Genomic DNA, 56320 nt, shown 5'->3' with positions numbered 1-56320 from the left:
CCATCTCGTCCTTGTGGGCAGAGCGCAGCCCCTCGCGCGACAGCGTTGTGTTGGTGGCAATCACCCCGGCCACGCCGGAACTCAGCGCCACCTCCGCCACATCCGCCAGCCCGGCTTCATCCAGATCCGGTGCGATCTTCAGGAACACCGGCACCGGCCGCGCCAGCCCGTCCCGTGCCTCCATGACGCCCGCCAGCAGTGCCGCCAGCGCCGCCTTGCCCTGCAAATCCCGCAGCTTTTCGGTGTTGGGGGAGGAGACATTGACCGTGGCAAAGTCCAGATCCGCCCCGCAGCGCGCCAGAACCCGCGCAAAATCCGCCGCGCGGTCTTCGCTGTCCTTGTTCGCGCCGAGGTTCAGGCCCAGCACCATGCCCTTCGGCCTCCGGGCCAGCCGCGCCGCAATCGCCTCCATCCCGTCATTGTTGAAGCCAAACCGGTTGATTGCGGCGGCATCCTCGCTCAGCCGGAACAGCCGCGGCCTGGGGTTGCCGGGCTGCGGACGCGGGGTGGCCGCGCCAACCTCGACAAAACCAAACCCCGTGCGCGCCAAGCCGTCCAGCGCCGTGGCGTTCTTGTCAAACCCCGCCGCAAGACCCAGCGGGTTCGGCAACTCCATGCCCGCCAGCGTCGTCTTCAGCCGGGGCGAGGTCAGAACCCCCGCGCTCGGCGCCAGCCCACTGCGCAGCGCCGTCAAGGCCAGCCCGTGGGCGCGCTCCGGGTCACAACTGCGCAGAACCCGCAGCCCAATCTGTTCAATCAAACTCATCCGAATACCTCTCCGGCCTCTGCTGGCGCGTTGCGGATCAGGCGCGAGTCCGCCACCGCCGCCTGCCTGTGCACCACTGCGCCCGCATACTCAGGATCCTTGACCATCGCCATGAAGGCATGGGCCGAAGGGTAGCGGGCAATGAAAACATGATCCCAGGCCTCATCCTCCGGCCCGATCAGCGTGGTGCGAAAATCGCCGCGCCAGAGGATATGCCCGCCCACACGCGCCAGCACCGGCGCGCTTTGCTGGCCATAAAGCGCATAGGCCTCTGCGCCGCTCAGCCCCTTGCCGTGTTGCGCATGGCCTTCGGGATAGGCCGCCGCCGCGCGCAGACGCACAAGGTTCAGCATCTCGCAGGGCTCATCCCGCGCCAGCCCCTTGAATACATCGAATTGCGCGCGGCTCGGGTCGACGTGGCTCACGCGATGCCCTCCGGGAAGACATGGCCATCCGGTCCAAGCGGCAGCGGTTTGTCCCAGACGATCTGGTCATAGCGCAGCGGTGCGTAAAAATGCGGAAACAGCGCGCCGCCCCGCGACGGCTCCCATTTCAGCGCGTCGCCCAGCGTCTCGCTGTCATAGGCCAGAAGCTGCAGCCCTTCCACGCCGGCAAAGTGTTTCGCGGCGGTCTCGCGCGCCTGCTCGGCGGTGGAGAAGTGCACATAGCCATCGGAAATGTCGACCGGCGCGCCAGCGGTTTCGCCGCGCGTCCGGAGAGCGTCCCATTCGGCCGCCCGCAAAATTTTGTAGATCAGCATGGGGGCCTGATTGCCCCGATGCTACGCGGAAATCAAGCGTCCGATTGGCTTTGCTTGCGCCGCCGCAGGACCAGTGCGCCAAGCCCGCCCATGAGCAGCAGGCCGGAGGCCGGGACCGGCACCTGGCTGAGATTGCCGAACTTCAGCGAGTCAAAGCTCACATGCGCGCCCGATACCGTGGTGAAGGACACGGTGCTGAAGGCGGTGTCGCTGACCACGCCCCAGAAGGTCGGGTCACTGACGTCACCGGGCAGAACCACGGTTCCCGGCACAAAGGAGGTCGTCCAGTCACCATTGGTGATCGACAGCGCGTCCTGCGTCGTGCTGTTGAGGAACACGCCAAAGGCGGTGATCGGGCTGAGGAACGTGAAGGTCAGGATGCTGCCGGCGTTCTGCCTGTACCAGATCGCCCCGTCGCCATCCGCCACCGGATTGGTGGAATAGGGCGTCAGGTTGTTCCACTCATGTGCATAGACCGCGTTGGTGCCGCCGGTCTCCGAAACCGTGCCCCAGCCATAGGTTTGCGTCGGAACGCCGTTGAACGACGCGGGCAGTTCTTCAAAATGTTCCAGCGTGAGTGGGGCGGTGCCGTTTGTGGCCCCGGCGTAGCTTGGTAAATCGGTGTAATAGGTCGTCGCCGCCTGCGCACAGGCTGCTGCGGCTGAAAATGCCGTCGCAAGTAAGAATAATTTCAAAACAATGCCCTCACACATAAAGACTGGGAAGAGGTTAACAGGGTTTGGGAATTTCTCCAAACAGAGTCTACACTTACAACCTTTTGGGGAGTCTTGTTCAATTGCCGGGGTTTACCCTTGGATTCACGGTCTTGGAGGCAAAAACCTCGTTAAATTCTGCGCCATTTGCCACGGCGTCGATGAGGGTATTCAAGCCATCGCTGCCCATTTCCTGTGCAAGTGTCGCCACCAAAAGCCCCGCCGAGCCGTAAGCATGTGGCCAGTTCTCGCGCGTTACGGTGTTTTTCCAGTCGCGCAGGCTCTGCGCTTCGGTGATCCATTCCGCCTCGGCCACCGTCTTGGGGGCCTTGTAGCGTGGGTCGGGCGAGATCCAGACGGCCAGCCCCTCGTCGAACCAACGCGGCAGGCTTTGTCGCAGCATCCCGCGCGCGCCGATACGGCGGGCGATGGCCACGCGGCTGAACTCATGGCCCAGGGTGGCTGGGGTCAGCCCTTCAGGGCCGATCAGCACCAGCCGATGCCCATAGGCAAGCCCGGCCACCTTCAGCCCGAACCGTTCCGCACAGGCGGGCGTGCTGCACAGGATCGTGCGATCCGGCACAACCGCCACCCCTTTGTGGAACGCCTCCGCCCGTTTGCGGCCCGCCTCATAGGCGCTGAGTTGCTCTTCAGCCTGTGCGGGGTCACCGCTGAACACGCCCGTCGCAATCTCGGTCAGCCCATTCAGCCCCGGCGCAAAGGCCTGCTGCGGGCCGGGCAGGGCGCAGGCGGCAAGGGTGAGGGCCGCAATCCCGGCCAGCAGGATCCGCCGCGCAATTTTCCAACTCATCTCCACACCCTTTGCACTTGCCTTGGTCATATCGGGGCGCGGCGGGCTGCGTACAAGAACCCGCAGGCGGCGATCCTCCGCCCATTTCCCTCGCTTCTCCGTCATGCGCCTGTCACGTGACGCAGGGATACCGCTGATCAGGCTTTGACTCTTGCCGCAATCAAGGGTCCACTATCGCCACAAACAATAATTGACAGAGAGGTATTCACCATGTCGCTCCGTTTGATGACCAGCGCTGCCGCGCTGAGCCTCGTCGCCGGTGTGGCCAGCGCGGATTATTCGCTGACCATCCTGCACACAAACGACTTCCACGATCGCTTCGAGCCGATCTCGAAGTATGATTCGACCTGCCGCGCCGAAGATAACGCCGAGGGCAAATGCTTCGGCGGCATCGCCCGCATGGTCACCGCCATCAACGACGCCAAGGCCGCCGCCCCCGGTGACGTCCTGCTGCTCGACGCGGGTGACATGTTCCAGGGCTCGCTGTTCTTCACCCAATACGGCGGCGCGCTCGCTGCCGAGTTCATGAACGCGCTCGATTATGACGCCATGGCCGTGGGCAACCACGAGTTCGACAAAGGCCCCGAAGGCCTCTCCGACTTCCTCGATCTCGTGGAATTCCCGGTCCTCTCCGCCAATATCGACGTCAGCCAGAACAACATGCTGGCAGGCCGCGTGGCGAAATCCGTGGTGCTCGAACCGGGCGGTCAGAAGATCGGCGTGATCTCGGTTCTGGCCGAAGACACGGCCGAGACCTCCTCGCCCGGCGAGACGGTGATCTTCTCCTCCATCGTCAGCGCGGCCCAGGCCGAAGTGGACGCGCTCACCGCCGATGGGGTGAACAAGATCATCCTGCTCACCCACGTGGGCCTGCCCGCCGACAAGCGCCTCGCCGATGAAGTCTCCGGCGTCGATCTGATCATCGGCGGCCACAGCCACACGCTTCTGGGCGACATGGAACGCGCCAAGGGCCCCTATCCGACCATCCAGAACGACGTGCCGATCCTGCAGGCCTACGCCTACGGCAAGTACCTGGGCGAAGTGAACGTCACCTTTGACGACGACGGCAACCTGACCGCGCTCACCGGCGCGCCGAAACTGCTCGACGCCTCCGTGGCCGAGGATGCCGCCACCGTGGCCCGCGTTGCCGAACTGGCCCAGCCGCTCGAAGAGATGCGCGCCAAGGTCGTGGCCGAAACGGCTGAGGCCATCGAAGGCGACCGCTCGGTCTGCCGCGCCGTGGAATGCCCGATGGGCAACCTCGTCGCCGACGCCATGCTGGACCGCGTGAAGGATCAGGGCATCGAGATCGCCATCCAGAACGGCGGCGGTCTGCGCGCCTCCATCGACGCGGGTGAAGTGACCATGGGCGAGGTGCTGACCGTACTGCCGTTCCAGAACACGCTCTCCACCTTCGAGGTCTCCGGCGCCACCATCGTCGCGGCCCTTGAGAACGGCGTGAGCCAGATGGAAGAGGGCGCAGGCCGCTTCCCGCAGGTCGCAGGCATGTCCTACACCGTCGATCCCTCGGCAGAGGCAGGCAGCCGCATCTCCGGCGTCATGGTCGGCGGCGCGCCGATCGACATGGAGAAGGTCTACGGCGTTGTGTCGAACAACTATGTGCGCAACGGTGGCGACGGCTACAAGATGTTCGTGGACGCCGCCAACGCCTACGACTTCGGCCCGGACCTCGCGGACGTAGCGGCAGAATTCATCGCCGCCAACGCGCCCTACACGCCTTACACGGACGGCCGGATCACCGTGAAAGAGTAATCTTTCTCAAAGGCTTGATATGGGAAAGGCCCTCGCATCAGCGGGGGCCTTTTCGCGTGGAAAGCGGTCTTTGGACTGCCCTGCAGCGCATGCCCGGAGCGCGTCCTCACTGTTCTGGATTGGTGTTGGTCGAGCTTGGCGCAAGTGGCCTGAAGCGGACATTCCACTCACCACCGGCGCGGAATCAAGGCCGCAGGCCGCCGCGCCATCGACGGGCCGCCCCCCGGCACGGCGATTGGGTTGTCGCTGGGAGCTATGCTTAGCTAGCGCACCAGTGGCTGGGATAAATCGAGGGGATCTGAGGGAGCATCGCCATGCCACGGCCCGTCATGTCGGAGACATGCTTCCAGCATGACGGCGCGGCTTGCGCTCCGGTCGTGAGATCCCGGATCAGGTCCGGGACGGGTTAGTTCAATGAGCACTTCAGGCAAATTTCGACATTGGCGCTGCTCACGGTCAGCGCCGGCGACAAGATGGACGCGGACGGCCGGATCACCCTGAAAGTCCACCCGTTCTCAAAGGCTTGATGCAGGAAATGCCCTCGCCAGGTCGGACTTTCCCGGACTGTTTGAACGTGGTTCGCTTTCTAACCATTTCGACTGAGTTGTTTGGCCATCTGCGATACCGCAGAGAGATCCATTCCCGCTTCATCATCGCGAATAATGCCGTCTTGCGTAGGCCTAAAAAGCGATGCCAGAACAATCGCTTCACTATCGTCGCCCACGTCTTTGCCTTCTTTCATCGCGAGGTAGGTTTCGGCAAACGCTTTCTTTTCGCTGGCATCAAGAGCCAGATGACGTTCGCTGAGGTAGACTCGGTATTGAAGGCGTGCCATCCACATCAACAAAGACATTACGAGCAGCAGACCTGTTATGGTGACGGGCCCTTTCGCCGAGAATTCACGCTGACAGCCTTGAGGAGCAGTGGCATCGCTTCCCGGCGTTTGGCAAATAACTTGCGAAAAACTGTTTGCAATATAGTCCCCGCCAAAGACCGGGACACTCAGGCCGAATACGATAGCAATACCACCGATACCCAAAAGCCATTTCATAGCGGCCTTTGAATTCCGTCTGTGGTTGGTTTCGCGTTTGTCCCATAGTTCGACAGGTGCACGTAGCCGTAGTTGTGCTCGGAAGAGCTCCTGCAAGTTATTGAAACGATCGACCCGCTGTTCCTCAGCGCGTTGGTTATTGAGTTCGAATACTCCGATCCTGACGCGAGTTTCTTCAAATCGCTCTTCGAACAATTGTTCGATACTATTGACCAACTTCTTATGCTGTCGGTCCCGTCTCCGATTGAGCCTCAAAACCACGTCATTGATCCGCTTTGCATTTAGCCTTTGCTCAGCAAGGTTCGATTCCAGTTTAGACTCGTGTGTTGCATTGATTTCCTGAGCGGCGACAACTTCGTCTGCCAATGATTGGACATGGTTTTCTGCATTTCGGACAGCTCTTGCCATCTTCGATGAGGAGACACGGCTATAGGGCAGCGCAGCCGTCACGGTAGCAGCATCGGCTAGGATTCTGCCTTTCAGCACCATTCGTCCAATTTGATCGTTATCCGCGTATTTGGCTCTACTGTTTTTTGCTACAAAGTACACGTAGACTGCCATAGCTTCTGCGGTCCGGTCGCCTTCAAACAAACCTAGGATCAGTTGTCCTTCAAGGCTGTCAGACGGAGGCGGTAAAACAGGACCGCCTCCGGCATTTACTGTTCTTCGATTGAATTCTTCCCGGTATTCCAGCAGATCCATCAAGGAGTTAAATGCTGTTGCTTGTTGCTCAGGCGTCAGAGCGCGTCGGCCTTGAAAGGCGTTAATACTCAGAGCGAAGCCTTCTCGCATATGATCAAGGAAGTGTATCCATCTCTTGAGTTCTTCCGAAAGATACCGCTTCATCCCCGATTTGGAGGGAAACACTACGTCTTCGCGTTTTTCGTAGTGAATACGATACTCTTCGTTTGCCATTTCTACTCTTTACGCTTGATGCTCCCCGGAGCATTGCCACAAAGACTGGGTTTACACAGCGCTGGGTAGACGGCCTCTAATGGCCCCTAGCGTGGACAGTACACCACGACAAAGAGGACAGATGCACGGTTGGGTTGGTCTCGTTGTCCAAGAGAGTATCGAGTGAAGAGCAGCTGTGGAATTCTTAAATATCTGTTAATAAACAAGGTTTCGCCGCGAAACCTACCCCGTAACCGCAATTTCCCGCCCATAGATCGCCGTCCCCCCCGAGGAGTATTCAGGCTCCAGCGCGAACCCGGCTTTCAGCAGCACACGGGCCGAGGCCGGGTTGCCCAGATCGACCCCGCCCACCAGCTTGAGCGGGGCATGGGCCTGGCAGGCCTCGACCAGCCCGGCGACCAGTTCCGAGGCATAGCCCTGACCCCAGGCGCTCTGGGCCAGCAGGTATCCGATATGGACCGTTGGGGCCTCCGGGTTGCATTGATCCGGGGCGAGGATAAGCAGCCCGGCCAGCGTGACTTCGGCCCGTGTTTCGATCACGAAAACCGTGCTCTCCGCCTGCCGCGCGTCGATCCAGCAGCCGATGCCTTGCGGGCCTGAGGAAAGCTGCATCGAGGGTGGCAGATGGGCCAGAACGGGCGGGGTCAGCACGCTTGAGAGCGCCGCCTCCAGAGCCGCGCGGGCCGAAGGAGCCGCCAGATCGGAGCGCCAGTGCCGGACGATGAGGCGGGGGGTGGAGAAGGTCTCGATAAGCATCGCACTCATACCTAGCGCAGGCTCCCATGCCGGGAAAGGCGTGCAAACCTTACCCTGCGCCCTTAGGCTCAGGACCCGTGAGACAGAGTGATCCATGACGTTGACCCTATCCCAGCCCACCCCGGAACTGCCCGTGCGGGATGTGCGAAAAGCGCAGGAATACTATCGCGATTGCTTTGGTTTCGAGATCGGCTGGCACCACGAAGAGGGCCGGATCGGGGCGGTCAGCCGGGGCGATTGCGCGCTGTTTTTCCGCGAGACGGACGGGCCAATCACGCCGGTGGTTTTGTGGATGTTCAGCGCCGATGTGGACGGGGCTTTTGCCGCGTTTGAGGCCCTTGGCGCGACGCTTTCGGGCCCGCCGAAAGAGGAGCCATGGGGCCTGCGGCAGTTCACGGTGACGGACTTCATGGGCCATGAGTTTCACGTCTTCTGCGACTAGAAAAACCTGTCGCGGAAGGCATGGCCAGATGTCGCGACTGGCCTAGAGGATCCGGTTTCGCTGCGGAACACTGGGACCAGCCCGGAGGCCGCGCCATGCCCAATAATGACCCCATCGACTTTGCCCTGAACACCCAGTTCGAAGATCTGCCGGAGCAGGTTATTTCGAATGCTGTCAGAGGGTTGACCGATACCTTGGGGGTGGCCGTGGCGGCCTCGCGCACGGAGCTGTCACGGATTATCAAGGATCATGTGCTGGAGCACTTCGCCGCCGGGACGGGGGCAGGGGCTTTGCTCTGGCAGGACGGGCGCAGGGTTTCGCCCGCAGGGGCTGCGCTGGCCAATGGCATGACCACCGATGCGCTCGATGCCCATGACGGCTCGAAGCCCACAAAGGGGCATGTGGGCTGCGGGGTGGTTGCAGCGGCTTTGGCCACGACGGAGGGCTGTTCGGGGCCGGAACTGCTGACCCGGATCGCCATCGGATACGAGATCGGCACGCGCGCCGGGATCGCGCTGCACGCCTCGGCCAAGGATTATCACACCTCGGGCGCCTGGGTGGCGCTGGCCTGTGCGGCGATCACCGCGCGCGCCTTGGGGCTGAATGCGGGGCAGACGCGGGACGCTGTGGGGATTGCGGAGTACCACGGTCCGCGCTCGCCCATGATGCGCTGTATCGACCATCCGACCATGGTCAAGGACGGCTCGGGCTGGGGCGCAATGGCGGGGGTATCTGCGGGCTATCTGGCACGGGACGGCTTTACCGGCGCGCCGGCGGAGACATTGCAAGGCCCGGTCTGGGCGGATTTGGGCGAGCGATGGTATATCCACGAGCAGTACATCAAGCTCTACCCGGTGTGCCGTTGGGCGCAGCCTGCGGTGGAGGCGGTCCTGCAATTGGTGCGCGATTATAAACTGTCTTATCAGCAGGTTGCGGCGGTTGAGGTGGAGACGTTTCACGAAGCGACGCGGCTGAGCGCCCTGCCGGAGACAACGGAGCAGGCGCAGTATTCGCTGCCATTTTCCGTGGCGGCGGCGCTGTGTCGGGGAACGATTGGCGTGGCAGAGGTCAGCGCGGACGGCTTTGGCGATCCGGAGATCGTGGCTTTGGCGCGGAAAGTGACGGCGGTGCAGCGCGCAGAGTTTGACGCGGCCTTTCCGGCGCGGCGTTTTGCGGTAGTGCATGTGACCTTGGCGGATGGAAGGGTGTTTGCCTCCGAGGTGACGGAGGCGCGGGGCGACCCGGAAGCGCCTGTCTCGGCGGAAGGCATTGCAGAGAAGTTTGACGGGCTGGCGGGGCCGGTTCTGGGGCTGACGGCGGCGCGGGGCTTGCGGGAGGCTGTGGCCGCGTTGGCGGAGGGCGGCTCTGTCGAGGCGGTGATGACGGGTATGGCGCGTCCTTTGGTGAGCGCCGGTTGATCCGGGGGCTCAGCCGCGCGGCGATGTATGAGTGCGTCGAGGGCAGCGCCGGCCTGGGCAGGCGCTTGTGCGATTGGGAGACAAAGGCGGGCCTTCAGGCAGAGGCGCATGGGGCCGCAGGGTCGAACCGGTTTGAAGCGCCTGCCGGGGGGCAGGCAGGCGCTGCCCGGCGTGCCGCCGTGCGGAACGGCTGTATGGTTTGAGGCGTATTGCTGGGGGGCTTTAGGGGGGGTGGTGCGACTTCTGAGTATGGATATCGGAAAACGGTAGGTTCGCGCCCGGCCTCGAGGGCGGGCCATGATGCTTGCACCGTCTTTTCTTCATAGACCAAACATCACAGTTTCCCGAAACGGGTCGATTTCGCACCCGCCCTGAGGGGCGAGGTCGGGCGCGAACCGGATCGACAAGCGATCCGGAGTATAACTCAAATGTGTGCATTTTTGCACTTGCACTGTACATAAATCTCCATTGTGTGCAAATTCACTCTCCCCCATCTTCTCCTCAGAACAAGACGCAAGGCGCGGGTCCCTCCCGCCCCGCGCCGACACAGGAGACACAGACATGAACATTCTCGCAATTCCCGCAAGCAACAGTAGCTCTTCGATCAACCGTGCCCTGATAAACCTTGCCGCGGCGCGGCTGACGGCGGCGGATCCCGCTGTGACCGTCGAGATCGTGGATATCAACGATTTTGAGATGCCGATCTACTCGTCCGATCGCGAAGCGGCGAACGGTGTGCCGCAGCTGGCCAAGGATCTGCTGGCCTTGATCGGCGGCGCGGATGCGGTTGTGATCGCTTTCCCGGAACACAATGGCGGCGTGCCCGCGGCGTGGAAGAACATCTTTGACTGGATGAGCCGGGTGGAATTCAAGGTCTGGCAGGGCAAGCCGGTTGTCATGCTTTCGGCCAGCCCGGGTGGCCGCGCCGGGGCCAATGTGCTGGCCGGACAGGAGGCGATTGCCGGGTTCTACGCGGCAGAGCTTGTGGGCGTGCAGGGCTTTGGCAACTGGGGTGAGGCGTGGGACGCGGAGACGGGCTCCTTCACCTCGCATGTGGATCTGGCCAAGCTGGACGACGTGTTGACCAAGCTTCTGCCGGTGGCGGCCTAGTTTTTGGCTTTGGCAACCGTATCGGTTCCTTCCCCCGGATCGCTTGCCGATCCGGTTCGCACCCGACCTCGCCCCCCAGGGCGGGTGCGAAATGGCGGGACGATGTGAGTGTGCGTACCACAAGTGCATTGAAGGTATGGTTATGCATTTGGCGAACCCCGCCCTCGAGGCCGGGTGCGAACCTATGTTGCAGTCTCAATCTCGAGCGATTGACTGGTTTTTAACGGGTGGTTCTGGCATTTTGCGGCCATGGACCACCCGCTGATTGACCTGATCAATGCCAAGATACGCGCCGCCGAAGAGGACGGCGCGTTTGATGATTTGCCCGGTGCGGGCAAGCCGTTGCCGCCTTGCGATGATCCCGAAAACGCCGTGATGGTGCGGATTTTGAAGGACAACGGGGCGGTGCCGGAGGTGGTCGCCCTGAGCCGGGAGCTGGCGCGTTTGCGCGAAGAGTTGCGCGAGACGACGGACCGGACGGAGCGCAAACGGCTGTTGTCGGATATGTCGCTTCTGGAAGCGCGGATCGAGATTGCGCGGCGGGGGTAGTCGCCCCTTGGCCTTCTCGCCCCTTGGCCTCTGTGCCCCCTCATGTCACTCTGCGGCAAAACAAGAGGCGCAGATGGTTAGCACGCGGCAGCAATACGAGACCTACCCCTATCCCGAGCGCGACCCGGCGGATGAGGCGAAGCGGCTGATCACCGGCTCGCCCAGCCATCCTCTGGAGATGGATCATTGGCTCTGGGGCGGGGCACGGGATTGGTCAAAGCCTTTGAAGGCGCTGGTGGCCGGGGGCGGGACCGGGGACGGGCTGATCCAGCTGGCGCAGGTGCTGACCAGCGCGGGTGTGCCGTATGAGATCACGTATGTCGATCTGTCCGAGGCGAGCCGGGCGATTGCCGAAGCGCGGGCAGAGGCGCGGGGGCTTTCGGAGATCACCTTTCACACCGGATCGCTGCTCGATGCGCCGGAGTTTGGGGCGTTTGACTATATCGACTGCTGCGGGGTGCTGCACCATTTGCCGGAGCCTGCGGCGGGGTTTGCGGCGCTTCGGGCGGCGTTGGCGCCGGGTGGGGGCCTTGGGTTCATGGTCTACGCGCCTTATGGGCGGTCGGGGGTGTATCCTTTGCAGGAAGCTTTTGGCGCGATCTTCGAGGGGCTTGATCCGGAGACGCGTTTGAAGCGCGCCAAAGAGATTGTGAAAGACTTGCCGGAGGGGCATCCGTTTGCGACCAATCCGAACCTTGGCGATCACCATGCCTCCGATGCGGGGTTCTACGATCTGCTTTTGCACGGACAGGACCGGGCCTATGCAGTGACGGAATTGCTCGCGGTTCTGGACGAGACCGATTGGCAGTTGCAAACCTTTGCCACACCTGCGCTCTACGATCTGTCACGGATCACCACGCGGCCCAAGGAGATGGGGGATGCCGAGGCCATGGCGGCGGCAGAAAAACTGCGTGGGACGATCCGGGTGCAGGTGGGCTATGCGGTGCCGAAAGGCGAGGAGCGCAAACCGGCGAAGGGCAGCAACCGCGCCCTGGTGCCGCATCTGCGCGGGGTGCAGGCCGGGGCGTTGGCCGGGGCCGTGGCCAAGGGCAAGCCGATCCCGGTGACACTCAAGGAATGCAAGGCCACGCTGCGCCTGCCGCGCGAGGCGGCGGCGGTGATTGCGGGGATCGACGGGCGGCGTTCGCTGGCGGAGATCGCGGCGGGGGCAAGGCTTGATCCGCTGGCCTTCGGGATGCTCTGGGGCAAGGTGGAGCGCGATCTGGTAGACTGGGGTCTGCTGCTTTACTCAAGCCTCGGGCGAAAGGGCTGAGACATGTGCGGGCGCTTTGCAACCACGCTCCCCCCGGACGCCATGGCGCAGCTTTTCGAGGCCGCGCCCGCCAATGATTTGCCGCCTGTGCCCAATTACAACGTCTGCCCGACCAACCAGATCCACACGATCCACACCGAAGCCGGTGCGCGGCGGCTGACGTCGATGCGCTGGGGCTTCCTGCCGCATTGGTACAAGGCCACGAATGGCGGGCCGCTGCTGATCAATGCGCGCGCGGAGACCATTGCCGAGAAACCGGCCTTCAAAGCCGCCTGCCGCGAGCGGCGCTGCCTGATCCCGGTGAGCGGGTTTTACGAATGGACCAAGGACGAAGAGGGCGCGCGTTTGCCCTGGTACATCCAGCCTGCCGGGGAGGGACCTTTGGTCTTTGCCGGGGTCTGGCAGGATTGGGAGCGGGACGGCGAAGCCCACCGGACCTGCGCCATCGTGACCTGCGCCGCGAATGACCAGATGGCGGCGATCCACCACCGGATGCCGGTTATCCTTGGCCCGGAGGTCTGGGGCAAATGGCTCGGTGAAGAGGGTAAAGGGGCTGCGACGCTGATGACGCCCGCACCGGAGGGGGCGCTGCGGTTTTATCGGGTGGACCGGGCGGTGAATTCGAACCGCGCCTCGGGGCCGGAGTTGACCTGTCCGATTGAGTGAGGCGGAGCGCGGTATGGCGGCTTGGGGCCCATATTGACGAATGCTGCATGATGCATAGATGTCCGCTTCTTTTTGCTCTCTACTTAGCGCGTAGACGGCTCATCGTGACAGGCGTGATCCCCAAAAAGGATGCTATCAACGAATGAGTGAAAATTTCTTCATAGCTGGGGAATGCTTGGCGGAACCAGTTCAGCCGCTCCGCCCCGCCGAGAGCGGCGAGACACCATTCGCGCTCCGCCTTTTTACTCAATGCGTCTCGTAGAATACCATTTGCCCAGTTTCTGATGGGTTCAGATTCAATCATCAGATTTGTAAGCTGATCAGTATCGATCCAATAAAGCGAGGCCTCTTTGGTTGCCTGGATGGATACAAGGGACACGCCATCTCGCGTTCGCGCGATATTCGGCGTGACAACGCAAGGACCTACATAGAGCCCAACGCACACTTCCTTGCCGTCTTGGTCACAAATGCTGCTGGCCAGGCACCCATCCAACAGAATGTACTCATCTGCTTCAGGTTGTTCTTGGTGGGCTACGCGCGCGCCTTTGTTCAAACGCTTACCTCTCCAATGAGACGCAAAACCGTCTGCAAGGCTCAGATCGGACAGGTCAGGTGACTGTGCGAGAAATTTCCGTAGATCCATCTTGGTCTGCCTTATCAAATGATAATGCGTGAGGCTTCACTCAAGGGCAACTTGGCACAGATCAAGGAGGTCCCAAAATGAGTCACACGCTTCTTTCAAGGTACATCGGATTTGCCGCCGTTGGCTGCGGGTTGATTGCTACGGTAATCTACGTGCTGATGATCAGCGTCACGCTTGCCCACATCGAGGCAGTCTCGGGGCAGGTCCCATTCGACATGCGTCCTTTAGGTTATGGTCCTGCAGACGCCACGACGCTTTTTGAGGCGCTTGGTGCCGAGGGGCGCGCGTATTATCTTGGTTACCAGATACCTCTGGACACGCTATATCCGGCCACGCTCGCCTTAACGCTGATCACCACGCTTCTCTGGGTCAGGCAACGGATACCAGAAAGCAAATTAGTCCGATACGGTATCGCCCTTTCCGCAAGCAGTGCTCTGTTCGACTACATCGAGAACCTTGGTATCGTTGCCATGATTTGGAACTGGCCAAGTATTTCAGTTCCTTTGGTCTATGCCGCCAGCACCGCCACGATCGCCAAGTCCGCCATCACAACTTTGGCTGTACTTGTCGTGCTTCTTTCAGGCGTTATCTGGACGCGCCAGCCCAAAGCCGACCTTCGTCTATAGGTGCGCAACGGCGGCTTCGTTCGCCCTCAGGACTTCCGCCTACACCTGAACGAAAGTCTGCTTCGGGCTGGCAGCAGACCTGAGACCACAGCGCGGCGAAGGTCTGCGGCGAGCCCATGGCCGTCATTAAGTATTTTTGCTGCATACGCAGACTGGGAGAAGTTTCTGCGCTGGCCCAGATCCAATCTGCGATGCGGCGGCAAGGTCGCAGGCGTCTCTTCCGTTGCGCTTGAAATATCAAGATTATTCACGCCAGATCAGAAACCGTTTTCAAATCCTGTGATAGCCGGACAATTTCGGATTGCGCGACATTTCCGGGTTCGAATATCGGCAAGGGAATACCGGCCAGTGATGCCGGAACGCTGGTTGCCGCCTGCAATGCGGCTTCGACCGGGATGCCCACCTGTTCGACCATGGTGCGCAACGCTGTCGTCAGATCGAGATCGGCCCCGGCCAATGTTCCATCCGACAAGGTCAGAATGCCATCGTTGCGTCTGATGCTTCGGCCTCCCAGCTCAAACCCGGTGTCATCGGTTCCCGCAACAGCCATGGCATCGCTCACGAGGAAAATGCGCCCCGGGCCTGTCTTTGCGGCCCAGGCCGCGCGCATGGATTGGGGGTGCACATGGACAGCGTCTGCGATGAGACCGCAGGACACATGTCCATCGGCGAGCACGGCTCCGACAAGCCCCGGCTCCCGGTTGCCGAGCTGACTCATTGCATTGAACAGATGCGTGGCACAGCGCGCACCGGCGGCGAAGTAACGTCGGCAGGTATTGTATCCGGAATCGGTGTGGCCAAGCGACACCAGAACGCCAGCCGCCGAAAGGCGCTGCACCTGATCTTCCGTCACGCTTTCCGGAGCAATCGTGACCTTGAGCACGGGCAGGGTCTTTGCCGCGCTCAACAATGCCTCAAGATCCTCCGCCTCCATCGGGCGGATAAGCGCAGCGTCATGGGCCCCTTTGCGTGCAGCCGACAGGTGGGGCCCCTCAAGATGAAGCCCCGCGATCCCCGGCACCTTGGCATGGATTGCATCGGTGGCGGCAGCGATGGCCGCGCGGGTCTTGCCCCGGGTGTCGGTGATCAATGTGGGCAAGAGCGCCCTGACACCCAGCTTGCGGTGCGCCGATGCAATTTCTTTTAGTGTCTCAACAGACGGATCGTCGTTGAACATGACGCCACCGCCGCCGTTGACCTGCAAATCGACATAACCCGGGCTGATGATATCCCCGCCAAGGTCGATGAACTCGCCGTTTCCAGCCACATCCGCATCTGGCCCCATAGCGGTGAGCCGCCCGGCCTCGAAGCGCAGGGCAAGCCCGTCCAGAAGTCGTGCCCCATCAAAGACGCGCCCGTTGCGAAAGATTTGCGCCGCCCCTGTCATACGGTTTCAGTCACTTTGTTGAGGTGGCGCGGCGCATCGGGGTTGATGCCGCGCGCGACCGCGACGGTTTCGACCATGCCATAAAAGGACACGATGGCCGCGATCGGATCGGTAAGCCAATGCCCGGTCCGGACATGTGGCAGCGGCGTGGCCCGTGTCACGGCCTCGCTTGTGGCGAAAACATGCGCGCCTTTCTCGGACAGCGCGTCAGCAGTTTGTGCGACGCTTTCGCCCGCGGCGTCACCCGCCGCGAAGGCGATGACCGGAAAGCCCTGACCGACAATGGAAACGGGTCCATGCAGAACCTCGGCCGACGAATAGCTTTCGGCATGGATGAGGCAGGTTTCCTTGAATTTCAAAGCGGCCTCATTCGAGATGGCCCAGGAGGGTCCCCGCCCCAATGTGAAAAGCGACGATCCGTCAATAGCCGCCGCCGCCGCCGACCAATCGCATCGGGTGGCCCGGTCGAGGTGGTCGGGCAGACCGCGAATGGCGGCGATCAGGTCGTCATCCCCCTTGATCTCGGCGATCAGCCAGAGGCCCGCCACCAGCGACGTCACAAAGGTCTTGGTTGCAGCCACGCTAAGCTCGGGTCCCGCGTGTATGGCCAATGTGGTGTCAACGGCCTTTGCCAGGCGCGATTGGTCATCGTTGGTAATGGCCACCGTCGTTGCCCCACCAGCACGCAGGCTTTCGGTCATCCGCACGATGTCGGGGCTCTGGCCCGACTGCGACACCGACAGGCAGAGCGCGTCCCTGGCCTCCAGATCGACGCCATAGATCGAATTCACCGACGGTCCGACCGATGCCATCGGCCGCCGCAGGATAAGTTCGCTGGCGTATTTCAGGAAGGTGCAGGCGTGGTCTGACGACCCCCGTGCGACAGAGATCAGATACCGTGGATCGGCTGACCGGGCTTTGTTGGCGGCCGCGGAAATTGCATCACTGCCTTGCGATAAGAGCCGGTCGACAGCACCGGATATCTCTAGAATCTCGGTACGCATCTGCGTGGATTGCATGGGCATTTCAGATTGCCTTTCTGTTATCAGAGGCGCAATTCAGCGACAAAATCATAAGCGTCGCCGCGGTAAAGAGAGCGGGTGAGTTCAGCGACCCGACCACTTTTCAAGTAAGATACACGCTCGATGCTCAGCCCTGCGGCGCCCTCGACAACGCCGAGCAGTTCAGCTTCGCGGGGCTCGAGATTGATCGCCGAGATCCGCTGCATCGCCCTGACAGGGCGCATCCCAAGGCGATCGAGCACCTCGTAGAGCGATGTCTGAACTTCCAGCGGGTTGGGCAGGATATCGAGCGGCAGTGAGGCCCGTTCCAGCGCCATCGGCCGACCACCGGCTTCGCGCAGGCGGTAGATGCGGGCAACCTCGTCGCGCCCGTCCAGACCCAGCACCTCCGCTTCCCTGTCAGTGGGAACGAACACGCCCCGTTCGAGCCATTTCGACGTGGTTTCCATGCCGCGCCGGGACATGTCCTCGGTGAAGGAGGTCAGATGCGACAGCGACTGTTCCATCTTGGCCACCGGTTCGCGGATGAAAGTCCCCGAACCCTGGCGCTGTTCAACCAGCCCGTCACGGACCAATTCCTGGATCGCCTTGCGCACGGTGACCCGCGACAGATCGGTGATCTCGGCCAGTTCACGCTCGGGCGGCAGCGACGAATTCGGCGGCAGGATGCCCGAGGCAATGCCGTCTTCCAGCCTTCGCCGCAATTGAACGTAGCGCGGGCCGCTGCTTTCGTTGAACCAACCGTTCTGCCGGAGAAAATCAACTGCGTTCATTGGCAAGTTCCTGTGCAAATGCCAGCGCCAGCGCGATTGCCCCGTCGAGAGGTTCACCCTCACGGTCGGTCACGCTGGCGCGCAGAGCTTCGGGGAGATAGGCGGTGTAATGCGGGCCAATGCCGCCAGTCAGGCAAATCGCCTGGCCCGGGTGCCAGCCCAAGGAATGCAAGCCACGGGCGATCTCTTCTGCGCCCTGCCGCATGATGTGCTGGGCAATGGAGTCTTCGCGCATTGCGTGGTCTGTCACCAGCGGGGCCAGAGCGCCGAATTCCGAAGGTCGCGCCTCGGCCGCGAAGCGGACGATACCGGCAGCATCCTCGAAATCGTTCAGAAGCCGCGTCGTCATGGTCGATGCATCGCGTCGGCCATCTTCGGTCTCAAGTGCCATTTGGAGAGCGGTCCGGCCAACCCACTGTGCCGATGCCTCGTCCCCAAGAACAGGCCCCCATCCGCCGGCGAGGCGGATCGCGCCACCGACCTGCGCGGCATAGAACGACCCCGTTCCACAATGAGCGACCACGCCATCGCGTAGACCAAGCGCGCCGCGCACCGCGGCCACCCTGTCATCGGCGATGCGCACATTTTGAAACGGCAGAGCATCCCGAAGCTGGTTGGCAAGGGTCTCGCAGGTCACACCGGCAAGTCCGACAAAGGCGGGCGCCGCCGCAAGCGCCCCGACCGGACAGGCCATGCGTTCGGCAAGCGCCTCCAGCCCGCGGCCAACCTCACAAACAGCATTTTCGAAATCCGTACAGACATTTGCCGACCCGGTTTCAACCGTGACGGTTTTCGCCTTTGTCCGCGCCGCCACGCGGCAACGCGTGCCGCCACCATCGACGGCCAGGGCGAGAATATGCTTGGTCATGCTCATGGAAATACCAATACAATACCTGTGAAAAGAATAAAAGACCCAAATCAAACCAATAGTCAAAAAAGTGGCTCCATTTGGGTGATATGTGGCGTGAAAACAAAAAACTGGACAAAAGGTATTGGATAGGTATTGTTGCCGGGAGGAGTGGGGGAATCGCATGACCGGAACGCAAACCGAAGCATTGCATGAGATGGCGATGGGGCTCGATGAGCGCCCGCTGGATGACGTCGCAGCGATCCTGGCGCAGGGCCAGATCGCAGCGGCTGCCTCGGTGGCGCTTGTGGCTTCGGATATCGCACGTGGCGCGACTGCCATGGCGGACACGATCCGGGCTGGCGGTATCCTCCATTATGTTGCGGCCGGATCGTCCGGTCTGATGGCGGCAGCCGATGCGCAGGAGCTGGGCGGCACGTTTTCGATCCCGCCCGGGCAATTGCGCGTTCACATGGCTGGGGGCCTGCCCACCGGCGTCGAGATGCCCGGCGATACCGAAGACGACATTGACGGCCTGCAAGAGGCGTTGGAAGGAGTCAGCCAGCGCGACACGCTTATTGCGGTTTCGGCCAGCGGAACAACGCCCTACACACTCGCCGCGGCCCGAATGGCCAAGGCGGCAGGCGCGACCGTGGTCGCGATTGCCAATAATGCCGGTGCCGCGCTGCTTGGCATCGCTGATTATCCCATCTGCCTTGCCACGCCGCCCGAGGTGCTTTCGGGATCGACTCGGATGGGGGCGGGCACCGCGCAAAAAATCGCGCTCAACATGCTGTCCACGCTCATGGCGGTAAGCTTGGGTCATGTGCATGACGGCATGATGGTCAATTTGCGCGCAGACAACATCAAGCTTCGCCGCCGGGCGCAAGCCATCGTGGCCCATCTCGCCCAAGTAACGCCGGAACAGGCCGCCGCCGCGCTCGACGCGGCGCAAGGAGAGGTCAAGGCGGCAATTCTGGTCGCGGCAAAAGAAATTTCGCCCGACAGGGCCACCGCCATTCTTCGGGAAACCGAAGGACATCTGCGCGCCGCTCTGGCGCGGCAAAACTGACTTTGAATTCAACTGGGAGGACCAACATGAAACGCAATACTCTGACCCTCGCGCTCGCCACGACAGCGCTTGTGGCAACCAGCGCTTTTGCGCAGGACGCAACGCTGACAATCGAAAGCTGGCGCAACGACGATCTGAAGCTCTGGCAGACCGAGATTATCCCAGCCTTCGAGGCCAAGCACCCGGGCATCAAAGTCAATTTCAGCCCGTCGGCCCCTGCGGAATACAACGCGGTGCTGAACTCCAAGCTCGACGCCGGATCGGCGGGCGATCTGATCACCTGCCGCCCGTTCGATGCCTCTCTGGCGCTTTACGACGCCGGTCATCTGGCTGATCTGAGCGATCTGGACGCCATGTCGAACTTCTCGGATGTGGCGAAATCCGCGTGGCAGACCGACGACGGTGCGGCGACCTTCTGTGTGCCCATGGCCTCGGTGATCCACGGCTTCATTTACAACAAGGAGGCGTTCGAAGAGATCGGTGTCGAAGTTCCCACGACCGAGGCCGAGTTCTTTGCAGTGCTGGACGCCTTCAAGGAAGACGGCAGCTACATCCCGATGGCAATGGGCACCAACGACCAGTGGGAAGCGGCTACGATGGGCTATAACAATGTCGGCCCGAACTACTGGAAGGGCGAAGAGGGCAGGCTGGCACTGATCGCGGGCGAACAGAAGCTGACCGATCCGCAATGGGTTGCGCCCTACGCGACACTCGCGCGTTGGAGCGAATATCTGGGTGCTGGCTATGAGGCGCAGACCTATCCCGACAGCCAGAACATCTTTACCCTGGGCCGCGCGGCCATCTATCCTGCCGGATCCTGGGAAATCTCCGGCTTCAACGCGCAGGCCGATTTCGAAATGGGCGCCTTCAAACCGCCGGTTCAGAATGCAGGCGACACCTGCTACATCTCGGATCACACCGATATCGGTATCGGCATGAATGCGGCGACGGACAACCCGGAAGCGGCGCGCACTTTCCTGACCTGGGTCGCAAGTCCGGAATTCGCCGAGATCTTTGGCAACGCTTTGCCGGGATTCTTCCCGCTGTCGAGCACACCCGTGGAACTGACAGATCCGCTCGCCAAAGAAATCGTTGGTTGGCGCGGTGAATGCGAAAGCACGATCCGCTCGACCTACCAGATCCTGTCGCGTGGCACGCCGAACCTTGAAAATGAGACCTGGGGCGCCTCGGTTGCCGCGATCAAGGGCACTTCGACGCCTGAAGAGCTCGGCCAGGAGCTCCAGGACGGCCTGGCCAGCTGGTACGAACCGCAGCAGTAAGCCCTCCCACTGCTGTACAAGCCCCGGGCGGACAAGAACGCCCGGGGCCACTCAATCGGAGACAGAGCTATGAACCGAGCCCGAATTCGCTGGCATATTTTGGTATTCCTTGCGCCAGCCGTTATTGTTTACACCGCCGTTATGATCTGGCCGCTGTTCAACACGCTTCGGCTCGCTCTTTTCTCCGTGATCGAACAGGAACGGGTTTTTGTCGGGCTCGACAACTTTCGCACGCTGTTTTTTGACCCGATCTGGTCAGAACAGTTCTGGAACGCGTTGGGCAATAATTTCTGGTTCTTCCTGATCCATATGCTGGTGCAAAACCCCATCGGCATTGCGCTGGCGGCCCTGCTGAGTCATCCGCGTCTGCGCTTTGCCGCGCTCTATCGCTCGGCCATTTTCATCCCTACCATCCTGTCTTTCGTGATCGTGGGTTTTGCCTGGAAACTGATCCTGTCGCCGATCTGGGGCATCGCGCCCTCCATGTTGGACGCGGTGGGGCTGAAAGCGCTTTTCGCGCCTTGGCTGGGCAAGGAGGAATACGCGCTGACCACACTGGCGCTGGTCTCAGTCTGGCAGTTCGTGGGCATCCCGATGATGCTGATCTATGCCGCGCTTCTGACCATTCCCGAGGAAATCCTGGAGGCGGGCGAAGTGGACGGCATCACCGGTATGGCCGCCTTCTGGAAGATCAAGCTGCCGCTGATCCTGCCCTCGATTGGGATCATCTCGATCCTGACTTTCGTCGGCAATTTCAACGCATTCGACCTGATTTATGCCGCGCAAGGCGCATTGGCTGGCCCAGATTTCTCGACCGATATCCTGGGCACTTTCATGTATCGCACCTTCTTCGGCTTCCAGCTTCAGCTTGGCGACCCGCACATGGGGTCGGCCATCGCAAGCGCCATGTTCGCGATCATCCTGGTCGGTGTGTGCATCTATCTCTTTGGCATCCAGACCCGGATGCGCCGGTATCAGCTGTGAGGATCGGACAATGAACAAGGCACGCTCAAATCCGCTTAACACCCTCATGATGCACGGGGCGCTGATCCTCTACACGCTGATTGCGCTTTTCCCGGTCTTCGTCATCCTGATCAACAGCTTCAAGGAACGCCGGTCGATTTTCCGCGAACCGCTCGCCTTGCCGAATGCTGAGAGCTACTCGACCATCGGTTACAACACGGTCATGCAGCAGGGAGATTTCTTCCTCTACTTTCAGAACTCGATGACGGTCACCGTGGCATCGCTGTTCTTCGTGCTGCTCTTTGGCGCGATGGCGGCCTATGCACTCAGCGAATACCGCTTCCGGGGTAACATGCTGATGGGGCTGTATCTGGCTCTGGGCATCATGATCCCGATCCGCATCGGCACGGTGGCAATCCTTGAGATGATGGTTGCCACTGGATTGGTTAACACGCTCTGGGCCTTGATCCTGGTCTATACCGCGCAAGGCCTGCCGCTGGCCGTCTTCATTCTGTCCGAGTTCATGCGTCAGGTATCTGACGACCTGAAAAATGCCGGGCGCATTGACGGGTTGAGCGAATACACGATCTTCTTTCGCCTGGTCCTGCCGCTGGTGCGGCCCGCGATGGCGACGGTCGCGGTGTTCAACATGATCCCGATCTGGAATGATCTGTGGTTCCCGCTGATCCTTGCCCCGGCAGAGGAAACCAAGACCCTGACACTGGGCAGCCAAGTCTTCATCGGCCAGTTCGTGACCGACTGGAATGCGGTTCTGTCGGCCCTGTCCATGGCGATCCTGCCAGTACTGGTGCTCTATGTGATCTTCTCGCGCCAGCTGATCCGCGGCATTACATCGGGAGCCGTGAAATGACCCGTGTTCTGATTGCAGGTCTGGGCAATATGGGGCGCAGCCACGCGCTGGCCCACCATGCCCATCCGGATGCCGAGATTGTCGGTCTGGTCAATCGCAGTGGCGTGCTGGATGACCCCGATCTGTGCGGCTACCCGGTGTTCAACGAGTTTTCCAAGGCGCTGGCAGAGACCGAACCCGATCTCGTGATTATCGCGACCTATACCGACACCCATGCCGAATATGCGGTGTCGGCGATGCAGGCTGGCGCACATGTGTTTGTCGAAAAGCCGCTGGCCCTGACCGTGGCAGAGGCGCGCCGCGTCGTGGAGACGGCCAAAGCAACGAACCGCAAGCTGGTCGTCGGCTATATCCTGCGCCATCACCCGTCCTGGACGCGGCTGATCGACGAGGCGCGCGCACTGGGCGGGCCATATGTGTTCCGGCTCAATCTCAACCAACAGTCCAGCGGCGCGGATTGGCAAAAGCACAAGGCGCTGATGCAGACCACCTCGCCCATCGTGGATTGCGGTGTGCATTATGTCGATGTCATGTGCCAGATCACCGATGCCGCGCCGGTGCGGGTGCATGGCATGGGCGTAAGGCTTTCGGATGAGATTGCCGAAGACATGTATAATTACGGCCAGTTTCAGGTGATCTTTGCCGATGGATCGGTCGGCTGGTACGAGGCCGGTTGGGGCCCGATGATGTCGGAGACTGCGTTTTTCGTGAAAGACATCGTGTCGCCCAACGGCGCGGTTTCGATCACCGACGGGAACAAGGGTGCGTCGTCCGACATCGAAGGGCATACAAAGGTGGGTGGCCTGCTGCTGCACCGCCCCGGCAATGACCAGATGATCGACCTGCCCGACGAGCCCGGACATCAGGCGCTCTGCGATGCTGAACAGGCCTTCATGCTCCGCGCCATTGCCGAAGATATCGACCTGTCCCGCCACATGAGCGACGCCGTCGCATCGCTCGCCATTTGTCTGGCCGCCGATGAAAGCATCCGCACCGGCCAATCCATTTCGCTTGAGGAGACCCTGAAATGACTGCTCTGTCCCTGCAAAACGTCAACAAGTCATTTGGCGAAGTCCATGTGCTGAAGGATATCAACATGGAGGTCGAGGAAGGCGAGTTCGTGGTCTTTGTCGGGCCGTCCGGATGCGGAAAGTCCACGCTGCTGCGGGTGATCGCGGGGCTGGAGGACGCCAGTTCGGGTGAGATTCGGATCGGAGGTGACGTCGTTAACCTGACGCCGCCGTCAAAGCGCGGCATCGCGATGGTGTTTCAGAGCTATGCGCTCTACCCGCATTTGAACGTACGTGGCAACATGACCTTGGCTCTCAAACAGGAAAGACAGTCGAAGGCGGTGATTGAGGAACGGGTGCAGGAAGCATCGCGGATGCTGAACCTCGAACCCTATCTGGAACGGTTCCCGTCCGAGCTTTCCGGTGGCCAGCGTCAACGGGTCGCCATCGCCCGCGCCATCGTACGTGAACCGAAACTGTTTCTGTTCGACGAGCCGCTCAGCAATCTCGACGCGGCGCTGCGGATGAACACCCGGATCGAGATTGCGAACCTGCACCGCCAGCTGGGTGCCTCGATGATCTATGTGACCCACGACCAGACCGAGGCCATGACGCTGGCCGACAAGATCGTCGTTCTGCGCGATGGCCGGGTCGAACAGATCGGCAGCCCGATGGAACTGTATAACAACCCGGCAAACCAGTTTGTGGCCGGCTTCCTCGGCTCACCGGCGATGAATTTCTTTCCCGCCGAGCTGGTGCAGGACGGCGATGATCGCACGATGGGCGTGCGCCCGGAAGATTTGTTCCTTGATGACAGTGGCGCGCTTGCCGCGCGGGTCAGCCATGTCGAGAAACTGGGCGGCGACACCAATGTCATTGCGCAGGTGAACCGTCATCAGATCACCGCACGCTTGTTCGGTCAGCATGCGGTAGAGCCGGGTCAGGATCTGCGGCTCGGTTTCAACCCGCAAAACGCCTTTCACTTCAATGGCGAGGGCATGCGCGTCGAGTAAACAATCAGCGTCCTTATCGCGGGAGTCGAACTGTCAGGATTGGTTGGATTGAAGTCGCTTTCGAACGCGGCCCACCATTCGCGGGGCTGGAATGACGAGTGCGCCCCGCCCCAATCCCACTCAAGCCGCTCGCCGCGAAGGACGGGATAGGAAACAACCTGCGGCAAAAGTACAGTTTTGATCCGGTTCACAGCGACACCCTCGAACGACTGCTTCGGTGACTCGCTGCAAGGCAACGAAAGCCGTGCTGCGATTGCGAACGGATGCTGCGTGAGTAATGGCCGCACGAGCAAAAGGCGGGTTTGTCCCGCTAAGCCGACCTTTCCCGTACGCCGGAGCACTGCCCGGGTACTTTGAGACACGGGCTGAAGGTCTGGGGCAATGGCCCGGCGAAGAAGACAAGGGTGCCGCAACGCATTCGAATCAGCATCCATTGATGCGCACCGCAGCGAATTCCTTGCCGGTCAGGAACAGGCTGCGGACAGATCTGGCTTTTTTCTTCCAGACTGGGGGGCGCGTTGGCATCAATTGCCAGCCACTTGCAGGCATCGAAGGAATGTGACCCCAAGGACGGGTTGTGGCCGGGCCTGTGTTATCCTTGGCACCTGCCGGTTACGCGCTTTGACATGGTCAAACGCAAAAAACCGAAGAAATCATTTAAAACAGGTGGGTAGGTCGTCTATGCCCGCCGATCCCTGCCATTTTTTGCACGGCTGTGCGGCCTCGCCTGATGGCGACGGCAGTGATGGCGCTGGCCTGTCGGAACGCCACTCTTGCTGCGGGTAAGCGTGACCTCAAACAGCAGGGTTTTTTGAGTAAGTTTTGTAAACAAAGGCTGACGTGAATGGTTGCGACGTCAAAAATACAAGTTGATCGGGAATTGCCTAACAGGGCAGGATCGACCATTCGGGCAACACTGCCCGTAAAATTTGGGGTATTACATGAAATCTATACGACTCCTGGCCACCATGGTGGCCACAATGGTTGTGTGCGCGACCAGCGCGCTTGCCACGACACTGAGTGCCACGTTCAACGTGGACAACGGTTTTTTTGCATATATCAGCACCGACGATGGCGTCCAGGGCACAGAGTTCCTATCGGGAGAAAGCTGGCCGACATCTTTCTCGGGCTCGGTCAGCCTGACTGCCGGCGTTACCAATTACCTGCATGTCAGGGCCTATGACACGGGTGGGGCGGCCGCCTTCATGGGAACGTTCTCCTTGAGCGACACCGGATTTGCCTTTGGCAATGGCACTCAGTCCCTTGTGACGGGTGAAGGTTACTTCCAGCAAAGCACGACAGGTTGGGGATCCTATGGCGCGGTGACCGACCACGGCGGGCACGGGTCCATTTTGCCCGACTGGTTTCGTCCTGCGCAAGCCGATGCGGCACGCTTCATCTGGTCGGCCGATAACGCTGCTGACAACGAAGTGTATTTCACGGCCGCGATTACGGCGGCGGCTGTCCCGGTACCGGCGAGCCTGCCGTTGCTGATCGGTGCTTTGGGCGTCTTTGGGCTCTTGCGCAGGCGTTCCCGCTGATTTGAACCTTGGCAGACCGACTTTGGCGCAGGGTGACAGGCGTCAACGGCAGAACACTGTCACCCGTTGGCACGGACCGCTGTTTGCCTCGTCGTGACCGGCGAAGCCTCATTGGACCGCGCGTTCAGAGATAGCTGGCCGGGCAGGCAGCGCGGCCAGCAAAGAGTGTAGAGTTTGGGTTCGGGAGGATCCGGCTCAAACAGCCTTGAGCAGTCATTGCGTGCACCCCGTCCCGGACTTGATCCGGAGCCTCAGGGTTAGAGCACAAGCCGCGCCTATCGCCGTGCCGTGGGGACGGGCCGTCCCTCTCGACAGACTTTTCTTTGAAAAGTCGTCTGACGGGAGGGGACAGGCGCGGCGGCCAGCGGCCTTGATTCCGCGCCAGTGGCGAGGTGAACGTTCGCTTCAGGCCACTGTCGACATCGGGACTTCTCACGATCAGCGACCGCTTCGATCCGCAATGCCGACCTTTCCCGTACGCCGGAGCACTGTCGAGGCACTCTTGGGCACGGACCGGAGGTTTGGGGGAAATTGCTCGGCGAACCTTGTGCTGCGCGCGCCGGAGGGGTTCAACAGACGGTCAGAGGGCAGAGGTGAGTGAGCTGATCGGGTGTGCGTGTGCGGGGTTTGTGTGTGGAACCGGCGGTTGCGGGCGTATGAGAAACGGTGGCGGACGAAAAAAGCGCCCCGTTCGACGGATCGTGCGGCCTTGTGCGTTGTACCTGTACGTGCTCGCAATTCTGCGCAGCCCGAAAGCAATCCTCGGAGAAACCATGTCCCCCATGAAATCGCTGCCAACTGCCTTGTGCATTGTGGCTCTTTCAAGCCCCGCACTTGCTGAAAACGTCGAAATCTATTTGGTCGATATGCTCGACAATATACAGAACGGGTATTGTATCGACATTGCCAAGGGGCGGGGCGAGGCCGCCAATCCCGACGATGGGCTGCAAGCGCACACCTGCTACAGCCCCTCCGGCGAAGTGCTTGTAGATCAGGCCTTTGACCCCGATCTGTTCGCTCAGGGCGTGCTTTTCATGCCTGAGTTTGATGTCTGCATGCAGGCTCTTTCGACCGAAACCGGCGCTCTTGCAGACCTGGCCGCATGTGATGGGTCGGCTGCACAAAGCTGGGTGTTTGGTGGCGAAGGCACAATTGCCCCGTCTTCGGCTCCCGAAATGTGCCTGACGGTGACAGGTGAGACGCGCACAGGGCGCAGCGATCAAAACCAGATGATCGCGATGACCTTGCAGGCGTGCTCCGACGAGCTGGCGGCTTTTCAAACGTGGTCCAACCGCACGGCGGACTAAGACGGCCCCGGGTGCGGCGGGCAGGCGGGTCGAGGCCGTCGGCAGCCAATGCCCGCCTGAGCCGGATTTGCGCCGTAGCGGCCCGGTCTGTAAGCTCAAGCCCATGGCGCGCACATGGGAGGTTTGATGTGTCCGAGCGAGGGGGAACGGATTTTATCGAAGCGGGCGCCGGGCCGAGGGTGATCCTTGTGCATTCGAGCGTTGCCGGGGCGCGGCAATGGGGTGGTCTCATGAGCGCGCTGGCGGACAGGTTTCACTGCATTGCCATCAATCTTTTTGGCTACGGCGCAACCAGGGCCTGGTCCGGCGAAGACATGCAGACGCTGGAAGACCAGGCAAGGCTGCTCGCCCCTTTTATCCCGGATGACGGCAGCAGGATTTCGATTGTCGGGCACTCCTTTGGCGGCAGCGTGGCGATGAAAGCGGCGGCGATGTTCAAGGATCACGTGGATCGTCTCGTTTTGATTGAACCCAACCCGTTCTACCTGCTGGAGCAGAACGGGCGGGACGAAGCCTTTCAGGAGGCGGTCGATCTGCGCAACACGATCAAGCAAAGCGGGAGGGAGGGCACCTGGCCGGTCGCCGCCGAGGTGTTCGCGAATTATTGGACCGGCGCGGGAAGTTGGGACGCCATGCCACAAGAGCGCCGGGACAAGTTCACCAAGGCCCTGGAGCCCAATTTCCATGAATGGGACGGGGTGATGCACGAAAAGACGCCGCTGTCGGCCTGGGAGGCTGATCTGCCCGAAAAGACGACGGTCCTGTCTGCGGCGGACACGGTTCGGTCAATCGATGAGATCTTTTCATTGATGAAGCAGAGCATGGCGCACTGGCGGTTCGAAACGATTGAACGCGGGGGGCATATGGCGGCCCTGACAAAGCCCGATCTTGTCAATCCGATCATCGCGCGGGCGTTGCTGGACTAGGGGCCGGATGCAGGGGGCATGTTCCGAAGGTCATGGGATGTGGCCGGGATCTGCGATCAGGCGGGTGCAAACCCGCAACGCGCGATGCTGTGATTTGCCCGGCATTCTGCGATAACGGCGGGCACGCCGCATCGTTTCACAAGGATGGTCCATGAAGTTCGTCAACCCGCTGCCGTTTGTCCGGGACATCGAGACATCAAAGCGCTTCTATTCGGGCATTCTTGGCCTTTCGATCCGCGAAGATCATGGGAACGTCGTCCTGTTTGACAATGGATTTGCCATTCATGAGGGGACGTCGCTTTTCAAATCGGTTTTTGCGCGGGAGGACAGCGCGCCGCCGCCCTATGGGCGCGCGAACCTCGTGCTCTATTTCGAGGACACGGCGTTGGATGCGGCCTTTGAGCGGATTTCGCCGCATGTTGAGGTGATCCACGGTGTCCGGTTAGAGGCCTGGGGGCAGCGGATCTTTCGCTTCTTTGACCCCGACCGGCATATTGTGGAGATCGGCGAGCCGATGGCGCAGTAACGGGGCCTGCGCTATCGGTGCGTGCGTTTGGGGCCCAAGCCTTGCAACCCGAAGGCGGGTTACAGAACCTCGACCCATGTTTTCATGCCCGCAGCCTGATGCCCCAGCATGTGGCAGTGCAAAAGCCATTTTCCCGGATTGTCAAAGACGCAGAGAATGTCGCGGGTCTCGCCCCGGTGGAGCAGGGTGGTGTCGCGCAGATCGCCCGGAACCTCGCCGTTCATTTCGTGGAAGTGATGCCCGTGCAGATGCATGCCGTGCGGAAACGCGGTTTCGTTGATCAGGCGAATACGGGCGGTCTCTCCTCTTTGAAACGTGGCCAGAGGGGTATCGGGGAGGCCGGAGTGGCCATTCAGGGCCCAGATGTCCTCACCGGCGTGGCGGCCGCCCATGGCGCCCCCCTGCATGGTCAGGCTGAGGTCGCGATACGGCGCGGTGGGGGTCTTGACGTTGGCGGCTGGCAGGGCGGTGATATCCTGCGCGATCGGGGACGGGTTTTCGCCCATGACCTCGATGCGGCCCAGTTCGTAAGGCTCGTCCCGTGTCGGGAAGTCAAAGCGCAGCGTCTGTGCCACGTCGACGATCAGGTCGATCCGCTGCGCCGGGGCCAGCATGAGCTGTCCGATGTCGCGCGGGGCCTGGAGGGGCATCCCGTCGAGCGCCACGATCTTGCCCGTGGCCCCGGACAGCGCAACCGGGAAGACCCGCGCGGTGGCCCCGTTGATCAGACGCAGGCGCACCCGATCCCCGCGCCGCACCTGCCGGACAGAGGGCAAGGCGCGGGCATAGTTGCCCAGACGGCCCGCGTGGGCAAAGTCATGGCGGTTGCCAAAGCCGCCCATCAGGGTGCCGTCTTCTTCCAGCCGCCAATCGTCGATCATCACGGTCACGTCGTGATCCACCTGCGGCGGCTCTTTTTCCTCGACGATCAGGGGGCCGTAGAGGCCTTGCTCGACCTGTTCCCATGACCGGCTGTGCGAGTGATACCAGAAGGTGCCGGCATCGGGCGCGACAAAGGAATAGTCGAAATCCGCGCCATCGGGCACGGCGTTCTGGGTCATGCCCGGCACGCCGTCCATGGCGTTGTCGATGCGGATGCCGTGCCAGTGCAGGGCGCTGTCAGAGCCGATCCGGTTTTCGAACCGCACGTCGAGCCTTTCGCCCTGACGGACGCGCAGTTCCGGTCCCGGCGTGGTGCCGTTCAGGCCCAGCATGGCGGTTTTGCCGTCGCCGTCCGGCAGGATCTGCGCCGTGACCGGCCCGGCCCGCAGGACGGTGGGCGCGGCGAGGGCGGTGCGGGGCAAGGCGAGGGCGGCGGCCCCGGCGGCCAGAACGGAGCGGCGGGTCAGGGGGACGGGGCTCATTTGCGATACTCCGAATGGCAGGCCTTGCAGGAAGCGCCAAGCTGCATCAGCCCGGCTTTCAGGTCGTCCTCGGTTTGCAGGCTGCGAGACAGGGCAAGCGCAAGGGCCTCGGTTTCCTGTGCCTTGGCGGTGAAATCCTCGAAACGCTCCCAGATGGCTGGCAGCGCTTCGGCTTTGGGATCGTCTTCGGGCGCTTCGAACAGGGCCGGGGTTTGCGCGGCAAACCGGGCCACGTCCGCCGCCGCCGCCCGCGCCTCTGCCGCGTCAAAGGCGCGGGCGCCCTTGGCCATGGTGCCGAGGACTTTCATTGCATCGCCGGTAGATTTCATCGCCTCCATCCGGGCCATGACAGCCGGGTTCGTGACCCCGCCATGGGCCAGCGCAACGGACCCGAGACAGGCCGCGATCAGGAACAGGCCGACCTGTTTTTTCGCTTTGTTCATCGTTTCTCTCCCGTGTCACTCAATGCCATTGGCGCGTTGCAGTGTGCGCACATAGGTGATGATCGTTTTGACATCCGCTCGCGTAAACCCCTCAACTGGCGCCATATCGCCAAAAGTCCAATGATGCGCACGCACGCCCAAGGCGACGGCCCTCTGAAAGGATTCATCGCCATGATGCGATGGTTCATAGATCTTGTGAACCAGTGGCGGCCCTATCCCGTTTCTCCCGCTGCCATTGTCCCCATGGCATTGTGCGCAGGCCGCGCCAAAGGCGCGCTCTCCCATGCGGGCTTCGGGTGACATGTCGTCCGGCAGCCTGACAACGGCCAGCGGGTCACCCACTTGAGCGCCCGTACCGATGGGGGTGTCCGGTTTATGGGTCTGTATCGTCCAGACGGCTATTCCGGCGGCAACAAGGCCACCGGCAATCACAAAAGGTTTGATCATGGTTTTTCCTCGGATGTGTTGAGAACGGTTGCCCTGATGAGGGCGGCCCTTCTCACAGCCGGGGCGGTGGCGGATCGAAGCCTGTTACATGGTCATGGACCGGCAAGGCGTTGGGGATCGGGACATCGAGACGGGCAAAACCCGCTTGGAGATCAGCGGTCTGCTGGGCATGTCTGAACACGGAGCAGCTTAGGCAAAGCTGGCAGAGTCCCGCGTCGCCGTGGCCCGTCAGGCCGTCATGGCTGGAAACAGGGTGAGGGCAGGGGGCCGAGTGCGCGGCCGTCCTGTGCATGTCCTGCGCGCCAGATGGGGCCGTGCTCAACACGCCCAACAGCAGCGTGACAAGAGCCGCGGCGAGCAAAGCTGTTTTCCCCAAAGAGCGCATGATTTCTGTTTGCCCCGTCTTACCCGCAATAACAAGCCGGAGGACGTCACGATCCGGTGTCCCGATGGGCGGGTGCACCGCGCCGCAAAGGCCAATCTCAGGCTTACAAAAAAGTAAGTTTGAGTTCGGGACCATGTGAACTGGGCCTCCCATTTCTGTTTCATCGGACGGCAGCAAGCCGCCAGACAGAGCAAAATGGAGAACTAAAATGAACATGGACATGATCAAAATCGGCGCCCTTTCCGGTCTTATCGCAGTGGGCGGCATCGCGACGATGGTTTCGGCCCAAAGCGCCGCTGAGCAGACCGGGTTGACCGAAGAGCAGATCATCGAAATCGCGCTGGCCGAAGTGCCGGGGTCCGTCACCGAAGTGGAACTGGAGGAGCGCCGCGGCACCACCTACTACGAGGTCGAAGTCACCGCCGAAGATGGCAGCGAGATGGAGCTGAAAATCGCGGCGGACAGCGGCGAGATCCTGAAGGTCGAAGCCGACGATGAAGACTGCGGCAAGGGGCGCCATCATGATGATGATGACGACGAGGACGAAGGCGAAGACGCCTGAGCCACATCCCGTTTGAACTTGGGCTCGTACCCTGTAGGTTGCCGGTGACGGCAGCCTACAGGCGTTTGCCAAACCCGAAGGACCGACATGCGCATTCTGCTTCTGGAAGACGACAAACAGCTTGGCCCCTGGATCGCCGGTGGCCTGCGCGAGGAAGGCCATGTGATTGATCACTTTGAAAATGGCAAGGACGCGCTGATGGCGGCCATGGGGCAGGATTTCGACCTGTTGATCCTTGACCGGATGGTGCCGGGGCTGGACGGGCTTGCGGTTCTGAAATCGCTGCGCGCCTCCAGGGACACGACCCCGGCGCTGTTCCTGACCGCCCTGGGCGAGGTGGACGCGCGGGTTGAAGGGTTTGAGGCCGGAGGGGATGACTACCTGACCAAACCGTTTGCCTTTGCCGAATTGTCCGCGCGTGTCAGCGCGCTGGGCCGACGCCGGGACGGGCCGCAGGCGGAGCCGGAGCAAACCACGCTGCGCTATTCCGATCTGACGCTGGATCTGCTGTCGCGCCATTGCGAGCGCCAGTCGCAGGCGATTGAGCTGAAGGCCAAGGAATTCAAGCTGCTGGAGTATTTCATGCGCCGCCCGGGGCGGCTTGTCACGCGCACAATGCTGCTCGAGCAGGTCTGGGACATGAGTTTTGATCCCACCACAAGCGTGGTCGAGACCCATATCAGCCGCCTGAGATCGAAGATCGACAAACCGTTTGAAGAGCAGTTGCTGCGCACGCGTCGAGGCGAAGGCTATGTCTTTGGCAGTTAGGGTTCTGGGCAGGCTGCGCTGGCTCCTGCGGTCATCGACGCTGCGGTTGTCCCTGCTGCTGTCGGTGGTTTTTGCCATAGGCTTTGCCGTGGCGGTCTTCGTGGCCGTGACGCTCGGCAAAGACGCCAATGACCGGCGGGTGGACGCCACGCTGTCGGCCCTGGCAGGGGCGTCCGAGCTGGACGATATGACCGGCGACGGGCCGGACATGATCCTGCGCGCGCGGGAGGATCTGGGCGGGCTTCCGGGCCAGATCCGGCGCGCGGCGGGACGCGGCGGCGGCACGGTTCATCTGCAAAACGACCTGTTCGGTTCGGACGTCTGGCGGGTGCTGGTGACACAAGACAGCGAAGGGGAGGCGGTTATGGTCGCCGTTCCGCTAGAGGATGCCGAAGAGGCACAGGCGCTGCTTGCGGGCATCTTGTGGACAACAGCCGGGATCGTGATCGTCTTTACCCTTGCGGTGGGGTTCATCACCGGGATCCTGGCGCAACGGCGGCTGTCCCGGATTGACCGGACCCTTGGCAGGCTGGCGCAGGGGGATCTGACGGCGCGCACCGGGCTTGCCCGCTCCAGAGACGATCTGGACGACATCGCCCGGCAACTGGATGTGACCGCGGCGGAGCTGGAGCGGTTGGTGACGCAGACCCGCCACCTCAGCGCGAGCATTGCCCATGATCTGCGCACCCCTTTGGCCCGGCTGCGCGCACAGCTTGAAATGCTGCCGGAAGGCGAGGCGCGCGGCGCGGCGCTGGAAGAGGCCAGCCGCCTGTCGGGCATCTTTGACACCATCATGCGCGTTGCGCGGATCGAGGCGGCGCAGGGCACCGATGGGTTCGAACCCGTCGCGGTCAACGCCCTGCTGCAGGACGTGGCCGAGATTTTCGGCCCTGTTGTCGAGGATGAGGGCAAAACCCTTGCGCTTGAACTGGCGGGATCGGGCCATGTTCACGCGGACCGGCAGATGTTGGTTCAGGCTTTGGCCAACCTCATTCAAAATGCGCTGGTGCATGGCGGGAACGAGATCACGCTGTTTTCTGACGGGGCCGTATTTGGCGTGTCAGACAATGGGCAGGGTGTTGATCCTGAACAGTTTTCCGAGATCGTCAAACCCATGGTCCGGCTCGATGCGGCGCGCACGCGCGACGGCTCTGGCCTTGGGCTGGCGCTTGTACGGGCGGTGGCTGACCGGCATGGCGCGGCGCTGGAGCTGTCGCAAAACCGGCCACACGGGCTGAAAGTCACGCTGAACTTTGCAAATTTGTAAGGTTGCGGTCAGGCGGCCGTAAAACACGGTGTCCATATCTGTTTCATCGAAACGAGAGATGAAACTGGAGACACCACAATGAAAACCCTGATCAACAAAATCACCACTGCCATCACCGGCGCGGTTCTGTTTACCGCCGCCATCGCGATGGCGGGCCTTGGCTTTGCGGTGATGGCTTCGCTCGCGGTCTTTGCGGTGATCGCCATCGGGATCGCGCTTCTGGCGGCCCCGTTTGCGAGCATGGCGATCAAGGAAGAAGGCGAGGCCGAGGCGGCACAGACCGCCGCGTGATCGAAACCGCGAAGAGGGGGGCAAGGCCATGACAACACAAGCAAAACCGCACGGGTTTGTGACCAAGGGCATCCACTGGTTGTCCGCCGGGCTGATCGGTGTCGGGTACCTGAAAGGGCTCGACAGCGTGGCGCAACTGGCTGATCCGACGCTCTTTATGACCGAGGTTGTTTTTGCGCTGACGCTTGGCGGCGTGTTCCTGCTTCGCCTGCTCTGGACCCGGACGATTGCCGGGGTCACGCGGCTGCCCGAGGAAGCGCCAAAGTGGGAGCATTGGGCATCCAGAGCGGTGCACATGGGGCTTTATGCGTCTGTTTTCGGGATCATCCTGTCCGGTTTGGGGATCGCGCTGGCCTACTCGGTGCCCTGGCTCGGCGGGCTTTTCATGGGGGCCATGCTGGGCCTGCATGAGGCGATGCTGGCTGCCTTGCCGTTGCTTCTGATCGCGCATGTGGCAGGCGCGATCTGGCACAAGATTGTGCGCCGCGACGGTGTTCTGGAGAGCATGACCGGGCCGTTGCCTGTGTAATGCGCGGGCACCGTGAAAGGCGCGCTCGGAACTGCCCCGGCGTTTGCGACGACGGTCAGCGTACCAGCGAGAGAAGCTGCGCCTCTTCGCCCGGCGGGGCGGAGAGGTGCGGGTACAGCCAGTTCACGGCTTCGGCAATGTCGTCCGTCACCAATTGGTGTTGTTCGTCCCGGACGTTGTTGATCGTGGCATAGGCCGACATCATTCTCAGCATTCCGAACGCCCCGTCATCGCGGCCGACATAGGCGCAGGGATTGTTGGGGAAGGACTTGCCGATGTCCGCGCGTTTGCGCATCAGGATCTGGAAATCCGCGGTGCCAAACCGCAAGAGATCAACCCGGCGCAGGTCAAGCAGCAAAGGCATGTTGAGATCGTCGGGCATCTGGCCTTCGGTCATGCGGTCCGTCGCCAGTGTGTATAAATCCTGAAGTTCAAAGGGTTCCTCGCCCCGCACGACAACGAGGGAGTACCGTTCCAGGAGCGAGGCGTATGCGGGCATTCAGGTGTCTTTCCGAGGCTGGCAGGCTTGAAGTGAGAGTTTGGTTCGGCGTGTCGCCTCTGCAAGGGCTGCGCAGATCAAAACGCCGGGACAGAGTCCGCCCGGCGGATCCCGCCCATGTGTGATTTGCAACCTGTGTTATCATGGCTTCATATCTATGCCGTTCAAAATGGCGAGCATTTTCCATGCGCCGTGCAGGCGGATCAGGATTACGGCGCCCTGATGTGGCGGATAAAGCTGCGTGTCCCCGCGCAGGATATAGCTGCGAAAGTTGCCGATGATCATGTCGTCCGACAGGCGGATCGCGGATTTGGCGACCCTGACGATGTCGTGTGCGCCAACTTTGTCCAGAAAACGCATGGCGTTATCAAACCGATCCCGAGACCCTTCGATGTTTGTCACGATTGAGGACATGCTGGGCGATTGCGCAACCAGCGTGGGGCACAGGCAGTCATTATAAGTCTCGAAACAGCGGGTCAGGAATGCCTGGGAGAGACTGTCCAGAACCCCCTGCAGCGCGCCGCGTGCCTGATCGCGTTCGGGGTTGGGGGTGGCCGGGTCTTCGGCCTTTTCGAGGGAGAGCGGCATCCTGTCGGAGAACTGGGAGACACAGACTTTCCACTCACCCGCCTCGGCGCGCAGGACAGAGACGGTCGAGTAGGTGCGCGCCTTTACGCCATCGGCATCGTGCCAGTTGGAGCGGTGGCTGCGCACGATCAGATCGGGGGTCACGAAGGAGGCGTGGTCCAGCTGGCGCTCGACGTTTGTGATCTTCTGCGCGCGGTAGTTGGCCCGGATCGCTTCAATCGTTTCCTTCAACTGCGCCGCGTTCTCGGAATGCCGCACGCCGCTGCTCCAGACAAAAGCCGAGGAGGTGGTGTAAAACCCACTGAAGTCCGGCACGCCAGCCGCCATCAGGGCCGCCGTCACCGAAGACAGGTGGTGGTCTGCGATTTTATATGCCGAGTTGAGCATGGACCTGACTGGACGATGAGTGGATTGGCGCAACACAAGGACTGGAGTGGCACTTGCGATGCAGGCTAGCGCGACTTCTGTCAGGTTTCGACAAGAAATTCATGGCAGTGATCGCGTTTAGCGGGAAAACGCTGCGTGCCGGGGTGCGGAGTTCGAAGTGCGCGGGTGGGCGGCACCGGAGGTGATGTGCGAGGCCCGGAAATATCGGCAGGGAGGCGGGAGACCCGCTTGACCTTGCCTTTGAGCTGTCTTACTCCAAGGCGCAGATGCGGGCGTTGTGTAATGGTAAGACCCTTGCCTTCCAAGCAAGAGATACGGGTTCGATTCCCGTCGCCCGCTCCAATCCCGCATCGATTTTCGTGCCGAGAATGAGATCCAGACGGATCAACTGAGGCCCTGAGGCGCTCCTGCCTTGGCCCGATGGATAAGTGGATCGTGGTCCGCAGAGGGGTTTTGTCCGAAAGCGCCTAGCGATTGCCCGTTTGACGAAAAGCCGCCATGCCTCGCCCCGCTTGTTGAGACCAAAGGCTGGATCGGCGAGCGCTATGACGCGGGCGCGGGCCTGCAATTCCTCAACGCCCGCTACTACGACCCGGAGCTGGCCGTGTTCATCCAACCGGACTGGTTTGAGGTGACCAAGGCTGGGGTTGGGACGAACAGGTATTCCTATTCGGCGAATGATCCGGTGAATTTGAGAGATCCGGAGGGGAATGAATCTGAGTCAGCAGCTGATCCTGCTCAAGACGAGGATAAAGAGGACGCAGAGAAGAAAAGGGATCGGAGGACGCGAGACCTTTCCAAAAAGGCAACCAAGTTCCTCGGAGCAGTGGGAAAACTAATAGAGGCGTGGGAACTTGCAGAAGACCTTGAAGGGCTAAATAATGAAGTTAACAAACTCTATCGAGGGCTATCCAAGAAAGACATTGACACCTTGGTTATGGAAGGCATTTTTGTTCCAAATGATCCCACAGCTTCGGTAAGCCCCGAGCAACACGCCCTCGGCGTACGGCCAACGCAATTCATCTCTCTCTCGAAACGCCGTGCTGTGGCGGAACACTTCGCAACGTCTTCCGTTCCTTCGCGGAAGGATGTTGGCCCATCAGGTTGGGTAGCGGTGCTAGATGGTCAGAAGCTTTTCTTTTCGGGTAATTTGCGGATGCATTCCAATTTTGCAGGTTACAGCAGGGGAGCTCGATCCCATGTTTTGAAAGATAGCGAAGTTCTGTATGAGGGAAACATTCCAAAAGGTGTTATGATTGAACCATGTAGAGTACCTGCTGGTCCGGAATTTGAACACTATGATGGGCCGATCCAATAACCTTAGAGTCGGTGTCGCGGTGACTTTTGTTATCTCGGCACTGGGTACCGCACATATCAGCTTCGCAGGTGAAGAAGTGAATGGAAAGAAGTCGCCACTGGATAAACTGGCTGAACAGATCCGCAATCCTGAAACTCGGAACGACCCTGTTCCTCAAGACATCAAGGATGAATACCAGGAATGGTTGAAAGCCCAAAATAGTGGAATAAGGGAAGAGCTTGAGCCCCCTTGGGTAGTTAAATCCGAATGGGATAGGGATCATCCGGGGTGGCGCATGGGCGGTGGTGAAGACTACATGAATGATTTTCAAATTTGGTTCAGTGCGTTGTCGGATGAGAAGTTCTCTGAATACGTTAGACAGTATCCTGAGGTCGGGAGCTGGGTCGGTTTTTACGAACAGTTCCGGCCTTGACGGTGGTGCATATTGTTGGGCGATAACTTCGATGATGAAACAGGATAGTCTTAAGAAAAAAGGCGTTTGCCCGTTTGGTTGCCCATGATTTCGAAGGTGTCGAAGTTCCATGGGAATTTCTAGAGTAATGAAGCACTTAGAGAAGCCTACTTTACCACATCCGAAACCGTATGCCGTGGCGCCTCCAGCCCTGTGCTCAGAATAAAATTCGCCCCACCCAGCTTATTCCGCCAATAGACCGTCACGTCCCCGGCGTGCGCAGAATTATAAATGACGCGGGGGCGGATCATGATGATGCGTTCGGTGGGGTCTTTCGAGGACTCCTTCGTTCGGAACAACCCCGGAGGCCACAGGCCCCAGCCCCGGCCCCTCTGCGCGCGTCTTGTTGTCCCGCTCCGGCCTGTGACACAGCAAATGCTTGACCCGAGCGTGTGGCATGGCAAAAGGCCTTGATCGACTGAGGAGGACCCATGGCGCGCGACAACGGCACACCCGGCACGGCAGAGGCAGAACGCGAGAAATCAAAGCGGCTCGGCTCGCTCGGGGCGCTTGTGCCGTTCCTGCGGCCCTATCGCATGTTGGTCATTGCGTCCTTGCTGGCGCTGATGGCGACGGCGGCGATTTCGCTGGCGCTGCCCATGGCGGTGCGGCGCGTGGTGGACAATTTCAACGTCACGGACGGCGCGATTTTGGACCTCTATTTTGCGGCGGCGCTGGGGTTTGCGGGGTTGCTCGCGCTGGGCACGGCGCTGCGCTACGCGCTGGTCACGCGGCTGGGCGAGCGCGTGGTGGCGGACATTCGAAAGGCGGTGTTTGACCGGGCCATCGGCCTGTCCCCGGCGTTTTACGAGAAGATCATGACCGGCGAGGTGCTCAGCCGGATCACCACGGATACAACGCTCATTCAATCGGTCATCGGATCGTCGGTCTCCATCGCGCTGCGCAATGTTCTGCTGTTCAGCGGCGGGCTGTTCCTGATGTCGCTGACCTCGCCGAAACTGACCGGCCTCGTTCTGCTGATCGTGCCCGCCGTTGTGGTGCCGATCCTGACGTTGGGGCGGCGTTTGCGGCGGCTCAGCCGGGAAAATCAGGATTGGATCGCGGTCTCGTCCGGAAACGCCTCCGAGGCGCTGACCAGCGTGCAGACGGTGCAGGCCTACACCCATGAGGCGCGCTCGAAGTCGGCGTTTTCGGATGTGACCGAGAAGAGCTTTGACGCCGCGCGCCGCCGCATCTGGACGCGGGCGCTGATGACGGCGATCGTGATTTTCCTCGTGTTTACCGGGGTTGTCGGCGTGCTGTGGATTGGCGCGTGGGATGTGCGGGCGGGCGAGATGTCCGCAGGTACGCTCATCCAGTTTGTGGTCTATTCGGTCATGGTGGCAGGCTCCGTGGGGGCCTTGTCCGAGGTTTTTGGCGAGTTGCAGCGCGCGGCGGGGGCGACGGAGCGTCTGGTCGAGCTGTTGAACGCAGAAGACACGGTGAAGGATCCCGCAGCGCCCAAGGCTCTGGCAGAGCCGGTGCGGGGTGAGATCATCTTTGACAAGGTTTCGTTCAACTACCCGGCGCGGCCCGACATTCCGGCTTTGGACGACGTGGCCCTGACCATTGCGCCGGGGGAGACGGTGGCTCTGGTTGGCCCCTCGGGCGCGGGCAAGACGACCATCGTGCAGCTGATCCAGCGGTTTTATGATCCGCTTGCGGGGGCGGTGCGCTTTGACGGTGTGGCGCTGCCCGACATGGCGCGGGATGACTTCCGCCGTCACATCGCTCTGGTGCCGCAGGATCCGGTGATCTTTGCCGCCTCTGCGCGTGACAACATTCGCTTTGGTCGGCCCGATGCAACGGATGCGGAGGTTGAGGCGGCAGCGAGGGCAGCGGCGGCGCATGAGTTTCTGCAGAAGCTGCCGGAAGGCTATGACACATGGCTGGGCGAGCGCGGCGTGATGCTTTCGGGCGGTCAGAAGCAGCGTGTGGCGATTGCCCGCGCCATTCTGCGCGACGCGCCGGTGCTGCTGCTCGATGAGGCGACAAGCGCCTTGGACGCGGCGAGTGAGCGGGCGGTGCAACAGGCCGTGGACACGTTGTCGGAAGGGCGCACGACAATCATCGTGGCTCACCGTCTGGCAACGGTGAAAAAGGCGGACCGGATTGTAGTCATGGACGGCGGGCGCATTGTGGCGCAGGGCACCCATGATGCGCTGGTGGCCGAGGGTGGGCTCTATTCGGAGCTGGCGCGTTTGCAGTTCACCGATGGGGTGGCAGCGGAGTAGGCGGCTTTGGCACCGGATCGCTTCGCCCCTATCTGTTTCGCTGGAATCTAAAGCTGTTTTCCGGATCGCTTGCGATCCGGTTCGTGCCCGGCCTCGCCCCCCAGGGCGGGCGCGAAATCGACCCTTTTCAACGAGCTGTGATGTTCATTCCCAAAAGAGATGACGGTGCAAGTTGCATAACCCGCCCTCGAGGCCGGGCGCGAACATCTGTCGGGCTACAAGCCTTTTACCCAATCATCCGTTTGATCGCCGCCGCGTGTTCGGGCGTTGCGCCGAGGCTGTCGGCGGCCATGTCGCGGGCGGCGTCCAGCACATCGCCTTCGGTGATGCGGTCAATCAGGCCCCATGTGAAGGCCTCTTCGACGGTGATTTTCTCGCCCGCCATCAGGATGCGTTTGGCCCGAGACGCGCTGACAAGCGCGGCGAGGCGTTTGGGATCGGAAGGCTGTGGCAGGAAGCCGAGCTTCATCACCGGGTAGAAGATCTTGGCCCCCGGCACGGACACCCGCAGATCGCAGGCGAGGAACATGCCCATGGCGCCGCCTGCGACGGTGCCATTGAGCGCGCAGATGGTGATGCCATTCAGACGCGCCAGCGCGCCGGAGAGGCGCTCCCAGAGCGGCGAGACCGCAAGCCCGGCCTTGGCCGCGTCAAGATCCGCCCCGGCGGAGAAGACCTTGCCCGTTCCGGTCAGCACCAGCCCGCGCGCGTCGCGAGCCTCTTCGGCGATGACGCAAAGCTGTTCGAGCATGTCTGCGGTCAGCGAGCCTGCCTTTTCGGGGCGGTTGATGGTGGCGACCCACAGGCCGCTGTCTTCCTTGGTCAGGGTGATCATGCGACACCGATCTTTGCGCGGATGGCCTCGTCGCGGAGCGAGACCTCGGCCCCGAGGAACTCATCGGCCTCGGTGCCACACATCCAGAGCAGGCATTTGGCGACCCACTCGGGCGGGATGTGATCGGACCAGTCCAGCTGCGAGACCGGGTTGATGCCGGAGGCCTTGATCTCGCGCTGCATCTGGGTGGCCACGGTGCCGGGCGAGAGCGACAGGGCACGCAACCCCTGATCGCGGTATTCCTTGTCGAGCATGCGCGTCAGCATGAGCGCACCGGCCTTGGAGGCGCAGTAGTGCGACCAGCCTTCGACCGGGCCATGCGCTGCGCCCGAACCGATGGTCAGGATGGTGCCACCGCCGGGCAGCATCTCCTGCAGCGCGGCGTGCATGCCGTGAAAGACGCCTTTGAGATTGATGTCGATGACCTCGCCCCAGGCGTCGGGGCTGGCTTCGTCCATGCGGGCGATGGGTTCGATCATACCCGCGTTGTTCACCAGAATATCAAGGCTGCCGTGCTCGGAGACACAGGCGCGCACGGCCTGTTCGACCTCCCAGTAGCGGGCGATATCGCAGGGTATGGCGATGGCCGCCTCGCCGATTTCCCCGGCCACATCGGCAATGGCTTCGGCGCTGCGCGCCACGAGCGCGACTTTGGCCCCGGCGGCGGCAAAGGCGCGGGCCGTCTCGGCGCCGATGCCCCGACTGGCCCCCGTGATAAGTGCAGTTTTTCCTGATAAATCCATGATTTGGCCCTTTCTGACCGGGTGGCCTCTTAAATAACTCGTATCGCGTACATAGTATGGAATCCAGTCCCTTGACCCATTCCCGTGAGAGGCAGACACTTGGGTCAGACACAAACTTTAGTCCAACGAGGAAATTCATGAAACATCTTGGCAGCGCATCTGTTCTGGCCCTTTGTGCCATGGCAGCCCCGGCATTGGCCGACGTCACCCCCCAGCAGGTCTGGGACAATCTCGAAGGCTACATGGCAAGCTCCGGCTATGCCGTCACGGCCACCGAATCCATGTCTGGCGGCACGCTGACTGTCAGCGACATCTCCATGACCGTCGACATTCCCGAAGAGGATGGCACGGTTTCGGTGAACATGGGTGAGATGAGCTTTGCCGACAAGGGCGATGGCAGTGTCGAGATCAGCTGGCCCGCCTCCATGCCGATTGGCGTGATGATCGACGTCGATGGAGAAAAGGTTGAGGTTGGCCTCGACTACATCACGATGGGCGGCGCGATGACCGCCTCCGGCACAACCGACGCCATGGCCTATGACTACAGCGCGGACAGCATCAGCCTCGTGCTGAGCAAGCTCAATGTCGAGGGCGAGGAAATCACCCGCGACATGGCAACCTTCGAAATGGTGATGAGCGGTCTGGGCGGCAACATGGTCATGTCCATGGCCGACGGAATGCGCATGATCAGCCAGACGCTGAACGGCGCGGGCCTGACCATCACCGGCATGGCCTCCGAGCCGGGCACGGAAAACGGCGGCAACTTCTCGCTGGCCATGGCCGCCTTCGAGAGCAGCAGCGAGAGCATGGTGCCGGGCACCGTCGATTACACCGACATGCCGGCGATGCTGGCGGCGGGTTTTGCCGGGGCGGGCGAGTTCAGCCACTCCGGTGTCGAGATGGCCTTTGACGTCACCGATCGCGGCGACAACACCAATGGCTCGATCAGCACCTCTTCGGGCCGGATGGCCTTTGCCATGTCGCAGGACGCTATGAGCTTTGACGGTGGCAACACCGACATGACCGTGGCCATGCAGGGCGCGGAAATCCCGCTGCCGATCAGCGGCAAGATGGCCGAGACGTCCTTCAACGTCTCCATGCCGCTGCAGAAGTCCGACACGCCGCAGGACGCGGCCATCGGCCTGACGCTGGGCGGGTTCGAAACCTCTGACATGATCTGGGGCATGCTGGATCCGGGCGGTGTGCTGCCGCGCGATCCGGCCACGGTCTCCGCCGATCTGACCGCCAAGGTCACACCCTTCGTCAGCCTGCTGAACGAAGAGGAGATGATGAAGGTCGAGATGGGTGAAATGATGCCCGGCGAGCTGAACGCGGTGACGCTGAACGCGCTGACCGTGGAAGCGGCGGGTGGCAAGATCACTGGCGACGGCGACTTCACCTTCGACAACACGGATTTGACCAGCTTTGACGGCTTCCCGGCTCCGGAAGGCAAGCTGAACCTGTCGGTTTCCGGTGCCAATGGCCTGATCGACAAGATCATCGCCATGGGTCTGATGAGCCAGGAAGACGCCATGGGTGCACGCATGATGCTGTCCATGTTCACCGTGCCGGGCTCCGCCCCGGATTCGGCGACCTCGACCATCGAGTTCAACGACCAGGGCCATATCCTGGCGAATGGCCAGCGCATCAAGTAAGCGCCTGACGGTTTGAAATCGGCCGCGTCCCGTTCCGATGGGGCGCGGTTTTTTCATGCGGGCGGGCTTTCAGGCCCCCCGACTGGCGCCTCCGCGCCAGCGGCCCGCCCTCCAGCCGCGCCCGAAAGCGGTGCGAAACGCAGCGTCATTGTATCCTTCCGTAGCGTTCAACGCCCTTGCGTGGACGGCTTTGGCTGGACACACTATCCGGAAGAAAAACAAGGGGAGGAGAGGACCATCATGACCTATGCCGGTGTGGCCGATCGCGATGCCATTCAGAACGCAATGCCGTGGGAGGGCCGCGAGGTTCCGACGACAGTCTGGGGGCAGCTTTGCCGCACGGCGGAGGCCTTTCCCGCCCGTCCCGCGGTGACCTACCAGCTTTTGTCCGGGCCAAAGGACAAGGCGGAGACGCTGAACTGGTCTGAGCTCAGGGCGAAGACTGCGCAGGCGGCGAACCTGTTTCGCTCGCTTGGCGTCGGCGAGGACGACGTGATTGCTTATGTCCTGCCGAATTGCAACGAGACGATTGCGACGCTGCTCGGTGGCTGTGTTGCGGGGATCGTGAACCCGATCAACCCGCTTCTGGAGCCGGAACAGATTGCCTCGATCCTGCGCGAAACCGAGGCGAAGGTTGTGGTGACGTTGAAACCGTTCCCCAAGACCGACCTGCCGCAGAAGGTGGCCGAAGCCGTGCGCCATGCGCCCGGGGTGCAGACGGTGCTGGAGGTAGACCTCAACCGCTACCTGACACCGCCGAAAAGCTGGATCGTGCCGCTGGTACGCCCGAAGCTGGACCGCAGTCAGACCCATGCGGATTACAAGTGTTTCCGCAAGGAAACGGCCAAGCAGCCGGTGGAGCTGACTTTTGACGACAGCACCGGCGACCGGGTGGCGGCCTATTTCCATACGGGCGGCACCACGGGCATGCCCAAGGTCGCGCAGCATCGCTATGGCGGGATGATCTACAACGGCTGGCTCGGCGCGACGCTGCTGTTCGACGAGAAAGACAGCATCATGTGCCCGCTGCCGCTGTTCCACGTCTTTGCCTGCCACGTGATCCTGATGGCGGCGCTGTGTTCCGGCGCGCATGTGGTCTTCCCGACCCCGGCGGGTTATCGCGGCGAAGGGGTCATGGACAACTTCTGGAAGCTCTGCGAGCGCTGGCGGATCAGCTTTGTCATCACAGTGCCGACGGCGGTGTCTGCTTTGATGCAACGGCCGGTGGATGCGGATATTTCCTCGGTCAAAACGGCGTTTTCCGGCTCTGCGCCGATGCCGATGGAACTGTTCAAGCGGTTCGAAAAGGCATGCGGGGTGACGATCTGTGAAGGCTATGGTCTGACGGAGGCGACCTGTCTTGTGTCGGTGAACCCGCCGGATGGCGAGAAGAAGGTTGGCTCGGTCGGCATTCCGCTGCCCTATTCGAATGTGAAGATCATCAAGCAGGTGGGCGGCGATGCGCTGGAATGCGCGGTTGATGAGGTGGGCGAGATCTGCGTGTCGAACCCGGGCGTCTACGAGGGCAACACCTATACCGAGGCGGACAAGAACGCTGACCTGTATCACTACGGCGATTACCTGCGGACAGGCGATCTTGGGCGGGTTGATGCGGATGGTTACCTGTGGATCACGGGGCGTGCGAAAGATCTGATCATTCGATCCGGTCACAACATCGATCCTGCCGAGATCGAGGAAGCGCTGCTCTTGCACCCGGCGGTCGCCTTCGCAGGGGCAATCGGCCAGCCTGATGCCTATGCAGGGGAACTGCCCTGCGCTTTTGTCGAGCTGGTGGATGGCGCGTCCGTGACCGAAGCGGAACTGATGGAACATGCCAAGCGCCACGTGCACGAACGTGCGGCACATCCCAAGCACATGACCATTTTGGACGAGTTGCCGAAAACGGCAGTCGGCAAGGTTTTCAAGCCCGACTTGCGCAAGGATGCGATTACGCGGGTCTATAACGCGGCGCTTGAAGAGGCAGGGTCTGCGGCGCGTGTTGTGTCTGTGGTTGACGACAAGAAACGCGGGCTTGTGGCTCAGGTGGCGGCCAATGGCAGTGAGGCGGGCGTTGGCGACGTTCTCGGCAACTTCACCCGGCCGTGGGAGTGGTCTGCCTGAGGGGTTTCGCCTTGCTTCGCAAGACGACCGGCGCGCCCTGCGGGCGCGTGCAGGAGCGCTGCTCCTACGGCTCTGCGAGCCTACCTCGAGGTATTTGGAGCCCAAAGAAGGCCGGGGTGTGGTACCTGGTTTCTTTGGGCCGGTAAATACCTCGGGGAGTCGCCATCGGCGACGGGGCAGGGCCCCAAATCACGCCTGCCTCAGGTGTAGGCGATCCAGAGCAGGAAAAGGCCGAGGATGACGCGGTAGATCACATAAGGAGTGAAGCTGACCGAGCGCAGCAGGCGCATCATCAGGGCAAGCGCGGCGAGGGCGGCGATGAAGGCGAAGAGGGCTGCGATGGCGCCGTCGCGGGCGGCGGCGGCATTGGCGGTGCTGGCAACTTCGAGACCAAGCAGCGCGCCCGAAGCGATGATCGTCGGGATCGACATCAGCATGGCGAGTTTGGCCGCATCGGAGCGGGCATAGCCGAGCTGGCGGGCTGCTGTGATGGTGATGCCGGAGCGGGAAGTGCCGGGGATCAGGGCGAGGGCTTGCCACAGGCCCATCTTGATGGCGTCCGCTGTGTTCCAGTCGGGGGCTTCCTTGGCCTCCGGGCTACGGGTGTCGGCCCAGTAGAGCACGAGACCGAAGACCAGCATGGACCAGCCGATGACAGCCGTGGAGCGCATCATGTCGCTTAGTCCCGTGATCTTGAGGATGAGCCCGGCGACGATCACCGGGACCGTGGCGATCAGCAGGAGGAAGGCGAGCCGCGCCCCCGGCGCGTCGAGCCGGCCGCGCAGCATGGCGGGAATGCCCAGAATCCCTTCGCGCACGTCGCGCCAGAAGTAGAGGATCACTGCAAAGAGCGTGCCCACGTGCACCGCCACGTCGATAACCTGCCCCTGGTCCTGCAGCCCGGTCAGGCTTGGCAAGAGAATCAGGTGGCCCGAGGAGGAAATCGGCAGAAATTCCGTAACCCCTTGGATCAACGCGAGGATAAGAAGGTGGGTGAAGGTCATGGGCGCGGTCCGCACTGAAAATTAGCCCCCTGTATAACCCATTGTAGAATATGGGAAAGCTGTAATATAAATCCGAATCGGACCTAATTCTGCGTGGGTATGGGGAAATTTTACTGGCCTTCGACAAAAAAACCGAAATATAGGTCAGCACGAGTTACTTTTCTTCCCGGGCGGGCTTGTATATGAAGGCGCGACCGGAATCCCTGAATGGAGCCAGACCTTATGGCCAAGCAACCCATGCTGAAGTTCGTTGATGTCTCTCGCAAGATGCCTGAGAAGCGTGAAGCCGACGAGCGCAACAAAGATTTCGACGAGATTTACGCCGAATTTGCCGCCGTGAAGGCCGAAGAGCAGGCATCGCGTTGCAGCCAATGTGGCGTGCCGTATTGCCAGTCTCATTGCCCGCTGCACAACAATATCCCTGACTGGCTGCGCCTGACCGCAACGGGCCGTCTCGAAGAGGCCTACCAGGTCAGCCAAGCCACAAACACCTTCCCGGAAATCTGCGGCCGCATCTGCCCGCAAGACCGTCTGTGCGAAGGCAACTGCGTGATCGAGCAGTCCGGCCATGGCACCGTGACCATTGGCACGGTGGAGAAATACATCACCGATACCGCCTGGGAAAAGGGCTGGGTTCTGCCCGGCACCCCGGCGCAGGAGCGCACCGAAAGCGTGGGCATCATCGGTGCGGGCCCCGGCGGGCTGGCGGCAGCGGACATGCTGCGCCGCGCGGGTCTGCAGGTGACCGTTTATGACCGCTACGACCGGGCTGGCGGGCTGCTGACCTATGGTATTCCGGGCTTCAAGCTTGAGAAAGACGTGGTCATGCGCCGGATCGAGCAGCTGGAAAAGGCCGGTGTGCATTTCGTGCAGAACTGCGATGTCGGCGTGACCATGGCATTCGAAGAGATCCACGCGCAGCATGATGCGGTGATCATTGCGACGGGCGTGTACAAGTCCCGCGATCTGGGCGGTGTTGGCTCTGATGCCAAGGGGATCGTCAAGGCGATTGATTATCTGACCGCGTCGAACCGTGCGGCGAACTTTGGCGATACGGTTGCGGAATTCGAGAGCGGTGAGCTGAACGCAGCAGGCAAGAAGGTGGTCGTGATTGGCGGTGGTGACACGGCAATGGACTGTGTGCGTACAGCGATCCGGCAGGGTGCGGAAAGCGTCAAATGTCTGTATCGCCGCGACCGCGCAAACATGCCGGGCTCGCAGCGTGAAGTGCAGAACGCTGAAGAAGAAGGCGTGGTCTTTGAATGGCTTACCGCGCCGAAGGGCTTCAAGGGTGAGCCGGTCAGTGCCGTGGTGGTCGAGAAGATGCGTTTGGGTCTGCCCGATGCGACGGGCCGTCAGAGCCCCGAGCTGATCGAAGGCAGCGCCTATGACGAGCCCGCCGATCTGGTGGTCAAGGCGCTGGGTTTCTCGCCTGAGGATCTGCCGACGCTTTGGGGCCAGCCGGAGCTGGAAGTGACCCGTTGGGGCACGATCAAGGCGGAGTTCACCACGGGCCGCACGGCGATGGATGGCGTTTACGCGGTGGGTGACATCGTTCGCGGCGCGAGCCTTGTTGTCTGGGCGATCCGTGACGGGCGAGATTGCGCCGAAGCGGTGCTCGCGGACCTGACCGCCAAAGCGGCGGTTGCGGCTGAGTAAGCCTTTTCCAACAAATTCGGGCCGCATCGCTGCGGCCCCCCCCCCCCCGATTTTTTGGCCGCTGCGGCGGCCCCTCATGGAGGACGATGACCATGACCAAATATGATGCTGAATGGGTAGCCCGCGAAGAGGCGAAGCGCGCGTTTATGGCCGAGAAGGGCCTGTATCATGAGAGCGAAGAGCACAGCAGTTGCGGGGTGGGCCTTGTGGTCAGCCTCAACGGCAAGCCGTCGCGCAAGGTTGTGGAGGCCGGGATCACCGCGCTGAAGGCAATCTGGCACCGCGGTGCTGTGGACGCGGATGGCAAGACCGGCGACGGCGCAGGCATTCACGTGCAGATTCCGGTGAAGTTCTTCTACGACCAGATCGAGCGCACCGGCCACGAGCCGCGCATGGATGAGCTGATGGCCGTGGGTCAGGTGTTCCTGCCGCGCACCGACCATGGCGCACAGGAAGCCTGCCGGACCATCGTCGAGAGCGAAGTGCTGCGCATGGGCTATTACATCTACGGCTGGCGCCATGTGCCGGTGGATGTGTCCTGCCTCGGCGAGAAGGCCAACGCGACACGCCCGGAGATCGAGCAGATCCTGATTTCCAACGCCAAGGGTGTGGACGAGGAGACCTTTGAGCGCGAGCTTTATGTCATCCGCCGCCGCATCGAGAAGGCGGTTCTGGCCGCCGGGATCAACGGGCTGTACATGGCGTCGCTGTCCTGCCGTTCGATCATTTACAAAGGCATGATGCTGGCGGAGCAGGTGGCGGAGTTCTATCCGGACCTGCAGGATGCGCGGTTCGAGAGCGCCTTTGCGATCTATCACCAGCGCTATTCCACCAACACCTTTCCGCAGTGGTGGCTGGCGCAGCCGTTCCGCATGCTGGCGCACAACGGCGAGATCAACACGCTCAAGGGCAACGTCAACTGGATGAAATCGCACGAAATTCGCATGGCCTCCTCGGCCTTCGAAGAAAAGGCGGAAGACATCAAGCCGATCGTACCGAATGGCTCGTCCGACAGTGCGGCGCTGGACGCGGTGTTCGAGGTGCTGGTGCGCGCCGGGCGCAATGCGCCGATGGCCAAGACCATGCTGGTGCCGGAGAGCTGGTCCAAGCAGGCGGTTGAGCTGCCGCAGAGCTGGCGCGACATGTATTCCTACTGCAACTCCGTGATGGAGCCCTGGGATGGTCCCGCCGCGCTGGCGATGACCGATGGTCGCTGGGTGTGCGGCGGTCTGGACCGCAACGGTCTGCGCCCCATGCGCTACGTTGTGACCGGCGACGGCCTGCTGATTGCCGGCTCCGAGATCGGCATGGTGCCGACCGATGAGGCAACCGCGCGCGAAAAGGGCGCGCTTGGGCCGGGCCAGATGATTGCCGTCGACATGAAAGAGGGCAAGCTCTACCACGATACCGAGATCAAGGACGCACTGGCCGCCTCGCAGCCGTTTGGCGATTGGGTTGGCAAGATCACCGAGCTTGACGGCACTTTGGCGGCGGTCGAAGAAAAGCCGGTCTTTGCCGGGGCAGAGCTGCGCCAGCGCCAGATCGCAGCAGGCTATACCATTGAAGAGCTTGAGCAAATCCTTGCGCCGATGGCCGAAGACGGCAAAGAGACGTTGGCTTCGATGGGTGATGACACGCCCTCTGCGGTTCTGTCGAAGAAGTATCGCCCGCTGAGCCATTACTTCCGTCAGAACTTCAGCCAGGTGACGAACCCGCCGATTGACTCCTTGCGCGAATACCGCGTGATGAGCCTCAAGACGCGGTTCGGGAACCTCAAGAACGTGCTCGACGAGTCCTCGGCGCAGACCGAGATCTACGTGCTCGACAGCCCGTTTGTGGGCAACGCGCAGTTCGACGCGCTCAAGGCGTCCTTCAATGCGCCTTGCATCGAGATCGACTGTACCTTCCCTGCAGGCGGCGGTCAGGATGCGCTGCGCACGGCGCTGAACCGCATTCGTTCGGAAGCGGAAGACGCAGTGCGCTCCGGTTCGGGCCATCTCATCCTGACGGACGAGCATTCCGGCGCGGACAAGGTTGCCATGCCGATGATCCTCGCGACAAGCGCGGTGCACAGCCACCTGACGCGCAAGGGGCTGCGGACCTTCTGCTCGATCAACGTGCGCTCGGCCGAATGCATTGACCCGCATTACTTCGCGGTGCTGATCGGGGCCGGGGCCACGGTGGTGAACGCTTACCTTGCCGAGGACAGCCTTGCGGACCGCATCGAGCGGGGCCTGCTCGATGGCAGCCTGACGGAAAACATCGCACGCTATCGCGACGCGGTGGATCAGGGTCTTCTGAAGATCATGGCGAAGATGGGGATTTCGGTGATTTCCTCCTATCGCGGGGGTCTGAACTTCGAGGCGGTGGGCCTGTCCCGCGCCATGTGCGCCGAGTTCTTCCCGGGCATGACCAGCCGGATTTCCGGCATCGGTCTGCGCGGTTTGCAGAACAAGGCGGAAGAGGTGCACGCGCTGGCTTATGCACGCGGGCAGGACGTTCTGCCGATTGGCGGCTTCTACAAGGCGCGCAAGTCCGGCGAAACCCACGCCTGGGGTGCGCAGAACATGCACCTGTTGCAGAGCGCCTGTGACCGCGCGTCGTTCGAGCTGTGGAAGCAGTATTCCAAGGCGATGCAGGCGAACCCGCCGATCCATCTGCGTGACCTCCTGGCGATCAAGCCGCTGGGCGATGCGATCCCGCTGGAAGAGGTGGAAAGCATCACGTCCATTCGCAAGCGGTTCGTGACGCCGGGCATGTCGCTGGGCGCGCTCAGCCCCGAGGCGCACAAGACGCTGAACGTGGCGATGAACCGGATTGGCGCGAAGTCTGACTCGGGTGAGGGCGGCGAAGATCCGGCGCATTTCGTACCGGAGCCGAACGGGGACAACCCCTCTGCGAAGATCAAGCAGGTGGCGTCGGGCCGTTTTGGTGTGACCGCCGAGTATCTCAACCACTGCGAAGAGCTTGAGATCAAGGTGGCGCAGGGCGCGAAGCCCGGTGAAGGCGGCCAGCTTCCGGGGATGAAGGTCACGGACCTGATTGCCCGCCTGCGGCACTCGACCAAAGGTGTGACCCTGATCTCGCCGCCGCCGCACCACGACATCTACTCGATCGAAGACCTCGCGCAGCTGATCTACGATCTCAAGCAGATCAACCCAACCGTGAAAGTGACCGTGAAGCTGGTGGCCTCCTCCGGTGTTGGCACGATTGCAGCCGGTGTGGCCAAGGCCGAGGCGGATGTGATCCTGATCTCCGGCCACAATGGCGGCACGGGTGCCTCCCCTGCGACCTCGATCAAATACGCGGGTCTGCCGTGGGAGATGGGCCTCACAGAGGCGCATCAGGTTCTGGCGATGAACAACCTGCGCAGCCGCGTGGTTCTGCGCACGGATGGCGGTCTGCGCACGGGGCGTGACATTGTCATGGCGGCGATGCTCGGCGCGGAAGAGTACGGCATCGGCACCGCGGCGCTGATCGCGATGGGCTGTATCATGGTGCGTCAGTGCCAGTCGAACACCTGCCCGGTGGGCGTCTGCACCCAGCGCGATGATCTGCGGGCCAAGTTCACCGGCAACGCGGACAAGGTTGTGAACCTGATCACCTTCTACGCGCAGGAAGTGCGGGAAATCCTCGCCTCCATCGGCGCGCGCAGCCTTGAGGATGTGATTGGCCGGGCCGATCTGCTGTCTCAGGTCAGCCGTGGCTCCGAGCATCTGGATGATCTCGACCTCAACCCGCTGCTGATCCATGTGGATGGCTCGGAAAACATCGTCTACGACCGTGACCGCCCGCGCAACGCGGTGCCGGATACGCTGGATGCGGAGATCGTGCGCGACGCGGCGCGTTTCCTCGAAGACGGCGAGAAAATGCAGCTGTCTTATGCGGTTATGAACACGCACCGGACGGTGGGCACGCGCACGTCCAGCCATATCGTGCGCAAGTTCGGCATGCGCAACGCGCTCCAGCCCGATCACCTGCACGTCAAGCTGACAGGCTCTGCGGGGCAGGCTCTGGGGGCCTTCGCGGCGCCGGGTCTGAAGATCGAAGTGTCGGGTGATGCCAACGATTACGTCGGCAAGGGCCTCTCTGGTGGTCTCATTGTGGTGCGTCCGCAGCAGGTCTCGCCGCTGGTGGCCTCCGAGAACACGATCATCGGCAACACCGTGCTTTACGGTGCGACCGACGGGCACCTGTTTGCCGCAGGCCGCGCGGGCGAGCGTTTCGCGGTCCGCAACTCGGGCGCGAAGGTGGTGATCGAGGGCTGTGGCTCCAACGGTTGTGAATACATGACTGGCGGGGTCGCGGTGATCCTTGGCTCCATCGGCGCGAACTTTGGCGCAGGGATGACCGGCGGCATGGCCTATCTCTATGATCCCGAAGGCAAAGCGCCGGCGATGATGAACATGGAAGGGCTTGTGACCTGCCCGGTGACCACGCCGGAATGGGAAGCGCAGCTCAAAGGCCTGATCGAACGCCACGCGGAGGAAACCTTCTCCCGCAAGGCGCAGGACATCCTGCAACATTGGGACATCGAGAAGGGCAACTTCCTGCAGGTCTGCCCGGTCGAAATGCTCGACAAGATTGCCCACCCGCTGGGCATCGAAGGCGAGCAGGCCGTGCCTGCGGAGTGATTTCTGGTCCTTGGATTTTGAGGAAGGGCGGCCCGACGGGTCGCCCTTTTTCGTTTTCCTCGTATGTGTCTGTCCCAAAACCAGCGAGCGCAAACATGTAGCGCGTTTACCAAGAGTGTGGCAAGGTGAATATGCGCGAATTTGAATATGGGAGTTTTGGGAGATGAGATCTTTTTTGACGGCATTGGCTTTGACCGCCAGCGTGGCGTTGCCTGCCTCGGCGGCCACCGTGACGGAGGTGGTCTACAAGCTGAACGACAGCAGCAGCTACACCGCGCCCAAGGCATCGGCGGTGACCACATGGACCGGCACCGGCGGGCTGAACGAAGGGGTGCTTGGGGCGACGGACCTCGTTGAGAACGGTATCGACTTCAAAAGCAGCTTCGTCGACACCAACTGGGGCGACGTGCTGAGCGTGCTGGTCGGGGTTTACTCGGGCGGGATTCTGCAAGCCTTCATCGAGTTCGACGCCGCGGGCACCACCAAGGAAAACTTCTACGCCCTGTCCAATGTGACCAGCTCCAGCTGGACCGATCTGGGCGCGCCGCTGAACTATTTCTCGATTGACGGCGATCCGGTTCATGACCGGAACTGGTTCGTGAATGGTGGTTATGGCGGCTGCGGAAGTGACAACGGCTTCGTGATGATCAAGGACGGCACCACGGCCCCCTGTGGTTGGGAAACCAGCAACCAGGGGCCGGGCGATGCGACCCGGCTGTTCCTGTTCGCCGATAGCCCCACACGGCAGAACTACACCTCCGGCGAGGTTGGCGTGGGCGACGTGTTTGCCATCAGCGTGACCTACAACGTGGCCCCGGTGCCGATCCCGGCTTCGGGCCTGTTGCTGCTGGGCGCGATCGGCGCGATGGGTCTGCGCCGCCGTCTGAAGAAGGGCTGATCCCGGTTCACAAGGGCGCAGATCAGCGCCGGTCAAGGCGTCCCGTTGGGGCGCCTTTTTGCTGTTTGCCCATTTTGTAGCGTCTGCGGCGGCAAAGGGCGCAATCCATGGTGGGCGCAATGCAACGCAAGGTTTACTTGAGGGCGTTTACCGATTATTAATCTTTCCTAACAAGACGCGGCAAAAACAACGCGCATGAGACGAGACCGGGCGCAATAGCCCCAAGAGCGGTGATGACGATGAAACAGCATATTCTGGCTGCAGGTCTCCTGGCCTGTCTCGCGGTTCCTGCGGGGGCAACGACAACCGGGTTTTCTTTGAACCTCAGCGGGCCGGAAGTTGGTTTGTCCAGCGCCTCGCGGATGGATGCGATCCTGACCTCGCAGATCAACAACGAAGCGGACGCGCAGACCAGCAACACCGCCGAAGAGGATGCGCAGCGGACCTTCCTCGAATGGTTGGCGCTGGTGCTCTTTGGCATTGGTGCGGAGGATCTGGACACCAGCCGCTCCTCCGGGGGAGACCTACTTGCACGGTTCACGGTGGATCCTGAAGAATTTCCACAACTTGAGGGTCTGGTCGAGCTCGCGGGAGAACGCCTCGATCTGGTGGTCGCCAAGGAAGATGACCCTCAAAAAACAATCACTTCTGGCTTTTCGTTGTCGGCCTGTACCGAGAAAAACAAAGGCGAGCTCTGTGGATTCACGGTAATCGGCCTGTCTGAGACAAGCAATGCGTTGGCAGCGTTGATGTCCGGCGAGTTCGAAGCAGGGGACATTCAAATCCTGCCAACTACAGAAGCTATCGCATTGGGCGCCGGCTTGGATGGAAATGCGGTTGCCATCGCCCCGGTGCCGTTGCCCGCGTCGGGCCTGCTGTTCCTTGCCGCGCTTGGCGGTCTGGGAGCTCTGCGCCGCCGCCGGTGAGTGCCGAGGGCACGCGCCCCCCTTGTTTTCTGTTCAGATTGCCAGTGAGACGCGGTAGACCCTGATCATGGCAGCGCGCAAAACCTCTGCAAAGACACCGAAAAAGGAGCGCAAGGGCAAACCTGCGGACCGCCCGCGCATCCGCCCGCTGCGCTGGCTGATGAAATGGTTGGTCCGTCTGGGGGTGATCATGGCTGCTGCGATGCTTTTGCTGGTCCTGACGTTCAAAGGCCTGAACCCGCCGACAACCCACACGATCTGGAGCGAGCAGAAACGGCTCGGCTCGGTGGATCGCATGTGGGTCGACGCGGACCAGATCGCGCCGGTGATGCTGCGCGCGGTGGTGGCGGCGGAGGATGCGAATTTCTGCAACCACTGGGGTTTTGACATGAGCGCCATCCGCGCGGCGATTGCCTCCGGCGCAGCGCGGGGCGGCTCGACGATTTCGCAGCAGGTGGTCAAGAACGTCTTCCTTTGGCAAGGACGCAGCTATGTGCGCAAGGCGCTGGAGGCGGTGATGACCCCGATGGTCGAGGCAACCTGGTCGAAGCGGCGCATTCTGGAGGTCTATCTCAACGTGGCGGAGATGGGCGAGGGGGTCTTTGGCGTCGAAGCGGCGGCGCGGCATTACTTCGGCGTTGGCCCAGAAGCCCTGTCATCGCGGCAGGCGGCGCTCATTGCGGCGGCTTTGCCAAACCCCAAGAAACGCAACCCCGCCCGCCCCACGGCTTTCCTGAAAAAGCGCGCGCGGGCAATCGAGAGCGGGGCGGCGACGATTGCGGCAGATGGGCGGTCGGCCTGTTTTGAGTAGGTCGGATGCTGTGATAGTCTGAGGCATGTTGTCTTCCATTTGATCCGGAGATTTCCATGCCCGCCTCATTTCCCGCGCTGCCAATGGCGGTGTCGCTCGCAGGCCTTGCTTCGACCGCCTCGGCAGAATTGCTGACGCAGAATGGCGCAACGATCCGACCGAGCCTCGGTGTCGGCTCAACCTGTTCGGACAGTTACCTGTCTCCCTACGCGTTGTCCGCAATCGGAACTGCGCTTCCCGGTAACGTCTTCGCGTTCCATGCGCGCAGATCGCTGCAGAAGACCTCGACATGACCGATATGCAGATGCGGCTCCTGCGCAAGGTCGAGGAACTGACGCTTTATACGCTGGAGCTTGAGGCGGCTCGGGCCGTGCAGGCTGCACAGATCACCCGGCTTGAGGCCGCGCTGGCGCAGCTTCAGGGCAACTGAGCCGACCCCGACCAAAGACCCAAAGGAAAAGCAGGCATGTTTGGCGCGCGATCCTCAGCGGAGCAAAAAACGGTGTTTGTGCTGCCGGGGCTTGCGGAGGAGGCGACGTATCACGCGCCGCTGTCGGCAGCACTTGGCGGCGATGTGCAGGTCATTGCCCTGCGGCGTCCGCCCAAGGACGGGCTTTTTGCCAACCGCATGGATCAGATCGGGCGGGACCACGCGGAGCAGATCCTTGCCTCCGGCGTGGCGCCGCCGTTT

General features: G+C 61.6%; 56 protein-coding genes and 1 tRNA gene (2 of these 57 cut by a window edge). 37 read left to right on the top strand and 20 right to left on the bottom strand.

The genetic code is table 11. The annotated features are described in order from the left end of the window. The 5 genes from E4662_RS01855 to E4662_RS01835 all read right to left on the bottom strand — a co-directional run. Window positions 1-766, bottom strand: partial view of a quinone-dependent dihydroorotate dehydrogenase gene (locus E4662_RS01855; RefSeq protein ID WP_136439546.1) — the 5' portion only. 293 nt of this gene lie to the left of the window's left edge; 766 of the gene's 1059 nt are visible here — the first part of the coding sequence; it begins with the start codon at window positions 764-766; the stop codon falls past the left edge of the window. Next, window positions 763-1191 (bottom strand): DUF1330 domain-containing protein, encoded by a 429-nt coding sequence (locus E4662_RS01850; RefSeq protein WP_136439544.1) that lies wholly within the window; start codon window positions 1189-1191, stop codon window positions 763-765. Before E4662_RS01850 ends, E4662_RS01855 begins: the two co-directional genes overlap by 4 nt. Then, window positions 1188-1526: a DUF952 domain-containing protein gene (locus tag E4662_RS01845; protein ID WP_136439542.1), complete on the bottom strand. Its 339-nt coding sequence runs from the start codon at window positions 1524-1526 to the stop codon at window positions 1188-1190. Before E4662_RS01845 ends, E4662_RS01850 begins: the two co-directional genes overlap by 4 nt. A 32-nt stretch (window positions 1527-1558) precedes the next feature. After that, the gene (locus tag E4662_RS01840; protein ID WP_168797871.1) at window positions 1559-2221 is read right to left on the bottom strand and encodes a VPLPA-CTERM sorting domain-containing protein; all 663 of its coding nucleotides are present in this window, start codon (window positions 2219-2221) and stop codon (window positions 1559-1561) included. Between the two features lie 97 nt (window positions 2222-2318). After that, complete coding sequence (locus tag E4662_RS01835; RefSeq protein ID WP_168797870.1) at window positions 2319-3155, bottom strand: hypothetical protein; 837 nt, start codon at window positions 3153-3155, stop codon at window positions 2319-2321. A gap of 105 nt (window positions 3156-3260) precedes the next feature. Here E4662_RS01835 and E4662_RS01830 point away from each other — a divergent pair, with 105 nt between their 5' ends. Beyond that, entirely contained in the window at window positions 3261-4823 is a 1563-nt protein-coding gene (locus E4662_RS01830) for a bifunctional metallophosphatase/5'-nucleotidase (RefSeq protein WP_136439536.1), read from the top strand. Window positions 4824-5409: 586 nt separating this feature from the next. Here the strand turns inward: E4662_RS01830 and E4662_RS01825 are convergent. Then, a complete protein-coding gene (locus E4662_RS01825) occupies window positions 5410-6789 on the bottom strand; it encodes a DUF6161 domain-containing protein (protein WP_136439535.1) in 1380 nt (459 codons plus the stop codon). Window positions 6790-7011: 222 nt separating this feature from the next. Further along, the gene (locus tag E4662_RS01820; RefSeq protein WP_168797869.1) at window positions 7012-7554 is read right to left on the bottom strand and encodes a GNAT family N-acetyltransferase; all 543 of its coding nucleotides are present in this window, start codon (window positions 7552-7554) and stop codon (window positions 7012-7014) included. 85 nt (window positions 7555-7639) lie between these two features. Between E4662_RS01820 and E4662_RS01815 the strand changes: the two genes are divergently transcribed. From E4662_RS01815 to E4662_RS01790, 6 genes are all read left to right on the top strand, one after another. Continuing rightward, complete coding sequence (locus E4662_RS01815) at window positions 7640-7987, top strand: VOC family protein (RefSeq protein WP_136439533.1); 348 nt, start codon at window positions 7640-7642, stop codon at window positions 7985-7987. A gap of 95 nt (window positions 7988-8082) precedes the next feature. Then, window positions 8083-9405 carry an MmgE/PrpD family protein gene (locus tag E4662_RS01810; protein WP_136439531.1) on the top strand — a complete coding sequence of 441 codons (1323 nt, stop codon included), beginning with the start codon at window positions 8083-8085 and terminating at the stop codon, window positions 9403-9405. Window positions 9406-9966: 561 nt separating this feature from the next. Beyond that, window positions 9967-10515, top strand: coding sequence for an NADPH-dependent FMN reductase (locus E4662_RS01805; RefSeq protein ID WP_136439530.1), 549 nt, complete (start codon window positions 9967-9969; stop codon window positions 10513-10515). 249 nt (window positions 10516-10764) lie between these two features. Then, window positions 10765-11064, top strand: coding sequence for a DnaJ family domain-containing protein (locus E4662_RS01800; protein ID WP_136439529.1), 300 nt, complete (start codon window positions 10765-10767; stop codon window positions 11062-11064). Window positions 11065-11137: 73 nt separating this feature from the next. Continuing rightward, complete coding sequence (locus E4662_RS01795; RefSeq protein WP_136439528.1) at window positions 11138-12337, top strand: class I SAM-dependent methyltransferase; 1200 nt, start codon at window positions 11138-11140, stop codon at window positions 12335-12337. Window positions 12338-12340: 3 nt separating this feature from the next. Beyond that, the gene (locus E4662_RS01790) at window positions 12341-13003 is read left to right on the top strand and encodes an SOS response-associated peptidase (protein ID WP_136439527.1); all 663 of its coding nucleotides are present in this window, start codon (window positions 12341-12343) and stop codon (window positions 13001-13003) included. 79 nt (window positions 13004-13082) lie between these two features. Here E4662_RS01790 and E4662_RS01785 read toward each other — a convergent pair whose 3' ends face one another. After that, on the bottom strand, window positions 13083-13646 hold the full coding sequence (locus tag E4662_RS01785; protein ID WP_136439526.1) for a Crp/Fnr family transcriptional regulator: 564 nt from the start codon (window positions 13644-13646) through the stop codon (window positions 13083-13085). A 77-nt stretch (window positions 13647-13723) separates the two neighbouring features. Between E4662_RS01785 and E4662_RS01780 the strand changes: the two genes are divergently transcribed. Beyond that, complete coding sequence (locus E4662_RS01780) at window positions 13724-14272, top strand: hypothetical protein (RefSeq protein WP_136439525.1); 549 nt, start codon at window positions 13724-13726, stop codon at window positions 14270-14272. 247 nt (window positions 14273-14519) lie between these two features. Here E4662_RS01780 and nagA read toward each other — a convergent pair whose 3' ends face one another. Genes nagA through E4662_RS01760 form a run of 4 tightly spaced genes read right to left on the bottom strand, consistent with a single transcriptional unit; the run spans window position 14520 to window position 18328 of the window. Further along, entirely contained in the window at window positions 14520-15659 is a 1140-nt protein-coding gene (gene nagA / locus E4662_RS01775; protein WP_136439524.1) for an N-acetylglucosamine-6-phosphate deacetylase, read from the bottom strand. Next, a complete protein-coding gene (locus E4662_RS01770) occupies window positions 15656-16684 on the bottom strand; it encodes an SIS domain-containing protein (protein WP_136439523.1) in 1029 nt (342 codons plus the stop codon). The genes nagA and E4662_RS01770 overlap by 4 nt, the downstream gene beginning before the upstream one ends. Window positions 16685-16704: 20 nt before the next feature. Beyond that, a complete protein-coding gene (locus tag E4662_RS01765) occupies window positions 16705-17454 on the bottom strand; it encodes a GntR family transcriptional regulator (RefSeq protein ID WP_136439522.1) in 750 nt (249 codons plus the stop codon). Continuing rightward, entirely contained in the window at window positions 17441-18328 is an 888-nt protein-coding gene (locus tag E4662_RS01760) for a glucosamine kinase nucleotide-binding domain-containing protein (RefSeq protein WP_136439521.1), read from the bottom strand. Before E4662_RS01760 ends, E4662_RS01765 begins: the two co-directional genes overlap by 14 nt. Before the next feature lie 157 nt (window positions 18329-18485). Between E4662_RS01760 and E4662_RS01755 the strand changes: the two genes are divergently transcribed. From E4662_RS01755 to E4662_RS01710, 10 genes are all read left to right on the top strand, one after another. Next, window positions 18486-19373 (top strand): N-acetylmuramic acid 6-phosphate etherase, encoded by an 888-nt coding sequence (locus E4662_RS01755; RefSeq protein ID WP_136439520.1) that lies wholly within the window; start codon window positions 18486-18488, stop codon window positions 19371-19373. Between the two features lie 26 nt (window positions 19374-19399). After that, entirely contained in the window at window positions 19400-20653 is a 1254-nt protein-coding gene (locus tag E4662_RS01750; protein ID WP_136439519.1) for an ABC transporter substrate-binding protein, read from the top strand. Window positions 20654-20722: 69 nt separating this feature from the next. Further along, window positions 20723-21637 (top strand): carbohydrate ABC transporter permease, encoded by a 915-nt coding sequence (locus tag E4662_RS01745; RefSeq protein WP_136439518.1) that lies wholly within the window; start codon window positions 20723-20725, stop codon window positions 21635-21637. Window positions 21638-21647: 10 nt separating this feature from the next. Continuing rightward, a complete protein-coding gene (locus E4662_RS01740) occupies window positions 21648-22487 on the top strand; it encodes a carbohydrate ABC transporter permease (RefSeq protein ID WP_136439517.1) in 840 nt (279 codons plus the stop codon). Continuing rightward, a complete protein-coding gene (locus E4662_RS01735; RefSeq protein WP_136439516.1) occupies window positions 22484-23518 on the top strand; it encodes a Gfo/Idh/MocA family protein in 1035 nt (344 codons plus the stop codon). Before E4662_RS01740 ends, E4662_RS01735 begins: the two co-directional genes overlap by 4 nt. Continuing rightward, window positions 23515-24510 (top strand): ABC transporter ATP-binding protein, encoded by a 996-nt coding sequence (locus E4662_RS01730; protein ID WP_136439515.1) that lies wholly within the window; start codon window positions 23515-23517, stop codon window positions 24508-24510. The genes E4662_RS01735 and E4662_RS01730 overlap by 4 nt, the downstream gene beginning before the upstream one ends. Before the next feature lie 941 nt (window positions 24511-25451). Beyond that, on the top strand, window positions 25452-26051 hold the full coding sequence (locus E4662_RS01725) for a VPLPA-CTERM sorting domain-containing protein (protein ID WP_136439514.1): 600 nt from the start codon (window positions 25452-25454) through the stop codon (window positions 26049-26051). A 773-nt stretch (window positions 26052-26824) separates the two neighbouring features. Further along, a complete protein-coding gene (locus E4662_RS01720; protein WP_168797868.1) occupies window positions 26825-27358 on the top strand; it encodes a ricin-type beta-trefoil lectin domain protein in 534 nt (177 codons plus the stop codon). Window positions 27359-27486: 128 nt separating this feature from the next. Then, window positions 27487-28284, top strand: a complete 798-nt coding sequence (locus E4662_RS01715; RefSeq protein ID WP_168797867.1) for an alpha/beta fold hydrolase — start codon at window positions 27487-27489, stop codon at window positions 28282-28284. 151 nt (window positions 28285-28435) lie between these two features. Continuing rightward, on the top strand, window positions 28436-28810 hold the full coding sequence (locus E4662_RS01710; protein ID WP_136439511.1) for a VOC family protein: 375 nt from the start codon (window positions 28436-28438) through the stop codon (window positions 28808-28810). A gap of 59 nt (window positions 28811-28869) precedes the next feature. On the opposite strand, the gene E4662_RS01705 is transcribed toward E4662_RS01710, so the two are convergent. From E4662_RS01705 to E4662_RS01695, 3 genes are read right to left on the bottom strand one after another with little or no spacing between them, the layout of a single operon-like run. Beyond that, entirely contained in the window at window positions 28870-30174 is a 1305-nt protein-coding gene (locus E4662_RS01705) for a multicopper oxidase family protein (RefSeq protein WP_136439510.1), read from the bottom strand. Then, the gene (locus E4662_RS01700) at window positions 30171-30617 is read right to left on the bottom strand and encodes a c-type cytochrome (protein WP_136439509.1); all 447 of its coding nucleotides are present in this window, start codon (window positions 30615-30617) and stop codon (window positions 30171-30173) included. The genes E4662_RS01705 and E4662_RS01700 overlap by 4 nt, the downstream gene beginning before the upstream one ends. A gap of 15 nt (window positions 30618-30632) precedes the next feature. Beyond that, the gene (locus tag E4662_RS01695; RefSeq protein WP_136439508.1) at window positions 30633-31064 is read right to left on the bottom strand and encodes a c-type cytochrome; all 432 of its coding nucleotides are present in this window, start codon (window positions 31062-31064) and stop codon (window positions 30633-30635) included. 593 nt (window positions 31065-31657) lie between these two features. On the opposite strand from E4662_RS01695, the gene E4662_RS01685 reads away from it, so the two are divergent. The 5 genes from E4662_RS01685 (at window position 31658) to E4662_RS01665 (ending at window position 34866) form a co-directional block, all read left to right on the top strand. Next, window positions 31658-32011, top strand: coding sequence for a PepSY domain-containing protein (locus tag E4662_RS01685; protein ID WP_136439506.1), 354 nt, complete (start codon window positions 31658-31660; stop codon window positions 32009-32011). Between the two features lie 87 nt (window positions 32012-32098). After that, entirely contained in the window at window positions 32099-32779 is a 681-nt protein-coding gene (locus E4662_RS01680) for a winged helix-turn-helix domain-containing protein (RefSeq protein WP_136439505.1), read from the top strand. Then, window positions 32763-34046 (top strand): sensor histidine kinase, encoded by a 1284-nt coding sequence (locus tag E4662_RS01675; RefSeq protein WP_136439504.1) that lies wholly within the window; start codon window positions 32763-32765, stop codon window positions 34044-34046. The genes E4662_RS01680 and E4662_RS01675 overlap by 17 nt, the downstream gene beginning before the upstream one ends. Before the next feature lie 78 nt (window positions 34047-34124). Next, complete coding sequence (locus tag E4662_RS01670; protein ID WP_136439503.1) at window positions 34125-34337, top strand: hypothetical protein; 213 nt, start codon at window positions 34125-34127, stop codon at window positions 34335-34337. A 28-nt stretch (window positions 34338-34365) separates the two neighbouring features. Then, window positions 34366-34866, top strand: a complete 501-nt coding sequence (locus E4662_RS01665) for a cytochrome b (protein ID WP_136439502.1) — start codon at window positions 34366-34368, stop codon at window positions 34864-34866. A gap of 55 nt (window positions 34867-34921) precedes the next feature. Here E4662_RS01665 and E4662_RS01660 read toward each other — a convergent pair whose 3' ends face one another. Continuing rightward, window positions 34922-35365, bottom strand: a complete 444-nt coding sequence (locus tag E4662_RS01660) for a hypothetical protein (protein WP_136439501.1) — start codon at window positions 35363-35365, stop codon at window positions 34922-34924. 141 nt (window positions 35366-35506) lie between these two features. Continuing rightward, window positions 35507-36340: a hypothetical protein gene (locus E4662_RS01655; RefSeq protein ID WP_136439500.1), complete on the bottom strand. Its 834-nt coding sequence runs from the start codon at window positions 36338-36340 to the stop codon at window positions 35507-35509. A 268-nt stretch (window positions 36341-36608) separates the two neighbouring features. On the opposite strand from E4662_RS01655, the gene E4662_RS01650 reads away from it, so the two are divergent. The 4 genes from E4662_RS01650 (at window position 36609) to E4662_RS01635 (ending at window position 40343) form a co-directional block, all read left to right on the top strand. After that, window positions 36609-36682: transfer RNA gene (locus tag E4662_RS01650), tRNA-Gly, on the top strand. Window positions 36683-36752: 70 nt separating this feature from the next. Further along, a complete protein-coding gene (locus E4662_RS01645; protein ID WP_136439499.1) occupies window positions 36753-37658 on the top strand; it encodes an RHS repeat-associated core domain-containing protein in 906 nt (301 codons plus the stop codon). A 19-nt stretch (window positions 37659-37677) separates the two neighbouring features. Next, window positions 37678-38070: a hypothetical protein gene (locus E4662_RS01640; protein WP_168797866.1), complete on the top strand. Its 393-nt coding sequence runs from the start codon at window positions 37678-37680 to the stop codon at window positions 38068-38070. A 470-nt stretch (window positions 38071-38540) separates the two neighbouring features. Next, complete coding sequence (locus tag E4662_RS01635; protein ID WP_136439497.1) at window positions 38541-40343, top strand: ABC transporter transmembrane domain-containing protein; 1803 nt, start codon at window positions 38541-38543, stop codon at window positions 40341-40343. Between the two features lie 226 nt (window positions 40344-40569). On the opposite strand, the gene E4662_RS01630 is transcribed toward E4662_RS01635, so the two are convergent. Together E4662_RS01630 and E4662_RS01625 are read right to left on the bottom strand one after the other, a co-directional pair. Further along, a complete protein-coding gene (locus E4662_RS01630; protein ID WP_136439496.1) occupies window positions 40570-41178 on the bottom strand; it encodes an enoyl-CoA hydratase/isomerase family protein in 609 nt (202 codons plus the stop codon). After that, window positions 41175-41921, bottom strand: a complete 747-nt coding sequence (locus E4662_RS01625) for an SDR family oxidoreductase (RefSeq protein ID WP_136439495.1) — start codon at window positions 41919-41921, stop codon at window positions 41175-41177. The genes E4662_RS01630 and E4662_RS01625 overlap by 4 nt, the downstream gene beginning before the upstream one ends. Before the next feature lie 137 nt (window positions 41922-42058). Between E4662_RS01625 and E4662_RS01620 the strand changes: the two genes are divergently transcribed. Next, window positions 42059-43576, top strand: coding sequence for a DUF2125 domain-containing protein (locus E4662_RS01620; RefSeq protein ID WP_168797865.1), 1518 nt, complete (start codon window positions 42059-42061; stop codon window positions 43574-43576). A gap of 240 nt (window positions 43577-43816) precedes the next feature. Next, window positions 43817-45697, top strand: a complete 1881-nt coding sequence (locus E4662_RS01615) for an acyl-CoA synthetase (RefSeq protein WP_136439493.1) — start codon at window positions 43817-43819, stop codon at window positions 45695-45697. 200 nt (window positions 45698-45897) lie between these two features. On the opposite strand, the gene E4662_RS01610 is transcribed toward E4662_RS01615, so the two are convergent. After that, on the bottom strand, window positions 45898-46701 hold the full coding sequence (locus E4662_RS01610; RefSeq protein ID WP_136439492.1) for an undecaprenyl-diphosphate phosphatase: 804 nt from the start codon (window positions 46699-46701) through the stop codon (window positions 45898-45900). 222 nt (window positions 46702-46923) lie between these two features. Between E4662_RS01610 and E4662_RS01605 the strand changes: the two genes are divergently transcribed. The 8 genes from E4662_RS01605 to E4662_RS01575 form a co-directional block, all read left to right on the top strand. Beyond that, complete coding sequence (locus E4662_RS01605; protein WP_136440209.1) at window positions 46924-48360, top strand: NAD(P)-dependent oxidoreductase; 1437 nt, start codon at window positions 46924-46926, stop codon at window positions 48358-48360. Between the two features lie 92 nt (window positions 48361-48452). Next, a complete protein-coding gene (gene gltB, locus E4662_RS01600; RefSeq protein WP_136439491.1) occupies window positions 48453-52994 on the top strand; it encodes a glutamate synthase large subunit in 4542 nt (1513 codons plus the stop codon). Window positions 52995-53157: 163 nt separating this feature from the next. Further along, a complete protein-coding gene (locus tag E4662_RS24275) occupies window positions 53158-53892 on the top strand; it encodes a VPLPA-CTERM sorting domain-containing protein (RefSeq protein WP_240705088.1) in 735 nt (244 codons plus the stop codon). A gap of 362 nt (window positions 53893-54254) precedes the next feature. Then, the gene (locus E4662_RS24270; protein WP_240705087.1) at window positions 54255-54818 is read left to right on the top strand and encodes a VPLPA-CTERM sorting domain-containing protein; all 564 of its coding nucleotides are present in this window, start codon (window positions 54255-54257) and stop codon (window positions 54816-54818) included. A gap of 67 nt (window positions 54819-54885) precedes the next feature. Beyond that, window positions 54886-55629 carry a monofunctional biosynthetic peptidoglycan transglycosylase gene (mtgA, locus tag E4662_RS01585; RefSeq protein WP_136439490.1) on the top strand — a complete coding sequence of 248 codons (744 nt, stop codon included), beginning with the start codon at window positions 54886-54888 and terminating at the stop codon, window positions 55627-55629. A gap of 56 nt (window positions 55630-55685) precedes the next feature. Beyond that, window positions 55686-55922, top strand: a complete 237-nt coding sequence (locus E4662_RS01580) for a TroA family protein (RefSeq protein ID WP_136439489.1) — start codon at window positions 55686-55688, stop codon at window positions 55920-55922. Continuing rightward, window positions 55919-56059, top strand: a complete 141-nt coding sequence (locus E4662_RS23985; RefSeq protein ID WP_168797864.1) for a hypothetical protein — start codon at window positions 55919-55921, stop codon at window positions 56057-56059. The genes E4662_RS01580 and E4662_RS23985 overlap by 4 nt, the downstream gene beginning before the upstream one ends. 36 nt (window positions 56060-56095) lie before the next feature. Next, window positions 56096-56320: the beginning of a tetratricopeptide repeat protein gene (locus E4662_RS01575; protein WP_136439488.1), read on the top strand. Its footprint extends 1422 nt past the window's final position; the window shows 225 of its 1647 coding nt (coding positions 1-225); its start codon is at window positions 56096-56098; its stop codon lies beyond the right edge, outside the window.

It is taken from the genome of Pacificoceanicola onchidii (assembly GCF_004804335.1).
GTDB classification, from domain to species: Bacteria; Pseudomonadota; Alphaproteobacteria; order Rhodobacterales; family Rhodobacteraceae; genus Pacificoceanicola; species Pacificoceanicola onchidii.
The sequence above is the reverse complement of the archived record's forward strand: the minus strand, read 5'-3'. Positions and strand labels throughout refer to the sequence as shown.

Coding starts and splice junctions, on each gene's coding strand:
- E4662_RS01685 (WP_136439506.1), top strand. CDS start 31,658: ATGAACATGGACATGATCAAAATCGGCGCCCTTTCCGGTCTTATCGCA.
- E4662_RS24270 (WP_240705087.1), top strand. CDS start 54,255: ATGGATGCGATCCTGACCTCGCAGATCAACAACGAAGCGGACGCGCAG.
- E4662_RS01630 (WP_136439496.1), bottom strand. CDS start 41,178: ATGATCACCCTGACCAAGGAAGACAGCGGCCTGTGGGTCGCCACCATC.
- E4662_RS01785 (WP_136439526.1), bottom strand. CDS start 13,646: ATGGATCTACGGAAATTTCTCGCACAGTCACCTGACCTGTCCGATCTG.
- E4662_RS01720 (WP_168797868.1), top strand. CDS start 26,825: ATGTCCCCCATGAAATCGCTGCCAACTGCCTTGTGCATTGTGGCTCTT.
- E4662_RS01655 (WP_136439500.1), bottom strand. CDS start 36,340: ATGCTCAACTCGGCATATAAAATCGCAGACCACCACCTGTCTTCGGTG.
- E4662_RS01835 (WP_168797870.1), bottom strand. CDS start 3,155: ATGACGGAGAAGCGAGGGAAATGGGCGGAGGATCGCCGCCTGCGGGTT.
- E4662_RS23985 (WP_168797864.1), top strand. CDS start 55,919: ATGACCGATATGCAGATGCGGCTCCTGCGCAAGGTCGAGGAACTGACG.
- E4662_RS01750 (WP_136439519.1), top strand. CDS start 19,400: ATGAAACGCAATACTCTGACCCTCGCGCTCGCCACGACAGCGCTTGTG.
- E4662_RS01635 (WP_136439497.1), top strand. CDS start 38,541: ATGGCGCGCGACAACGGCACACCCGGCACGGCAGAGGCAGAACGCGAG.
- E4662_RS01605 (WP_136440209.1), top strand. CDS start 46,924: ATGGCCAAGCAACCCATGCTGAAGTTCGTTGATGTCTCTCGCAAGATG.
- E4662_RS01735 (WP_136439516.1), top strand. CDS start 22,484: ATGACCCGTGTTCTGATTGCAGGTCTGGGCAATATGGGGCGCAGCCAC.
- E4662_RS01790 (WP_136439527.1), top strand. CDS start 12,341: ATGTGCGGGCGCTTTGCAACCACGCTCCCCCCGGACGCCATGGCGCAG.
- E4662_RS01805 (WP_136439530.1), top strand. CDS start 9,967: ATGAACATTCTCGCAATTCCCGCAAGCAACAGTAGCTCTTCGATCAAC.
- E4662_RS01665 (WP_136439502.1), top strand. CDS start 34,366: ATGACAACACAAGCAAAACCGCACGGGTTTGTGACCAAGGGCATCCAC.
- E4662_RS01625 (WP_136439495.1), bottom strand. CDS start 41,921: ATGGATTTATCAGGAAAAACTGCACTTATCACGGGGGCCAGTCGGGGC.
- E4662_RS01755 (WP_136439520.1), top strand. CDS start 18,486: ATGACCGGAACGCAAACCGAAGCATTGCATGAGATGGCGATGGGGCTC.
- nagA (WP_136439524.1), bottom strand. CDS start 15,659: ATGACAGGGGCGGCGCAAATCTTTCGCAACGGGCGCGTCTTTGATGGG.
- E4662_RS01820 (WP_168797869.1), bottom strand. CDS start 7,554: ATGAGTGCGATGCTTATCGAGACCTTCTCCACCCCCCGCCTCATCGTC.
- E4662_RS01770 (WP_136439523.1), bottom strand. CDS start 16,684: ATGCCCATGCAATCCACGCAGATGCGTACCGAGATTCTAGAGATATCC.
- E4662_RS01705 (WP_136439510.1), bottom strand. CDS start 30,174: ATGAGCCCCGTCCCCCTGACCCGCCGCTCCGTTCTGGCCGCCGGGGCC.
- E4662_RS01745 (WP_136439518.1), top strand. CDS start 20,723: ATGAACCGAGCCCGAATTCGCTGGCATATTTTGGTATTCCTTGCGCCA.
- E4662_RS24275 (WP_240705088.1), top strand. CDS start 53,158: ATGAGATCTTTTTTGACGGCATTGGCTTTGACCGCCAGCGTGGCGTTG.
- E4662_RS01615 (WP_136439493.1), top strand. CDS start 43,817: ATGACCTATGCCGGTGTGGCCGATCGCGATGCCATTCAGAACGCAATG.
- E4662_RS01710 (WP_136439511.1), top strand. CDS start 28,436: ATGAAGTTCGTCAACCCGCTGCCGTTTGTCCGGGACATCGAGACATCA.
- E4662_RS01845 (WP_136439542.1), bottom strand. CDS start 1,526: ATGCTGATCTACAAAATTTTGCGGGCGGCCGAATGGGACGCTCTCCGG.
- gltB (WP_136439491.1), top strand. CDS start 48,453: ATGACCAAATATGATGCTGAATGGGTAGCCCGCGAAGAGGCGAAGCGC.
- E4662_RS01760 (WP_136439521.1), bottom strand. CDS start 18,328: ATGAGCATGACCAAGCATATTCTCGCCCTGGCCGTCGATGGTGGCGGC.
- E4662_RS01810 (WP_136439531.1), top strand. CDS start 8,083: ATGCCCAATAATGACCCCATCGACTTTGCCCTGAACACCCAGTTCGAA.
- E4662_RS01580 (WP_136439489.1), top strand. CDS start 55,686: ATGCCCGCCTCATTTCCCGCGCTGCCAATGGCGGTGTCGCTCGCAGGC.
- E4662_RS01675 (WP_136439504.1), top strand. CDS start 32,763: ATGTCTTTGGCAGTTAGGGTTCTGGGCAGGCTGCGCTGGCTCCTGCGG.
- E4662_RS01825 (WP_136439535.1), bottom strand. CDS start 6,789: ATGGCAAACGAAGAGTATCGTATTCACTACGAAAAACGCGAAGACGTA.
- E4662_RS01700 (WP_136439509.1), bottom strand. CDS start 30,617: ATGAACAAAGCGAAAAAACAGGTCGGCCTGTTCCTGATCGCGGCCTGT.
- E4662_RS01730 (WP_136439515.1), top strand. CDS start 23,515: ATGACTGCTCTGTCCCTGCAAAACGTCAACAAGTCATTTGGCGAAGTC.
- E4662_RS01610 (WP_136439492.1), bottom strand. CDS start 46,701: ATGACCTTCACCCACCTTCTTATCCTCGCGTTGATCCAAGGGGTTACG.
- E4662_RS01660 (WP_136439501.1), bottom strand. CDS start 35,365: ATGCCCGCATACGCCTCGCTCCTGGAACGGTACTCCCTCGTTGTCGTG.
- E4662_RS01795 (WP_136439528.1), top strand. CDS start 11,138: ATGGTTAGCACGCGGCAGCAATACGAGACCTACCCCTATCCCGAGCGC.
- E4662_RS01725 (WP_136439514.1), top strand. CDS start 25,452: ATGAAATCTATACGACTCCTGGCCACCATGGTGGCCACAATGGTTGTG.
- mtgA (WP_136439490.1), top strand. CDS start 54,886: ATGGCAGCGCGCAAAACCTCTGCAAAGACACCGAAAAAGGAGCGCAAG.
- E4662_RS01620 (WP_168797865.1), top strand. CDS start 42,059: ATGAAACATCTTGGCAGCGCATCTGTTCTGGCCCTTTGTGCCATGGCA.
- E4662_RS01765 (WP_136439522.1), bottom strand. CDS start 17,454: ATGAACGCAGTTGATTTTCTCCGGCAGAACGGTTGGTTCAACGAAAGC.
- E4662_RS01670 (WP_136439503.1), top strand. CDS start 34,125: ATGAAAACCCTGATCAACAAAATCACCACTGCCATCACCGGCGCGGTT.
- E4662_RS01780 (WP_136439525.1), top strand. CDS start 13,724: ATGAGTCACACGCTTCTTTCAAGGTACATCGGATTTGCCGCCGTTGGC.
- E4662_RS01800 (WP_136439529.1), top strand. CDS start 10,765: ATGGACCACCCGCTGATTGACCTGATCAATGCCAAGATACGCGCCGCC.
- E4662_RS01830 (WP_136439536.1), top strand. CDS start 3,261: ATGTCGCTCCGTTTGATGACCAGCGCTGCCGCGCTGAGCCTCGTCGCC.
- E4662_RS01740 (WP_136439517.1), top strand. CDS start 21,648: ATGAACAAGGCACGCTCAAATCCGCTTAACACCCTCATGATGCACGGG.
- E4662_RS01680 (WP_136439505.1), top strand. CDS start 32,099: ATGCGCATTCTGCTTCTGGAAGACGACAAACAGCTTGGCCCCTGGATC.
- E4662_RS01815 (WP_136439533.1), top strand. CDS start 7,640: ATGACGTTGACCCTATCCCAGCCCACCCCGGAACTGCCCGTGCGGGAT.
- E4662_RS01695 (WP_136439508.1), bottom strand. CDS start 31,064: ATGATCAAACCTTTTGTGATTGCCGGTGGCCTTGTTGCCGCCGGAATA.